The organism is Thauera sp., from assembly GCF_047601425.1.
GTDB lineage: Bacteria > Pseudomonadota > Gammaproteobacteria > Burkholderiales > Rhodocyclaceae > Thauera.
This window is the reverse complement of sequence record NZ_JASGJL010000002.1, coordinates 110,879-168,071: the sequence shown is the minus strand read 5'-3', so window position 1 is coordinate 168,071 and position 57,193 is coordinate 110,879. Positions and strand designations below refer to the sequence as shown.

The window sequence follows — 57,193 nt, the reverse complement described above, 5'->3', positions numbered from 1 at the left end:
ACCAGGATCACGACCCGCTTCTTGACCGCGCTGTCGGTGATCTTCCAGTCCATCTGCAGTTCTTCGGCGATCGGGCGGAAGCGCTCGCGGAACTCGCTGAGCATGAAGGGCAGCGAATCGGCGCGGATCTCGACGCGCATGAAGTAGCGCCCGCGGTTGGCGGCGTCCAGCGCAGGCTCGGCGTGCAGCGCGGTTTCGAGAATCCAGCCTTTGTGTTCGGCGATGAAGCTGGACACTTTGGCGACGATGCCGGTGCGGTCGGGGCAGGAAGCAGACAGGGTATAGAAGCGTTCGCGGTGCATGGTCGGGTACTGCAGAAACGGAATTGGAAGGCGCCGGTTCGGAAATCGGCGGCGCGGCGGGCACGGCCAGGCGACCCGCCGGACGATGGGTACGGCGTTCAGCCCGCGCGGGCGAAAGCCTTGTCGATCTCGGCGCGCAGGCTGGCGTAGTCGCGCACCACCGGATACTGCGGAAACTCGCGCACGACGTTCTCAGGCGGGTGGAACAGGATGCCGCCATGGGCTTCGCCCAGCATCGCAGTGTCGTTGTAGGAGTCGCCGGCAGCGACGACCTTGAAGTTGAGCTCCTTGAAGCGCTTGACCGCCTCGCGCTTCTGATCGGGCATGCGCAGGTGGTAATTCACCAGGATGCCTTCGTCGTTGGCCTCAAGGCTGTGGCAGAACAGCGTCGGCAGGCCGAGCTGCTTCATCAGCGGCTTGGCGAACTCGTAGAAGGTGTCGGACAGGATCACGACCTGGTAGGTGTCGCGCAGCTCGTCGAGGAACCGGCGGGCGCCTTCCATCGGCCCCATGCTGGCGATGACTTGCTGAATGTCGGGCAGGCCGAGCTTCTTTTCCGCCAGGATGCCAAGGCGGTACTTCATCAGCGTGTCATAATCGGGCTCGTCGCGCGTGGTGCGGCGCAGTTCGGGAATCCCGGTACGCTCGGCGAATTCGATCCAGATTTCGGGAACCAGCACACCTTCGAGGTCGAGACAGACGATACGCACCGGACACTCCTGCGGACAAGATTTTGGCAAAACGGTGATTCTAGCATCCGTGCCACACGCCGCTTCTGCCCGCTCGTCGGACACAACGTGCGCAACTTCTCGCCTCCGAACCGGTCCCTCCGGGCCATACCGACAATCCCTCCAGCAAACCGCTTTCCTTTTCGCTCCACATGATCAAACTCATCCCCATCGACACGCTGCGACCAGGCATGTACGTCCATGACCTGAACTGCGAGTGGATGGAGCACAACTTCGTGCGCAACCGCTTCACCATCGACAGCGAAGAAACCGTCGCCGAGATACGCACACTGGGCGTGCCCGAGGTCTGGATCGACACCGAGCGCGGGCTCGACGTCGCCGATGCGCCGGAACAGACCGAGTCCGAGCTTGCCGAGGCGGGGCACTCCCTTGCCGGCGACGCAGCCAGGCCAGCACCCCGACGCCCGCCCCGCCACACGCTGGAGCAGGCACGCCGCCTGCACGGCGAGGCCAACCGCATCGTCCGCGACATGATGGGCGACATCCGGCTGGGCAAGCAGATCGAGCTGGAACAGATCGAACCGCTGGTCGCCCGCATCGTCGATTCGATCTTCAGCCGCCAGGACGCCCTGCTGCCGCTGGCACGGCTCAAGGACCACGACGAATACACCTTCCAGCACTCCGTGTCGGTCTGTGCGCTGATGGCCTCGTTCGCACGCACGCTCGAGCAACCGCGCGAGGTCATCCGCGAAATCGCCATCGGCGCCCTGCTGCACGACGTCGGCAAGGCCCAGGTACCCGACGAAATCCTCAACAAGCCGGCCAAGCTCACCGACGCCGAATTCGCCAAGATGAAGAACCACGTCGTGCAGAGCAAGATCATCCTGCAGGGCACGCCCGGCATCAGCAACATCGCGCTCGACGTCGCCGCGCAGCACCACGAGCGCTTCGACGGCACGGGCTACCCGAACAAGCTCAAGGGTGAGGAGATCAGCCTGTACGGCCAGATGGGTTCGATCGTTAACGTCTATGACGCGCTCACGTCGAACCGCGTCTACCGCAAGGGCATGCCGCCCACCGAGGCCCTGCGCAAGCTGCTGGAATGGAGCAAGTTCCATTTCAAGCCGGAGCTGGTGCATGCCTTCATCCGCAGCCTCGGCATCTATCCCAGCGGCTCGCTGGTGCGGCTAGAAAGCCAGCGCCTGGCAGTCGTGCAGTCGCAGAACGAAGACCAGATGATGAAGCCGGTGGTGAAAGCCATGTTCCACACCCGTGGCCATTACCTGCCGCCTGAAACCATCGACCTGCGCCGTTCGCAGGACCACATCGTCGCCCATGAGGATTTCGCCGCCTGGAAGATCGATCCGGCGCAATGGCTACCGGAGTAAGCCGCATCGGCGGAGTCGGCCAGCCACTCAGTCGGCCGGTATCGCTTCCAATGCCTCGTGCAGCTCCAGCCAGCGCAGTTCGGCTTCCTCGATGCGCTCAGCCAGCTCTGCCTGGCGCCTGTTGAATGCCGGCACCTCGCCGGCCTGCGGTCCGGTGTATAGCGCCGGATCGGCCAGGAGTTCGTCGAGCTCGGCCTTTTCCTTGTTCCACGCGGCCAGGCGCTTGTCGATCTGCTCGATCTCCTTCAGCAGCGGCCGGCGCGCGGCCAGCCGCGCCTGGCGGTCGGCGGAGGCCTGGGCACGGTCAGCCTTGCGCGCGGCCTTGTCGGCGGCCTGGCCGGGGTCCGCAGCCGCCGCGGCCAACTCCGCACGCCGGCTGGCGAGCCAGTCGCGGTAGTCGTCGAGGTCGCCGTCGAAAGGCTGGATGCGGCCGCCATCGACCAGCAGGAAGCGGTCGCAGGTGGCACGCAGCAGCGCGCGGTCGTGCGACACCAGCACCATCGCGCCTTCGTAGTCCTGCAGCGCCATCGTCAGCGCATGGCGCATTTCGAGGTCGAGGTGGTTGGTCGGCTCGTCCAGCAGCAGCAGGTTGGGCCGCCGCCAGATCAGCAGGGCAAGCGCCAGGCGCGACTTCTCGCCGCCCGAGAACGGACCGCAGGGCGTGGTCGCCGGCGTGGAAGTACCGCCGACGCCGTCGCCGCGGAAGTCGAAGCCGCCGAGGTAGTCGCGCAGCTCCTGCTCGCGCGTCTGCGGGTCGAGCCGCATCATGTGCTGCAGCGCGGATTCGTCCGGGCGCAGGGTTTCGAGCTGGTGCTGGGCGAAGTAGCCGGTCGCCAGGCCCTTGCCTTCCAGCCTGCGTCCGGCGGCCAGCGGCAGTTCGCCGGCCAGCAGCTTGATCAGCGTCGATTTGCCGGCGCCGTTGCGCCCGAGCAGGCCGACGCGCTCGCCGGGACGCAGGGTCAGCAATATCCGCTCCAGCACCATGCGCTCGCCGTAGCCGACCGCGCCGTCCTCGATCTGCAGCAAGGGATCGGGCGCCGGCGGCGCATCGCGGAAGGCGAAGCTGAAGGGCGTATCGACGTGGGCGGCGGCGATGCGCTCCATCCGCTCCAGCGCCTTGATCCGGCTCTGCGCCTGGCGCGCCTTGGTGGCCTTGGCGCGGAAGCGGCGGATGTAGTCCTCCATGTGCGCGATCTCGCGCTGCTGCTTGTCGAACATCGCCTGCTGCTGCAGCAGGCGCTCGCCGCGCTGGCGCTCGAAGTCGGAATAGCCGCCGGAGTACAGCGCCAGGCGCTGCTGCTCGATGTGGGCGATGTGGGTGGTGCAGGCGTCGAGGAACTCGCGGTCGTGCGAGATCAGCAGCAAGGTGCCGCGGTAGTCGCGCAGCCAGGCTTCGAGCCAGATCACCGCGTCGAGGTCGAGGTGGTTGGTCGGCTCGTCCAGCAACAGCAGGTCGGAGCGGCACATCAGCGCCTGCGCCAGGTTCAGCCGCATCCGCCAGCCGCCGGAAAAATCCGCCACCGGGCGCTCGATGTCCGACTGCAGGAAACCCAGGCCGTCGAGCAGCGCCGCCGCGCGCGAACGCGCCGCGTAGCCGCCGATCTCATGCAGCCGGGCGTGCAGCTCGCCGATGCGGCCGCCGTCGTGGCTGGCTTCGGCGGCGGCCAGCTCGGCCTCGATGCTGCGCAGCTCGGCATCGCCGTCGAGCACGTAGTCGATCGCCGGCCTTGCCAGGCCGGGGGTTTCCTGCGCGACATGGGCGATCACCCAGCCCGGCGGCATCTCCAGGTCGCCCTGGTCGGGATGGAGCTGGTCGCGCAGCATGGCGAACAGGCTGGACTTGCCGCTGCCGTTGGCACCGGTCAGGCCGACTTTCCAGCCGGGATGGATCTGCAGCGTGGCCCCCTCGACGAGGACCTTGGCGCCGCGTGCGAGGCGCAGATTGCGAAGACTGATCACGAAACTGAGACGCGGCCGGACGGTCGCGGACGGAAATAAAGAAAGGCGCTATTCTACGCGCCAAGCGAATCGTCCCCGGAATCCTGCGCGCATGTCCCGCTCCAGCCTCACTTTCACTGCCCCCCTGAACTCGAAATCCAGACCCGCACGCATGCTGCTCTCGTTGTCGGCTGCCGCCCTGCTGACATTGCCCGCCGCAGTGCTTGCACAGGGCGATGCCGGCGCGCCGCCGAAGACAGCCGCGGAACGCGCCGCCGAAGACGCCCGCAAGGCCGAACTCAATGCCCAGGCCAAGGCGCTGCGCCACGAAGCGGAAGCCACCTTCGTCGCCACCGAGGCCGGCTGCTACCAGAAGTTCCTCGTCAATCGCTGCATCGACCAGTCAAAGCAGCTGCGTCTCGAAACGATCCAGCGCGCCCGCGCGCTCGAAGCCGAGGCCCGCAAGATCGATCTCGCCCAGCGCCAGCGCGCCGCCGCCGAAGTCCACGCCGCCCAACGGGCCAATGCGCCGGCAAGCAGTACGCAGGCAGCGCCCGGCGTGCCCGCAGCCGACGTCGCGACGCCCGCCGCCACAGCCATGCCGGTGCCGGCACCGGATGCCGGCATCGCGCCATCACCCGAAGCCGAACGCATCCGCGCCGAACGTGCCCGCGACGCTGGCCAGGCCGCAGCCGGCGCGGAGGCCGGGCGCGCCGCGCGCGACGCGGAAAAGGCCGCCAAGCGCGCCGAGACCGAAGCCGAAGCCGAAGCCCGCGCTGCGGCAGCCGAGCGCGACCGCGCCCGCTACGAAGAACGCATCCGCAAATACGAAGAAGACCAGGCCGCCAGGAAGAAATGAGCAGGCGGCGGGCAGCCGGCGCCTCGGCGTCCGGAGCCTGCCCGCCTACAGCGGCCGCACGCCCCGCGCCCAGTCGAGCGCATCTTCCAGGCGGTCATTGCCCCAGAACAGCTCCTCGCCAACCATGAAGCTCGGCGCGCCGAACAGGCCGAGTTCGGCCGCCTGCTCGGTCTGTTGTTTCAGGGCCTGCTTGTTGCCATCCGACAAGGCCCGGCCGATCACCGCATCGGCATCCAGCCCCTGCCGCGCAAGAATGTCCGCGATCACGTCGGTCTGGCCGATGTCACGGTCCCCGGCGAAGTTGGCGCTCATCACCGCGCGCGAGAACGGCGCCACCCAGCCCTCTTCCACCCCGACCAGCGCAACCCGCGCCGCCAGCAGGCTGTTGCGCGGAAAGCCGCTCGGCTTGCGGAAGGGCTGGCCATACTTCGCCGCCAGGCGTTCCAGGTCACGCCACATGTAGCGCCCCTTGGGCGGATAGATGTTGAACGGCGAATCGTTCCAGCCCAGCGCCATGAACACCGGCCCGAGCAGGAATGGCTTCCATTCGACCTGGACGCCCGCCGCTTCCGCCAGCGGCTCGATGCGCATCACCGACAACCAGGAATAGGTACTGGCGAACTCGTACCAGAACTCGACGACGGGACGGGACATGGCTGCGCTCCTCGGCGAAGGACAGTCCGCACTATAACCGAGCGGCAGAAATGCGCCCTGCCTCGCCCGCCTGGCTCAAGCTGCCGACGGCCGGTTCGCCACCCAGATGCCGGCCCCTACCAGCGCCAGCGCGGCAAACACCGCCGGCGTCAGCGTTTCGCCCAGCAGCACGCCACCGGCCAGTACCCCCAGCACCGGAGTGAGGAAGGAGAACGACGACAGCCGCGTCGCCGGATAGTGGCGCACCAGCCAGAACCAGCCGACGTAGCTGGCCGACGCCACCAGCACGATCTGGAAGGCAAGGCTCGCCCAGACTTCGGCCGAGGGCGCGAACACGCCCGGCTCGCCCAGGCCCAGCGACAGCGCCGGCAACACCAGAGCCGACACCGCCAGCTGGTACAGCAGCATCTTCTCGGCCGACGCGCGCGCCAGCGCCGTCGCCTTCACCGTCAGCGTGGTCGAGGCCCAGAACATGGCCCCGCCGACCAGCATCAGATCGCCGATCCAGGCCTGCCCGGACGGTCGCAGCAGGTTCTCGCCGAACAGCGCCAGCACTCCGGCAAAGGCCAGTGCCATCCCCATCCACTGCGCGCGCCGCATCCGCTCGTTCGGCAGCAGCCATTTCGCGCCCAGGGCGACGAAGAAAGGCGCGGTGTACAGAAAGATCACACCGCGCGAGGCGGTGGTGTATTCCAGCCCGAGGAAGATCATCGCGAACTCGGCGGCGAACAGCACGCCTGCGAACAGTCCCGGCCACAGCGTGCCGTCACGCTCGAACAACGGAATGCCGCGCAGCCGCGCCCAGGCGAACACCAGCATGGTCGCCCCGATGGAGCGCAGCCCGGCCTGCCAGGCCGGCGAAATGCCCGCGCTGGTGATCTTGATCGCCACCTGCTGCAGCCCCCACAGGGTGCAGAACAACAGCATCAGGCTGACGGCAAGGCGGTCGAGATGGGTCTTGGGCGGCATCGGACTCTCGGAGAATGGGCAGCGGGACGAGCGGGCGCAATCATACGCCCACCGGCGCAGCGCATATCGAGCTTGCCGCCTCAGCTCTCCAGCCATGGCTCTCGGTGTCGATCCGCGCGCGCATTGGCGTCATCCCGATCGAAGCGGAAATCCGGTGGCAGTCATTCGCGCAAGCGGCGCAATCGGGCGAGTTGCTCCCTGTCGGGATTGCGGTCTTCATGCTCCCGGTTTGCACTTTTCATATTCCGCCCCTTCAACATATTCTTACGGTTCATTGACGCCCATACCGCGCATGCGGGAACGTTTGCCCCGATAATGCCGGCCCGCCGCCCACAAGGCGGCCCATCCAGAACAGGAGGCTTCCCATGAAGAAAACCCAAAGCAGTCTCGCCGCCCTTGCCCTGGGCCTGTCCCTGAGTGCCTGCGCGACGGGTTCCGCCGACGACGCGATGAAGCCCTGGCCGCGCGCCGTCGAAGGCTACAGCCGCCACGTCATCCAGCTGCCGCAACTGGCCGATGAAGGCTCGCGCAAGGTGGAACTGATCGCAGGCAAGACGATGGAGGTGGACTGCAACCGGCACAGCATCGGCGGCCGGTGGCAGGAGAAGACTGTCGAAGGCTGGGGCTACAACTACTATGAACTGGACCAGGTCGGCCAGCCCGTCAGCACGCTGATGGCCTGCCCGGACAACAGCCGCAAACAGGCTTTCGTGCAGGTCGGCGGCGAACCGATGCTGGTGCGATACAACAGCCAGCTGCCGCTGGTCATCTACGCACCGAGCGACATCGAAGTGCGCTACCGCATCTGGGCTGCTGCCCCGGACAGCCTGCCCGCACAGCAGCGCTGAGCATGACGTGCCGGAGGCGCGCAGACGCCACCGGCACCGTAGCGCCATCGATCTTCACCCCGTTTACGCCATTCGCGGCGCAGCGCAGGCCAGCCTTTCGAACTGCCCCGCCGGTCCATCGACTTCGGCTAGCAGGCTCTCCCGCTGGCGGGCAGTGCGCGCCCGACTCAGGCGGAGGCACGGCTGGCCGGACTACGGCATGGCAATGATTCAGCTGCTGCCGTCGCGGCGGGACTCGGCGTGCTGGCCGGCACTTTCTCCGGAAAGCGCGTCACTCAACGGGTCGCCGGCCTGCGCGCCCTCGTTCCGGTAGGCTTCGGCGGCCAGATCGCGCACTTCGGCAGCCTCTGCGGGGGCTTCGCCGGACGGGGCTGGCCCGGCACTCTCTGCAATCGCGTCGGCCTGCGTGGCAGCCGGTTCCGCTGGAGCGGCCGGCGCCTCTTCGGTAGCGGCGGACGCGGCGGCTTCGCCCGGTGCCTGAACAGCGGCACCCGGCACTTCGACATCCGACGTATCGACATCCGACGTATCGGCGCCCGCACTTTCCACCGCGGCGGCCCCGGCCCCGGCCCCGGCCAGCAGCCTGTCGGCCTCGCCGGCATCACGGGCAGAGCCGACCAGCAGCGCATCGACGCGCTGCTGGAACAGCGTGCGCGCCGAACCGGACGACAGTTTCTCGTAGCCCGAGGAGAGGTGCTCGAACAACTCCTTGTACGAGCCCGCCATCGACACGAACAGCGTCGCAGTCTTGTCGAAATGGGTCTCCACTTCCTTGCGGTAGCCCTCGATCTCTCCCGCCTGGCGCTGGACTTCGGCGGCCTGCCGTTCGGCTTCGGCTTCCAGCTCCTGGATACGGGCCTTGCCGCCGCCACAGCTTCGGCCGACGAAGAAGCCGATCAGTCCAGCGACGAACACTGCGGCGATGGCGGCAAACCAAGCGGTCTGTTCATTCATTTCAATCATGTCCCCTCTCCCCTTAGCTGTTTTGGTTCAATCCACGACGCGCGGCTCGACCGATCCGATGAACTGCAGCCGCGCGCGCAAGGCCCGCGTCACCTCGACGCGTCCGTCCTCGGCGATGCGCAACGCGTGTTCGATGCCGAAACGGCGTGTTTGTTCGCGCCAGCCTTCGCCCGCCAGGTAGGCGGGCTTGCTGGCGGCATCGGACAGCGTGCCGGTACCCTCGTTGTCCAGGTTCCTGGCACCGACGCCGGGCGTGACCAGCACCGTCATCGATTGCGTGCCATGTGCCGGCTGCCCAGTGCGCGGATCGAGCAGGTGGGCGTAGCGTTGACCGTCGAGCATGAAGTAGCGCTGGTAGTCGCCCGAGGTGCCGACCGCCTCGCCGTCGTACAGCGGCATCGCCGCCAGCGGCGCGGGTTCGCGCGGATGCTGGATGCCGATGCGCCACGGCTGGTCGCCCTTCTTGCCCAGCGCCAGCACGTTGCCGCCGATGTTGACCAGCGCATTGTCCACGCCCTGCTGCTTCAGGATGACAGCGGCGCGGTCCAGCGCATAGCCCTTGGCATAACCGCCGAAATCGAGCTGAACCGCCGGATTGCGGCTCTCGACACGGTTGCCGTCGATGACGAGGTCGGCCATGCGCGGCCGGGCGTCGAGCAAGGCCTGCAGCCTGGCGGGATCAGGCCGCAGCGGCACGAAGGTATCGGCATGGAAGCCCCACAGCGCCACCAGCGCCCCCAGCGCGGGATCGAACAGTTCGTCGCTGGTGGCGGCGATGCGCTGGGCGTCTTTCAGCAAGGCCGCCAGTTCATCGGACACCGTCGCCGCCTCGCCGCGCGCGATGGCGGCATTCAAGGCCGTGAGTTCCGACGGCTCCCAGGCGTGGTAGGCGCGGTGCAGGCGGTCGAACTCGCGCAGCACCGCCTGCGCCGCCTTGTCGGCCGCCGCCTGGTCGTCGGTATACACCGCGACATCGACCCGGGTGCCGAAGACGAAGGCTTCGTGATGGAAGACATCCGCGCGCGAGCAGGCGCCCAGCAGCAGGACGCAGGCCAGCAGCCCCAGCCAACGCAAGCAGCAGGAGGAAAGCGCCGGCCTCGCCCCCATCAGGCGCAGGCCCGCTCCAGCTTGTCGATGACCAGGCCGGCGACGTCGAAGCCCTGCTGGGTGGCGATCTCGACCATGCAGGTGGGGCTGGTGACGTTGATCTCGGTGAGATGGCCGCCGATGACGTCCAGGCCGACGATCAGCAGGCCGCGCTGCCACAGGATCGGAGCGAGGTATTCGGCGATCTCGCGCTCGCGCGCGGTCAGCGGCATCGCCACGCCGCGGCCGCCGGCGGCGAGGTTGCCGCGCGTCTCGCCGGCCTGCGGAATGCGCGCCAGCGAATACGGCACGACTTCGCCGCCGATGATCAGCACCCGCTTGTCGCCGTCGGCGATCTGCGGCAGGTAGCGCTGCGCCATGATGGTTCGCGCACCTTCCTGGGTCAGCGTCTCGATGATGACGTTGCGGTTAGGGTCGCCCTTCCTGACGCGGAAGATCTGGCTGCCGCCCATGCCGTCGAGCGGCTTCAGGATGACATCGCCGATCTCGTCGATGAAAGCCTGGATGTCGACCGCGTCGCGCGCCACCAGCGAGGTGGCCATGAACTGCGGGAATTCGGTGATGGCGAGCTTCTCGGAGTGGTCACGGATCGCACGCGGATCGTTGAACACCCTTGCGCCGGCCTGCATCGCGTCTTCCAGCAGCCAGGTGGCGGTGACGTACTCGAAGTCGAACGGCGGGTCCTGGCGCATCAGCACGGCGTCGAACTCGACCAGCGACAGCGCCTGCTCCGGCCCGGCGGGCTCGTACCAGGGCTTGTCGCCGGCCAGCAGCCTGATCGGCAGCGCGCGTGCAGACACCGCGCCGTCGCGCCAGGCCAGCGCACCGCGCTGCAAGGTCCACACCTCGTGGCCGCGCGCCGCGGCGGCACGCATGACGGCGATGCTGGAATCCTTGTAAGCCTTCAGACCGTCGAGCGGATCGAGGATGAAGGCGAACCTCATGCCGCCTCTCCGATTTCTTCGGCCGGCTCGGTTTCCTCGATCTCGACCGACGCCGCCAGCAGCGCCAGGCGCGCGACCACGCCGTAGGCGTAGAAGCGGTTGGGCGGCGCATCCGGCCCCTGCGCGACGTCGGGCAGCGTGCAGCAGGTGTCGAAGGCCAGCGGCTTGAAGTGCATGCCCGGCGCGTTGAGGTTCTCGTCGCGGCCGCGCTCGGTATGCACGCGGTAGAAACCGCCGACGACGTAGTGATCCATCATGTAGACGACCGGCTCGGCGACGCCGTCCTCGACCGTCTCGAAGGTATGCACGCCTTCCTGGATGATGACCTCGTGCACCTGCAGGCCTTCCTTGACCACCGCCATCTTGTTGCGCTGGCGGCGGTTGAGGCCGACGACCTCGGACGCGTCCTTCACCGTCATCACGCCCATGCCATAGGTGCCGGCATCGGCCTTGACGACGACGAAGGGCTCGTCGCTGACGCCGTATTCCTTGTACTTGGCGCGGATGCGGGTCAGCAGCGAATCGACCTGCGCCGCCAGGCATTCCTCGCCGGTGCGCTCCTGGAAGTTGATCTGGCCGCAGACGCCGAACTCGGGGTTGATGCGCCAGGGGTCGATGCCGATCGCGGCGGCGAATTCGCGCGCCACGCGGTCGTAGCACTCGGCGTGCTTGGACTTGCGCCGCGCATGCCAGCCGGCATGCAGCGGCGGGATCAGCCACTGGTCGTCCAGGCCCTGCAGCACCGGCGGAATCCCGCCCGACAGATCGTTGTTGAGCAGCACCGAGCAGGGGCTGAAGCCGTCCAGGCCGACGCGGTTGCCGCTGCGCCGCAGCGGTTCCAGCGTCAGCGTGGCGCCGTTGGCGAGTTCCAGCACGGTCGGCTCGGTGATCTCGGGCAGCAGGCTGCCGATGCGCACTTCCAGCCCGGTCAGGCGCAGGATGGACACCAGCTTGGCCACGTTCTGCAGGTAGAACTGGTTGCGGGTGTGGTTCTCGGGGATCAGCAGCAGCTTGCCGGCGTCGGGGCAGATGCGTTCGATCGCGACCTGGGCAGCCTGCACGCACAGCGGCATGAAGGCATCATTGAGGTTGTTGAAGCCGCCCGGGAACAGGTTCAGGTCGACCGGCGCGAGTTTGAAGCCGGAGTTGCGCAGGTCGGTCGAGGCATAGAAGGGCGGCATGTGGTCCTGCCACTGGGTGCGGAACCACTTTTCGATGTCGCAGGCGTTGTCGAGGAACTGGCGCTCCAGTTCGAGCAGCGGCCCGGTGAGCGCGGTGGTGAGGTGCGGAACCATGGATTTTCTACCCGGAAGAAACCGCTGCCGGACGGCCAGCGGCAAATCGATTCGCCGGAATGTTACACCATGGCCCGCGCCGGCCGATTGCGGACCTTTGATTCCGATCAGAGCGGCGGAGCGCCAGAACTTGAGACATTGTGCGGCCGGGCGCACAGCCTGGCGACCGCCACTGCCGGCAGGCAGCGCTCGGACTGAGGGTCGCCACGGATGGCAAACCGGAGAAATTCGCTTACCTTTACGGGGCGAGATCGTTGCATGCTCCACCATCGACGCCGTTCTCACCCATCCAAGCCAAACAACAAAGGAGACATTCCATGAAGAAAACCCTGCTCGCCGCCGCCCTGCTCACGCTCGGCGGTTTTTCCAGCGCCGCGCTGGCCGACCTCACGGTCGCCATCGCCGGACCGATGACCGGCCAGTACGCCTCGGCCGGCGACCAGATCCGCAAGGGCGCCGAAATGGCCGTCGCCGACATCAACGCCCGCGGCGGCGTGCTCGGCCAGAAGCTGAAGCTGGAAGTGGGCGACGACGCCTGCGATCCGAAACAGGCGGTGTCGGTCGCCAACACCATGGTGAACAAGGGCATCGTCTTCATGCACGGCCACTGGTGCTCCAGCTCCACGATCCCCGCTTCCGACGTCTACGCCGACGCCAACATCCTGGTCGCCACGGTGTCGACCAACCCGCAGGTCACCGAGCGCGGCCTGCCCAACGTCTTCCGCATCATGGGCCGCGACGACCAGCAGGGTCTGGTGGCTGGCGGCTACATCGCCGAGCACTTCAAGGACAAGAAGGTCGCCGTGGTCGACGACAAGAGCGCCTACGGCAAGGGCCTTGCCGACGAGATGGCCAAGGCGATGAGCGGCAAGGGCCTCAAGCCCTCGCTGCGCGAATCGATCACCGCCGGCGAAAAGGATTACTCCAGCCTGATCGCCAAGTTCAAGCAGGCCGGCGTCGAAGTGATGGCCTACGGCGGCTACCACACCGAAGTCGCGCTGATCCTGCGCCAGGCCCAGGCCGCCGGCCTGAAGCTGACGGTGATGGGCGGCGACACCATGACCAATGCCGAACTCGTCACCGCCGCCGGTCCGGCCGCCGACAACGTGCTGTTCACCTTCTCGCCCGACGCGCGCAAGAACCCCGACGCCGCGCCGGTGGTGGAGAAATTCCGCACTGCCAAGGTCGAGCCGGAAGGCTACGTGCTGTACGCCTACGCCGCGATGCAGCTGTTCGAGCAGGTGGCGACCGCGGCCAACAGCACCAAGTACGCCGACCTCGAGAAGTCGATGCGCAACGGCAACTTCAAGACCGTGATCGGCGACCTCGCCTTCGGTCCGAAGGGCGACCTGAACGTGCCCGGCTTCGTCGTCTACCGCTGGCAGGGCGGCCAGTACGACTACGTCAAGTGATGGTCCGGCGCCGCACGCGCGGCGCCTGAGCTTACCGGCCGCCCTCCGCGCCGCCTGACACGGCAGCCGCGCGGACGGGACCACAGCAAAGGACGGCCCCCGCCACGCGCCCAAGGGCAGGCGTGGCGGGCGACACCGTCCTGCCTCCACGGGAGACATCGTGGCCTACGCACTCCAGCAACTGATCAACGGGCTCACGCTCGGCGCCATGTACGGCCTGATCGCCATCGGCTACACGATGGTGTACGGCATCATCGGCATGATCAACTTCGCCCACGGCGACATCTTCATGGTGAGCGCGTTCATCGCGGTCACCGCCTTCACCCTGCTCGCGGCAGCCGACGTGACCTCGATCCCGCTGGCGCTGAGCTTCGTGCTGATCGTGTCGATCTTCTTCACCTCGGCCTACGGCTGGGCGGTCGAGCGCACCGCCTACCGCCCGCTGCGCGGCTCGACCCGGCTGGCACCGCTGATCTCGGCGATCGGCATGTCGATCTTCCTGCAGAACACCGTGCAGCTGACCCAGGGCGCGCGCGTCAAGCCGATCCCGCCGGTCCTCGAGGGCGGTCTCGTGCTGTGGGACACGCCGGCATTCGCCGTGCAGATCAGCTGGAGCCAGATGCTGATCATCGTCACCACGATGACGCTGATGGTCGCCTTCACCTGGATGATCACGCAGACCCCGTTCGGCCGCCAGCAGCGCTCCTGCGAGCAGGACCGCACGATGGCCGCGCTGCTCGGCGTCAACGTCAACCGCACGATCTCGCTGACCTTCATGCTCGGCGCCGCGCTGGCCGCGGTCGCCGGCGTGATGGTGACGGTGTATTACGGCGTGGTCGATTTCTTCATCGGCTTCCTGGTCGGCATCAAGGCCTTCACCGCGGCGGTGCTGGGCGGCATCGGCTCGCTGCCGGGGGCGATGCTCGGCGGCCTGCTGATCGGCCTCATCGAGTCCTTCTGGGCCGCCTACCTGTGGGCGGAGTACAAGGACGTCGCCACCTTCGGCATCCTGTGCCTGGTGCTGATGCTGCGCCCCTCGGGCCTGCTCGGCCGGCCCGAAGTGGAGAAAGTCTGATGAGCACCGTCGTCTTTGCCCGCCACGCCATGACCCCCGCCGAGCGCCTGCGCGACGCCGGCTGGGTGGCCTTCGTCGGCTTCATCCTCGGCGTGCCGCTGATCGGCCTGACCACGGTGGACGTGGGTGGCCGCCTGGCGGTCGACACCCGCTTCGGCCTGCTCGCCGCCACCGTCGCCGTCGTGTTCGCCGGCCGCCTGCTGCTGCGCTGGGCGCTCGACCAGGCGCGCAACCGCAAGCAGAGCCGCAGTGCGGCCAAGGCCGCGGCCACCGCCGACGAGCGCGCCCACGGCGCGCAGAAAGTGGTCACCGTGCTCGGCTGGCTCGCCCTCGGCGCCGCGGTGGCGCTGCCGATCTTCTATTCCGACAACCGCTACGTGGTCGACACCGCCACCACGGTGCTGATCTATGTGATGCTGGGCTGGGGCCTGAACGTGGTGGTGGGCCTGGCCGGGCTGCTGGACCTCGGCTACGTCGCCTTCTACGCGGTGGGCGCCTATTCCTACGCACTGCTGTCGACCCAGTACGGCTGGAGCTTCTGGGAAGCGCTGCCGGTATCCGGCGCCCTCGCCGCCAGCTTCGGCATCCTGCTCGGTTACCCGATCCTGCGCCTGCGCGGCGACTACCTCGCCATCGTCACGCTCGGCTTCGGCGAAATCATCCGCGTCATCCTCGTGAACTGGACCGAGTTCTCGGGCGGCCCCAACGGCATCAGCTCGATCCCGCGCCCCAGCTTCTTCGGCCTCGAGTTCGCCCGCAGCGCGCCCGAAGGCGAGCAGACCTTCGCCGGCTTCTTCGGCCTCGACTTCTCGCCGATGCACCGGCTGATCTTCCTCTACTACCTGATCCTGGTGCTGGCGCTGCTGACCCATGCCTTCGTCTCGCGGCTGCGCAAGCTGCCGGTCGGGCGCGCCTGGGAAGCGTTGCGCGAGGACGAGATCGCCTGCCGTGCGATGGGCATGAACACCACCAACATCAAGCTGTCGGCCTTCGCCATCGGCGCCATGCTGGGTGGCTTCGCCGGCGTGTTCTTCGCCGCGCGCCAGGGCTTCATCTCGCCGGAAAGCTTCACCTTCGCCGAATCGGCGATCATCCTCGCCATCGTCGTGCTGGGCGGCATGGGTTCGCAGATGGGCGTGGTGCTGGCGGCGACGCTGCTGGTTCTGATTCCCGAGTTCGGCCGCAACTTCGCCGAATACCGCATGCTGCTGTTCGGCGCGGCGATGGTGCTGATCATGATCTGGAAGCCGGGCGGCCTGCTGTCTCACCGCGAACCGACCGTGCGCCTGAACCCGCTGGGCAAGCCCGGCGCCACGAAGGAGGCCGCGCAATGAACACGCCCGGCCCGAACACCCCTGCCACGCTGCTGTCGGTGCAGAACCTGACGATGCGCTTCGGCGGCCTGACCGCGATCGACGACCTGTCGCTGGACGTGCCGGCGGCCAGCATCACCGGCATCATCGGCCCCAACGGCGCGGGCAAGACCACGCTGTTCAACTGCCTGACCGGCTTCTACAAGCCGACCACCGGCAGCCTGCGGCTGGCCCACCCGCGGCATGGCGAAATGCGCCTGGAAGCGCTGCCCAGCCACCGCGTGGCGCGCGACGCCCAGGTCGTGCGCACCTTCCAGAACATCCGCCTGTTCCCGAAGATGACGGTGCTGGAGAACCTGATCGTCGCCCAGCACAACGTGCTGCAGCGCGCCTCGAAGTTCTCCGTCGCCGGCCTGTTCGCCCTGCCCGGCTACCGCCGCGCCGAGCAGGAGGCGATCGAGCGCGCGGTTATGTGGCTGAAGCGGCTGCGGCTCGAACACCTCGCCGACCACGCCGCCGGCGAGCTGCCCTACGGCATCCAGCGCCGCATCGAGATCGCCCGCGCGCTGTGCGTCGATCCGGTGCTGCTGTGCCTGGACGAACCCGCCGCCGGCCTCAACCCGCGCGAATCGGCCGAGTTGAACGAGTTGCTGCTCTACCTGTGCCGCGAACTGGGCATCGCCATCCTGCTGATCGAGCACGACATGAGCGTGGTGATGAACGTCTCCGACCATATCGGCGTGATCAGCTACGGCCGCAAGATCGCCGAAGGCACGCCGGAGCAGGTCAGGAACGACCCGCAGGTGATCAAGGCCTATCTCGGCGAGGACGACGAGGAAGAGATGCAGGACGCGGCGGCAACGGGAGGGGCCACGGCATGATGCTGACGATGGAGGGCGTGCACGCCCATTACGGCCACATCCACGCGCTGCGCGGCATCGACGTCGAAGTGCAGGTCGGCGAGATCGTGACGCTGATCGGCGCCAACGGCGCCGGCAAATCGACGCTGATGATGAGCCTGTTCGGCAACCCCCGCGCGAGCGCCGGGCGCATCGTCTTCGACGGCGAGGACATCACCCGCGTGCACACGCACGAGATCGCCCGCCGCGGCATCGCCCTGGTGCCCGAAGGCCGGCGCATCTTCCCGCGCATGACGGTGATGGAAAACCTGCAGATGGGCACGGCGCACGCCGACCCGGCCAACTACGACGCCGACCTCGCGCGCATGTTCGCGATGTTCCCGATCCTGGAGCAGCGCCAGTCGCAGCGCGGCGGCACCTTGTCCGGCGGCGAGCAGCAGATGCTGGCGATCGCCCGCGCGCTGATGAGCCGGCCCAAGCTGCTGCTGCTCGACGAGCCTTCGCTCGGCCTGGCGCCGATCTACATCCGCAAGGTGTTCCAGATCGTCAGGGAGCTGAACCGCGACCACGGCATGACCATCCTGCTGGTCGAGCAGAACGCCAACCAGGCGCTGCGGGTTGCTCACCGCGGCTACGTGCTGCAGCATGGCGAGATCACGCTAGCGGGGACAGGCGCGGAACTGCTGGCAAGCCCGGAAGTGCGGGCCGCCTACCTGGAGGGCGGCCACGGCTGACCAGCCAATAAAAAAGAGCATTTCGGCAAGGAGACAGGCATGAGCCCGCCGAACCTGAACGCCGACCTGGCGAACATCTCCCTCCACCTGCTGGCCGCGCTCGGCGCCGGCGGCGTCATCGGCCTGGAGCGCAGCTACCACGGCCGCCCGGCGGGTTTCCGCACGCATTCGCTGGTCTGCGTGGCGTCCAGCCTGCTGATGCTGGTGACGCTGTACCAGTGGTCCTGGCTGCCCGGCGTGCCGATGGAAACCGTGCGCACCGACCCGACACGCATGGCGCAGGGCATCATGACCGGCATCGGCTTTCTCGGCGCCGGCGTGATCTTCAAGGAAGGGCTCAGCGTGCGCGGGCTGACCACCGCAGCCTCGATCTGGATGACCTCCGCGATCGGCATCCTGATGGGCATCGGTTTCTATTTCCCCGCCGTGCTCGCCACCCTGATCACGCTCGGCACCCTGGCGGCCTTCCGCTGGATCGAGATCCGCCTGCCCTCGCACCTGTACGCCCAGCACACCATCCGCTTCGAGCGCAGCCGCGCGATGAACGAGGAGGAAGTCCGCGCGCTGCTCGCCCGCCACGGTTTCACCGTGGCCAACATGAACTACCGCGTCTCGGACGACGGGCTGTTCTTCGAATACCGCATGACCATCCGCACTAGCAAGCAGGGCAACCTGCGCACGCTGGCGGAAGAACTGCGGCATCTCAACGAGGTACGCGCTTTCCGCCTGTCGCCAACGGGTGACTGAAACGGCCGCCGGCGCCGCAACGCCACGGTTCAACGCGCAAGGCCGATCTCGCGCAACCGGGCGTGGATGCCGTCCGCCATCCGGCGGTAGCCCTGCGCATTGGGGTGGATGCGGTCGGCGCGCAGCCCGGCCTGCGACAGCACGTCGGCAAACACCTCCGGCACCAGCGGCACGCCTTCCTCGTGTGCCAGGGCCGCATAGATCGGCGAATCGGACAAGCTGCCCATGACGGCGCCAGACAAGGACAGCGCCGGCACGCCGACCAGCACCACCTGCGCGCCGCCCGTCCGCGCCGTGCGCACGATCTGGCGCAGATCCTCCTTGACCTCGGATTCGCTGCGGCGGCGCAGGAAGTCGTTGCCGCCGATCTCGACCAGCACCAGCGCCGGCGCGAACTCGTCGAGCAGCTCCGGCAGCCTGTGCCGGCCCGCCTGCGCGGTGTCGCCCGGGATGCCGGCGTTCACGACTTCCCAGCCGGTCGCTGCCGCCAGCAGTGCGGGCCAGTCCTCGCCTTCGCCCGCGCCGGTGCCATAGGTGACGCTGTCGCCGAAGGCGAGCACCCGTGCGCCGCCGGCCAGCGCAGGCAGCCTGGCCTCACGCCCACAAGCAGCGGACAAGGCGGCGAGCGCCAAGGAAAGAACGAAATTTCTTCGATTCATGGTGAATAGCTGGCCGGCATTTCCGGAGACGCCGCCACTATCGCCTGAAATCCCCCGGCGCAGAAGCGCACACCGCCACGAATCGCGCCTAATTCCTCGGTGTTCTTAGCAATTAATCGCAAATGCCTTTTTTAGCCACCCAGCGCCCCATTAACATTCGCCCTCATTCACAGCTGTCTCACCAGAGCCTGCAGACAGGCCACGGCTCGAAAGCCCGCCCCGACCCCAAGGACGCACCATGCTGAAGAAGACCATCGCCCTGCTGGCGCTGGCCGGTACGACCCTCGCACTACCTGCCCACGCCGACACGGCCGCCGCTGCGCAGCCGGCCACCGTTTCCCGGCCAGCCGCCGCACACGCCCACACACCGCTGCTGACACCTGCCGGGCTGCGCCCCCTGCTCGGCCAGGCCGACGTCCGCGTCCTCGACATCCGCCCGCCCAAGGACTACGCCGAAGGCCACATCCCCGGCGCCATCAACACCCCTTACGGCGCTTTCCGCGGCCCGCAGAGCAATGCCGGCCAGCTCGTGCCCGAGGAGAAGCTGACCGAACTGCTGCGCAGGGCGGGCATCGACGACAGCACCCACGTCGTCGTCGTCCATGGCGGCGCCACGCATACGGATTTCGGCGCCGCGGCGCGGGTGTACTGGACGCTGAAAGTCGGCGGCCTGAGCCGCCTGTCGATCCTCGACGGCGGCACCAAGCTGTGGGCCGGCAGCGGCGGCGCGCTCGACAAGGCCGTGCCCGACGTGGCGCCCAGCGCAGTGGCGCCCAGCCAGTTCAAGTACCGCTACGACCAGGACCAGATCGTCAGCCGCGAGGAACTCGCCGGCGCGATCCGGTCCTCGTCGGCGCCGCTGCTGCTCGATGCCCGCCCGCCGCGCTTCTTCAGCGGTGAAGTCCGCGTCGATGCCGCCGCGCGCTACGGCACCCTGCCCGGCGCTCAGTCCTTCGACAACGCCCAGTTCTTCGTCAAGGGCGGCACCACGCTGAAGCCGGCCGAGGAACTGAAGGCGCTGGCCGCGCAGGCAGGCGCCGCCACGGGGCCGGCCGTGTCCTTCTGCAATACCGGCCACTGGGCGGCGACCAACTGGTTCGTGGTATCGGAGATCGTCGGCAATGACGAGGTGAAGCTCTATCCGGAATCGATGGTCGGCTGGAGCCTGAGTGAGCTGCCGATGGCCAACCAGCCGTCGCGCTTCACCGTGCTGCTTCAGGACCTGAAGCGCGCCTTCGACTGAGCGAAAGGATGATTGCGATGCCTTGGCTGAATCGTTTGCTCCTGATCGCCGGCGGCCTGGCCGGCGTGCTGGCGGTAGCCTACGCCGCCGGCGTGCGCCAGGGCCTGCTGGCCCTGCTCGGGATCGGTTTCGGTGCGATGCTGCAAGGCACGCGCTTCGGCTTCACCACCGGCTGGCGCGACTTCATCGAGCGCCGCGACCCGCAGGGACTGTGGGCGCAGATGCTGCTGATGGTGCTCGCCGCCGCCATCGCCCTGCCGTTGATCGCCGGCAGCGGCGGTGAAATCGTCGGCGCGGTGGCACCGCTGACGCTCAGCCTGGTGCTCGGCGCCTTCCTGTTCGGCGCCGCGATGCAACTGGCCGACGGCTGCGGTTCCGGCACGCTGTACAAGGCCGGCGCCGGCGCGCCGCTGTCCTTCGCGGTGCTGCCGACCTTCGCCCTCGGCAGCTTCGTCGGCGCCTCGCACCAGCCCGGCTGGATCGCCCTCGGCGGCCTGCCGGCGGTGGATCTGCTCGCCTGGGGCTGGCCCACCGCGCTCGCACTGACCGTTGCCGGCTGCGGCCTGGTGGCCTGGCTGGCCGGCCGCGCCCAAGCGCAATCCGCCGCCTCGCAGCCCACGGCGTCACCGACCCCGACGCCGCAGCATGCTGCCCAGCAGGTGATGCGCGCCGGCACGGCGAGCTTCGTTCCCGCCGCCGAAACAGCCCGCGCCGGCAGCCGCTGGGCGCGCCGCTGGTGGCTGGGCGCACTGCTGCTGGCGGCGCTGTACGGCCTGCACCTGATCGTCGCCGGCCAGCCCTGGGGCATCGTCTACGGCATCGGCGTATGGGGCGCCAAGATCGCTTCGGCGCTGGGCTGGAGCCCGGTCGGCGATCCCTTCTGGGGCGTCGAGCCGCACGCCGCCCGGCTGGCCGAGCCCTTGCTGGCCGACATCACCTCGGTGACCAACCTCGGCCTGCTCTACGGCGCGCTGGCCGCGTCGCGCTGGAACGGCCCGGCGGACTTCAGGCTGCCGTCGAACCGCCGCCTGATCGCCGCCTGCATCGCCGGCCTGGTGATGGGCTACAGCTCGCGCATGGCCTTCGGCTGCAACGTCGGCGCCTACCTGGGCGGCATCGCCTCGGCCAGCCTGCACGGCTGGGTGTGGTTCGCGCTCGCCTTCGCCGGTTCGATCATCGGCGTGCGCATCCGCCGCCGCATCGGTAGCTAAGGAGAGGAAGGGACATGGACGACAAGAAATGCTTCCGCATCGTCAACGCCGTGTTCTGGCTGGGAGTGCTGGCACTGGTTGCGCTGGACACTTTCCACACCCGCGGCGTGCGCCTCGAGCCGCCGGCCTTCGCGCTCGGCAGCGGCCAGGCGGCCTCGGGCGGACATTGCTCGGGACGCTGAGCCTCCGCGCGGCGCGCGAGTCGCTGCTCACCGCTAACGCGTGCCTGCTACCGCGTGCCTGCTACCGCGTGCCTGCTAACGCGCGTCTGCTAACGCGTGCCACGCTCCTCGCGGGCGATCGCCGACAGTTCGCGCAGGTACCAGGCCGCATAACCGTAGCCAGCCACCGCGACCAGCGCGGTGAACAGCAGGCTGCCTTCGAACGGCACGCCTTCCAGCACGTTGGCGACGACGACGAAGCTCAGGTACAGGGCGGCGACCAAACCGCCCATCACGCGGATCATGGCGAAAGTCTTGCGTTGCTTGAGATTGGGCTGGGCCATGGGCTGCAGGCGCGATGTGCGCAAAGGATCGGGACAGGGCGCAGGGTAGCGGATTCCGCTGCGGCTGGCACCATCTGCGCCCACCACCTCCGGGGCCGATGGCGGCAGAATCACGGCTCCGGCGCCGCCCGCGGCGCCTTCTGCAAGCATCCCCGATGAACGAATCCCCATCGCCGGCCCGGCCGGCCGAACACGCGGACAGTACCGCAGCCCACGCCGACGGCTGGGCCGACCTGCTGTCCGGGCGCCATCTCGCCAGCGTGCTGGTGATGGCAAGCGGCGTGCTGCTGTACGCGATGAACCTCTACTTCACCGCCGCGCTGATGCCGTCGATCGTCGAGGACATCGGCGGCCAGGCCTACTACGCCTGGGTGACGACGGCCTTCGTGGTCTCGGCCATCGTCGGCTCGCTGTCGGTCAGCCGCATCCCCGACTGGAAAGGCTCGGCTGCCGCCTACCTGATCGCCTTCAGCATCTTCTTCGTCGGCGCCATGGGCAATGCGGCAAGCCCGACGATGGAGCTGCTGATCGCCAGCCGGGCCATACAGGGCCTGGGCGGCGGCCTGCTGGTCGGGCTCGGTTATGCGGTGATCCGCACCGCGCTGCCGGCCAGGCACTGGGCGCGGGCGGCCGGTGTCGTCTCCGCGATGTGGGGCGTGGGCACGCTGTTCGGCCCCGCGCTCGGCGGCCTGTTCGCGGAGCTGGGCCTGTGGCGCGTCTCCTACGCCGCGCTGGCCGCCGTGGCGCTGCTGCTGGCAGCCGTGGTGCGGCGCTCCTTCGCCGGCTCGGCCGGTTCCGGACACCGTGCGCCGGTGCCAGTCGTGTCGCTGCTCGTCCTCATCCTCGCCACGCTCGCGATCAGCCTCAGCGCCGTGGTGCCGATGGGCTGGCCGGTCCTGGCCGCGATCGGCATCGGCCTCGCGCTGCTCGGGCTTTTCATCGCCGTAGAGCGCCGTTCCCGGCACACCATCCTGCCCGCCCTCGCCTACCAGCGCGGCAACACGCTTAAATGGGTCTACCTGACCGTCGCGGCGCTGAGCGCCGGCGTGGTGATGGAAAACTTCATTCCGCTGTTCGCGCAACGGCTGGCCGGCCTGAGCCCCCTGCTCGCCGGCCTGCTCGGCGCAGTACTGTCGCTGGCCTGGACCTGTGCCCAGTTGTTCATCGTCTCGGTGCGTGCCGATGCCACCCGCCGCCGCGCCATCCGCCTCGGCCCGCTGCTGCTTGCAGCGGCGCTGATCGGCTACGGCCTGCTGCAGACCGACGGCGCCGGGCCGTCAACCGTCGCTGCCTGGGCGGTGCTGCTCGCCGTCGCCGGTACCGGCATCGGCCTCGCCTGGCCGCTGCTCGGCGTCGCCGCGATGAGCAGCACGCAGGACGCTGCCGAAGGCGGCAAGGCCGCCGCGGCGATCTCGACCACGCAGCTCATCGCGCTGTCGATCACCTCCGCTCTCGGCGGCACGCTGATGGCGGCAGGCGGCGAATCCATCGCCGATGCGGCGCGCTACGCCACGCTCGGCATCGCGCTGCTGGTGCTGCCGGGTATCTTCACCGCGCGCATCGTGACGCGGCAGTAGCCGCACGCGATACCCGCAAGCGTTACCATCCCCCCACTACCCACCACGACGAGCCCGATGCCCGCTGCAGCCGAACGATCCGACCTCGCCCCCGATCCCGCCGGCGGACCGCCGCTCGCCAATACACTGCTGTTCGCCCTCGTCTTCGTCGAAGGCTTCGTCTCGCTCGGCGCCGAGATCGTCGCCCTGCGCCGCCTGGTGCCGCACGTGGGCAGCGCGATCACCGTCACCGCACCGACGATCGGCTTCTTCCTGCTCGCACTGGCGCTCGGCTACCAGGCCGGTGGCCGCGTCGCCGGCAACTACCTGACGCGGGTGCGGCACAACTTCCTCGCCGCCGCGGTGCTGATCGCGGTGGGGCTGTCCGGGCCGGTGGCCGAGCTGCTGTTCACCCACCTGCAGCCGGCGCCGCTGGCCTGGTTCGCACTGATCGGCGGCATCCTGTGCCCGGTGGCCTGGCTGCTCGGCCAGACGGTGCCGATCCTGACCAACCTGCTGCGCCATGCACGCGCCGGCGAACGCAGCGGCGCGGCGCTGTACTGGTCCACGCTCGGCTCCTTTCTCGGCGCGGTGTCGCTGTCGATGCTGGTGATGCAGTGGCTGGGCGTGGGTGCCGCGGTGCTGATCTGCACCGCCCTGCTGTTGATGCTGGTGCCGCTGCTGCGCGAAACCGGCCACGCCCGCCGGCTCCCGCTGCTGCTGTCCGCCCTCGTCGCCTGCGCCGCGCTCACCGCCAATCTGGTGCTGCCGCAGCAGACCGAGACCGCCTACGCCACCTACCGCGTGGCGCCGGCCACGCTCGACGGCTTCGACAATCCACGTGTGTTCTGGGTCAACAACTCCCCGGCCTCGATCATCGACAATACCGAGCCGCCGCATTACGCGCGCTACATCCAGCGCCTGCGCACGCTGCTGCTGGACGAACTGGCTTTCCGCGAGCGCCGCGTGCTGGTGCTGGGCGCCGGCGGCTTCACGCTGTCGCACCGCGAGCCGCTCAACCGCTACACCTATGTCAACATCGATCCGGCGATCAAGGACATTGCCGAGCGCGACTTCCTGCGCGAGCCGGTGCTCGGCGAATTCATCGTCGCCGACGCCCGCGCCTTCGTGCGCGACAGCAGCGAGCGCTACGACGCCGTGGTGGTGGACGTCTACAGCGCCCTCACCAGCATCCCCGCCCACCTGGTGACGCGCGAGTTCTGGCGCAGCACGCGCCAGGCGCTGAAGGAAGACGGCCACCTGATCGCCAACCTGCTGCTCGACAGCAAGCTCGCCACGCCCTATGCGCGCAACCTGCTGGCAAGCATCCAGGCGGAGTACGGTCCTTGCGCGGTCGAAGTGCTGTTCCGCGACCGGCCGATATCGAACGTGCTGGTGCAGTGCCACGCCGCCACCCCGGCGCTTGCCGGCGAACCCTACACCGACGAGCGCAACCGCGCCGATCTGGACGTGCTGCGCTCGCGCTGATCAGCCCCGCGGCAGGAAGGCGGCGAAGGACGCCGGCAGCGGCGTATTTTCCAGGCTGCGCTGGGTGAACAGGAAGCGGCCGTCGCAGACGAAGCCGAGGTCGGCCCAGGCCACCGCGTTGAGCGCATCGCGGAAGGCCTCGATATCGATGTCCTCGCGATGCGGAAACACCGCCATCACCGCGCCGTCGTAGTCCTTGCAGTCATGGACGAAGAACGGTCGCGCGACCCGCGTGCGGCCATTCACATATACCCGCGGGCGTTCGCTGCGATGATGCACGCGCCCCCACATCCACCAGTTCGACTCGTCGAAGTTCGTCACCTTGCGCTGCAGCAGGCGGACCTTGTGCGGCAGCAGCGCGGCAGGCGGCGGCTCGCCCGGCTCGGGCCAGATCATGCGCCGGGTGCGGCCGGTGCTGACGGTGGATGAACAGACGAACTCGCGGTTGCCCCGCTCCGCGTCGGCATACAGCTCGTCCGCGCCGGACACCGCGCCGACCTTGACGAAAGCCACCTGCGACAGCCGCAGCGGATAGTCCTCGCGGGCGAACATCAAGTGCCCCGCGCTTTCGACGAAATGGCGCGGCTGCCAGGCCGGCGCCGCGAGCGCGGCAGCGAGTTCGTCGTCAACGCCGATCTCGCAATAGCGCATCGCATGGTCGCGGCGGCCTTTCTCGAAGCGCCAGATCAGGCAGTTCGGCAAGGCATCGTCGAACACCCGCGCATCGCCGAGCGAGATCGCCTCGGTGATGCTGCCCGCCTCCGCCAGCAGGCGGTTCAGCTTCACCGCCGAGGTCGACTTCAGGAAATCGCGCGGCGTGATGAAGATCAGCTCGCCGCCCGGCTTCAAGTGGCGCAGGCATTTCTCGATGAAGAACAGGTACAGGTTGGAGCGCCCGTCCAGGCAGCGCCCATGGTGGCCGCGCGCGATCAGTTCGCGCGTGGCGGCCGGGATGTCCTGGCAGCGGACATAGGGCGGATTGCCGATGATGGTGTCGAACTGCTCATGCACCGGATAGGCGAAGAAATCGAGTACCCGCGCACCCGGCGGACAGTGGTCCGGGTCCAGCTCCAGCCCCACCGCGCCGGGCAGACGGCTCAGGAAGGCGCCGTCGCCGCAGGACGGCTCCAGCACCCGCCCGCCATTGCGGCGCAGCGCCAGCATGACGCGCACCACCGGCTCCGGCGTGAACACCTGGCCGAGCGCAACGACGTCGCGCAGGCCAAGGCCGTACTGGCCGGAAGCAGGCAGGAATGTGGGATCGGCTGACATGGGCGGCGATGTTACCAAGCCGGCCGCTGGTGCGGGAGAACAGTTCGCTGCTGTCTATACTGAAGGGCAGGAATCAGCCATTTCCGTTTCATGCACGAGGCCAAGGACATGGACATCCGCATTCAGCGCATCTACGAACCGCCCTCGCCGGACGACGGCTGCCGCGTGCTGGTCGATCGGCTGTGGCCGCGCGGTTTGCGCAAGGAAAGCGCCGCGCTGGACCACTGGCTGCGCGAACTGGCGCCCTCGACCGAGCTGCGCCACTGGTTCAGCCACGATCCGGCACGCTGGGACGAATTCCGCCGCCGCTACGCCGAGGAGCTTCGCCACGGCGAAGCCGCCGAGGCACTGGCGACGCTGCGCGAGCTGGCTGCCGCCCGGCCGGTGCTGACGCTGCTGTATGCCGCGCACGACACCGAGCACGACAACGCCCTTGCGCTGCGCGAACAATTGCTGGACGGCGAGGCGGACTGAAGCTGCCCCCCAGCGGACGGGGTCGCCGTCTCCGCAAGAGCGGATTCAGCCGCGAGGCAGGCCGCAGCCTGTCTGCCAAGGGGCGCTATCGCATCCCATCGCGGCTAAAGCCGCTCCTGCGGTCGTCAATACGGGAGGCGGCGCAGCCTCTCAATTTCCCCGCATCTGCCGCGCCACCAGCGCGGGATTGTCGCCCTGGTAGGCGGCCTTGATCACGTCCCAGGCTTCTTCGGCCGTCTCCGCATAGTGGAACAGGTCCTTGTCCTTGGGGCTGATGACGCCGTGCTCGACCAGCACGTCGAAATCGATCAGCCTCTGCCAGAACTCCCGCCCGATCAACACGATCGGCCGGCGCCGGATCTTGCCGGTCTGCGTCAGCGTCAGCACTTCGAACAGCTCGTCCAGCGTGCCCAGCCCGCCCGGGAAGCTGACCAGCGCCACCGCGCGCATCAGGAAATGCATCTTGCGGATGGCGAAATAGTGGAACTGGAAGCACAGCTCGGGCGTGATGTAGGGATTCGGCGCTTCCTCGAAAGGCAGGAAGATGCTCATGCCCATGCTGCGCCCGCCGGCCTCGTGGGCGCCGCGGTTGCCTGCCTCCATGATGCCCGGGCCGCCGCCGGTGGCGACGATGACCGGCTCGCCCAGCGCCCCGGATTCACGCGTCACCAGTTCGGCGAAGCGGCGCGCCTCCTCGTACCAGCGCGCATTCCTGAGCATCTGCTCGGCCTTGCGGACCGCCTCCTCGTCGCCGTCGGCGCGCGCCTCGGCCAGCATCGCCGCGGCCACGTCGGGCGCCTTGAAGCGGGCGCTGCCGAACACCACCACGGTCGATTCCACTCCCTGCTCCTGCTGGATCAGCTCGGGCTTCAGCAGTTCGAGCTGCAGGCGCACCGGCCGCAGTTCCTCGCGCAGCAGGAAATCGGTGTCGGTGAAAGCCATGCGGAACGAGCTGCCGGGGCCGTCGTAGCGGCCGTGCGGCTGCGCCGCCCGGGCCTCGTCCTCGGCGGACGGAAAGTTGCGGGCGCGGAGCGGGGACTTGTCGGTCATGAAGGCATCCAGATGAAAGCGGGGCGGACATGATCGCATCCCCAGGTTACAGCCGGCGCACACATGCACGCCGTGGCGTGCGCCGCATCACGCCTGTGCGGCAGCACGGCGCTTCAACTGTGCGGCGACGAAGCGCCACACCATGCCCGACGCATCCGGGCCTGCCGGATCGCTGAACAGCTGGCGCGCGTCGCCGCCGCTCCAGGCATGGCCGAGCCCTTCGACTTCGACGAACTGCGCGGCGAGCCGGCGCCCCGCCCGGTAATCGGTGACCGTCATCGGCCGGCGGGCGCCGCGCTGCATGCGGCGCGGTTCGCCGGCCCGTGCTCCCGAAACAGCAGCCCACGACTCGGCCGCGGTGCGCCCGTTGGCCGCTGCGACCACGTGATCGGCCTGGCCGTGGATCACCAGCAGCGGCGGCAGTTCATTACCGGCAGCCAGGCCGGCATGTGCCGTGCGCCGCCCTCCCATCGCCGCCAGCGCCGTGGCGGCCGAATGGGCGCTGCCCGGCGGCACGCCGCTGTGCATGACCACCGCGGTGAAACGATCGGGATGGCGGGCCGCCAGCAGTGTGGCCATGCTCGCACCGGCCGAAATTCCGGCCAGCGCGATGGCCTCGGGATTCACCGGGTACAACAGGCAGACCTGGTCGATCGCCGCCATCAGCGTGGCCGCCTCGGCATCGGCAAGCCGGTTGCGGGTGTCGTACCAGTTCCAGCAGCCCTGCGGATTCGCCGTGCGATCCTGCTCGGGGTACAGCACCAGGAAACGCTCGCGCCGGGCAATGCGGTTGATTCGCGTGCTGTGGGCGAACTGCGCCGCCGTCTGGCCGCAGCCATGCAGCATCACCAGCAGCGGCCGGCGCTCGTCATTGCGGATGCCGGGCGGCCGGAACAGATGGAAGCGGCGCACGCCTGCCGGTCCGAGCGCCTGGCCGGCGATCCAGTCCCCCGCGCCGGGCGGCGGCCGGTGCTGCGCGGCGATCGCGTCAACCGTCTGCGCGACGGCCTTGCCCACCGCCCGTGTTCCCGCGGCGAACGCCTTGCGCGTCATCGAAGTCGTCGCACGCTGCAGCGCACGGGCCAGCGGCGACTTGCGGATGCGGCGGCTCATGGATTCGCAACCTCCCTCATTCGCGCGCGCAGTCCCGAGGCACGCAGCGTGCGTGCCGCGCAGCCGGCGATGAAGACTTCGGCGGCACCGGCCACCGACACCCGCCTGGCGGCGCGGGTGACGCCGGTATAGATCAGTTCGCGCGTCAGCACCCGCAGCGGCTGGGCGGGCAGCATCAGCAGCACCTCGTCGAACTCCGAACCCTGGCTCTTGTGCACCGTCAGCGCGAAAGCGGTGTCGTGGGCCGGCAGGCGCAGCGGCGGGACGGCACGGAAGCCGCCTTCGGCCGCCGGGAAGAAAACCCGCAGCACACCGTGCCCGTCGGGCAGGCACAAACCGACGTCGCCATTGAAGAGGCCGAGGCGGTAGTCATTGGCGAGCACGATGACCGGCCGCCCCGGATACCATCGCCCGGCGGCGCTGCGGTCCGGCACCAGGCCGAGGGCGGCGCGCAGCCGGACCTCGAGATGGGTGTTCAAAGCAACCAGCCCGCGGCTGCCATCTCGCACCGCAGCGAGCACGCGGAAGCGCTCGAAGGCTCGCATCGCATCGGCGACACCGGCCGTCCCGGTGTTCGGAGACTCGCCGATGCCGGCCTGCAGCAGCGCAAAATAAGGCGCGTAGCCGGCCTCGATGCGCGCCAGCGCCTCGGCCCCCGGACGCTCGCCGCCATCCTCGATCCAGCACGCCGATTCATCGCCGCCGGCCGCCAGCCAGGCGAGCGCGGCTTCTCCACGGCCGGCACGGATGTCGGCCGCCAGCCGGCCGATGCCCGAGTCGGCGCGGAAGCGGTGGCTTTCCGTCAGCCAGACGACGCAATCGACCAGTGCGGCTACGCCCTCGCTTGCTTCGCCATCCTCGCCTTCGTCCTGCTGCAATCCGGTTCCGGCCGCGGCGGTGTCAACCGACCCGGTATGGGCCACCGCGGTGTGAACCGCCGCGGTGTGGGCCGCCCGATCTATCAGCGCCAGACGGGCACGCATGGCGGCAGAAAAGCAGCGCTGCGCCGACAGCTCGGCGAACACTGCGCCGGCTTCGACGGCGGCAAGCTGGTCCTTGTCGCCGAGCAGCACAAGCCGCGCCGCGGGCGGCAGCGCATCGATCAGACGGGCGGCGAGCGCCAGGTCTAGCATCGAGGCCTCGTCCACCACCAGTACATCCACCGCCAGCGGCCTGCCGGCGTAGTGGCGGAAGCGGCCGGCTTCCGGCGTGACGCCGAGCAGGCGATGCACGGTGAAAGCCTCGGCCGGCAGCCTGGCAGCGAGGCCGGCCGGCAGCGCCCGCGCGCGCTGGCGCAGGGCTTCGAGCATGCGCGCGGCAGCCTTGCCGGTCGGCGCGGCCAGCGCGATGCGCAAGGCCGGATCGCGCTCGAGCAGGCAGGCGAGCAGGGCCGCAACAGTGGTGGTCTTGCCGGTGCCCGGACCGCCGCTGATCACCGTCAGCCGCCCTTGCAGCGCCAGCGCGACGGCAAGCTTCTGCCAGTCGGGCACGGCTGCGGCGCGCGGCGGAAACAGGCTGTCCAGCAGCGCTAGCTGTCCGGCGCTAAGCGCCGCTGCCGTGCCCGCGGACCGTGCGCGTGCCACCAGGGCCGCGGCGAGAGCGCGTTCCTGGTCGAAATGGCGGCGCAGGTAGAGGCGGCCCCCGTCGTCGAGCACCAGCGGATGCGCCGATCCGCTGGTGCTCGCCTGCGACACACCGGCGACCACGCCGCTGCCATGCAGAATGGTGCGCAACCGTGCCAGGCGGGCAGCAGCCTCGTCTGCCGCCCCGGGCGACGCATCGCTGGCTGGCTGCATGCTGTCCACTGCCGCCGGTGCCAGCCAGGACGGCAGTGCCTGATCGCTTGCGGCATCGGCGAAGCCGCCGTCCGCCGGGCCGGACAGGGCCTCGAGCGGCATGCAGACGTGGCCGGCACTGGTGGCGAACGCCAGCCGGCGCGCAGCCGAAGCCAGCACGGAGCGGCTCTCGGCCGGCGCCTGCAGGGTGTCGGCCCAGGCCAGCAGATGGCGGGCAAAGCCTTCGGCGAGGTCGTTCATGCCGGCTCCACGATGGCGGTTTCGGCCCTGCCGGCCAGCAAGGCATCGAGTTCGTCGAGCACGGCGCGCGGGCAGCGATGATGGAACACACCGGCCGGCCGGCCGTCGAGCTGCCAGCCGGGGCGCACGCCGCGCACGAACAGGTAGAGCACCCCACCGAAATGGCGCTCGTAGTCGTAATCGGGCAGGCATCGGCCGAGATGGCGATGCAGCGCCACGCTGTAGATCAGATGCTGCAGATGATAGCCGTGCGCCTGCATCGCCGCTTCCAGGCTGGCCGGAGCGTAGTCCTGCGGCTGGTCGCCGAGGTGATTGGATTTCCAGTCGAGCAGCCAGTAGCGGCCGTCGTGCTCGAACACCAGGTCGATGAAGCCTTTCAGATAGCCCTCGAGATCCTTGAAGGCCAGCTTGGGGACGCGATAGCCGCGCGCCGCAAGCCAGCCGTCGAGCTGTGCGGCCGTCAGGCGCGGCGCGGGCAGATGGAAAGCCAGCTCCGTCAACCGGCGCGTGTTCGGCACGCTGTCCAGACGCAAGCCAGCGCCTGGCGACCCGGCCAGCAGCGGCGTGGCCACCACATCCGCCAGCAGGCGGCGCAACATCTGCGGCAGGGCGGCCGACGCTGCGGGCGGCCGCTGGGGATGGGCGGCGAGAGCTGCAGCGATGGCCTGGCCCCAGCCGCCGGCGTCAGTGAAGTCGACCTGCTCGAACAGCGCGTGCATGCAGTCGCCGGCCACCGGGCCGCGAGGAAAGCGCAGGATGTCGTCCTCCGCCGGCTCCGGTGCCGTATCCGCTGCTGCAGCGGCCAGGCCGCTCAGCGCCGCCAGTTCGCCCGTATCCAGCGCATTGGCGTCATGGTCGAGCGCAGCCTGCTCCAGCGCTACCGGCCCGCCGCGCGCTGCGCCCGCGATCAGTGCGCTGAAGCTGCCGATGCGCCAGCCGGCGGGCACGGCCGGGGGCCTCAGCGCACGCGGCCGCTGGCTGGCGGCAGCGGCGGGAGCGAGTATTTCGCCGTGCCCGTCAGGCAGGTCGGTCAACTGCATCGTCGGCCTGCCGTCGAGCAGGCTGCGGGCGGCCAATGCGCGCCAGTGGGCATCGACCCCCATCGGCGTCGGCTTGTGCTCCGACCAGTCATCGGCATTCATGCCGACGCCAGCCGCCATCCAGTTGAGCAGGCTGCGCCCGCTCTCGGTATGGCTGGTTCTGCCGAAGCTGAGGCTGGCATAGCAGCCCACCACCAGGTAGCAGCGGTGCACCGCGCGCGTCAGCGCGACGTAGATCAGGCGCAAATCCTCGGCCTGGCGCTCGCGCCGCAGGCGGGCCTTGACCGCTTCGTCCTGCGCTGCCGCCTGGCGATAGTCGAGCACCAGTTGACCGCTGTCGTCGTGCCAGGCGCGCATCGGGCCTTCGCTGCGCCCCCCCGCGTGGCCGTCGAACAGGAAGGGACAGAAGACGATGCCGTATTCCAGCCCTTTCGCGCGATGGATGGTGACGATCTGCACCAGGTTGCGGTCGGACTCGAGCCGCAGCTGGGCCGCTTCGCCGCCGCTGCCCTCGCGGCGCTGCGTGGCCAGCGTGCGCAGCAGGACTTCGGGCGCGGCGGCGCCGGCCATCTGCTGCAGCAGTTCGGCCAGGTGCATCAGGTTGGTCAGCCGGCGTTCGCCATCCGGGCGGGCGAGCAGGCGTGCGGCAACGCCCTCGTCGCTCAGCCACTGCCGCAGCATCACGCCGAAGCCGCGCGACAGCCAGATGTCGCGCCAGCGCACGAAGGCATCGAGCTTGTCGAGCAGCGCGGCTTCATCGTCGGCCAGGCGGGCCAGCGCAGAGGCATCGAGACCCATCGCCGTCGTCGCCAGCGCTGCCTTGACGCGGCGCTCGCGCAGCGGCTCGGCGATCGCCAGCAGCACGCGTTCCAGCTCCTCGGCATCGTCGGTGTGGAACACGCTGGCCTGCGACAGCTCCACACTGCCGACGCCGACCGCCGCCAGCGCGCGGCGCATGCGTGCGCCCTGGCCGTGGCTGCGCACCAGCACGGCGATGTCGGCAGGCGCCAGCGGCCGCTCGCCGATGCGGACCTGTCCGGCGGTGCCTGCCGCCAGCAGGCGGGCGATCTCCGCTGCGCAGGCGCGCGCGGCACGCTGCAGCGCCTGCTCGCGCGGCAGCCGGGTGCCGCCGCCCTCGTCGCTGTCGGCCTGGGTGTCGTCGCGCGGGATGCGCCACAGCTGCAGCGGCGGGACCCCGTCGGCCGGCGCGGTGGCGTCCGCCAGCGGCTTGCGCGGCCGGCTGCCGGCGCCGACGCGGACGTAGTCCAGCCCGTCCATCATGAACACCGTCGGGTTGGCGCCGAACAGCTGGTTGCAGGCTTCGATCAGCGCCGGCGCCGAGCGCTGGTTGTGGCGCAGCGTATAGCGCGCATCGGTGCGCTCGCGCGCGGCGAGATAGGTGTGCAGGTCGGCGCTGCGGAAGCTGTAGATCGCCTGCTTGGGGTCGCCGACCAGGAACAGGCTGCCGTGGCGGCCTTCGCCGCGATAGATGCGGTCGAAGATGCCGAACTGCAGCGGATCGGTGTCCTGGAACTCGTCGATCAGCGCCACCGGGTAGCGCGCATGCAGCGCCGCCGCCAGCCAGGGCTGCCCGCCTGCGCTCAAGGCCTGGTGGGAATTCCACAGGATGTCGTCGAAGCCGATCTGGCGGCGTTCGGCCTTGCGCCGGCGCAACTCGTCCGCAGCCGTGTCGAGGAAGCGCCGCAGCAGGCACAGGCGGGCAGTCGAACAGCAGGCCATCGATCTCCGTCCGTGCCGCCAGCAGCTCGCCGGCGGCGTCAAAAAACGGGTGGCACGGCGGAGCGATGCCCTTCCTGCTGCCGGCAACCGTGATGCCCGCCACCAGTTCAGCAGCAGCAAACAATCGCAGCTTGTCACCCTGATCGCCGGCAATCGACTGCAGGGGATCGTCCGCCGCCAGCCAAGCGGCCCATTGGCGAGCCGCGGTCTCGATCGTCTGCGGCTTGTAACGCGTGCCATTGAGTCCATCGAGTGCGTCATTCACGCGGGCGACGGCTTCGCCCAGCTGCTCCGCCAGCGCGCGCGCGGCGAGGTAGGCTTGCCGCAGCCGCGCCTCGGCCTGCGGCAGCGTGGCTGCCGTTTCGGTGCTGTCCGTGCCTTCGTCCCACAAGGCCCGGGCGCAGGGCCGGCCCATGTGGCGCTGCAGGATGCCGGCCCAGCCCGCCGGGCAGTCGCCCCGGCTCAGCAGTTCGTCCGCCAGCAGCGGCGACAAGGCGCTGCCGGAAACTTCGCGCCGCCAGAAATCCTGCGCCACTTCCAGCCGCAGCGCGTTGTCGTCCTCGACCAGTTCCAGCGCATACGGCAGGCCGGCGGCGAAAGGCGTGTCGGCCAGCGCGCGCTGGCAGAAACCGTGGATGGTGAAGATCGCTGCTTCGTCGAAGGTCTGCAGCGCATGGCGCAGGCGTGCGCTCATCCGCACATCGTCGAGGCCGCGCGCCTGCAGCGTGTCGAGCAGTTGCGGCACGAAGGGGTCATCGCCTGCCGCCGCGCCGTCGAGCACGCGCAGGGTTTCGGCAAGGCGCTCGCGGATGCGGCCGGACAGTTCGGCGGTCGCCGCCTTGGTGAAGGTGACGACCAGCAGGGACTCGACCGGCAGCTCCCGCTCCAGCAGCAGGCGCAGGTACAGGCCGCAGATGTTCCAGGTCTTGCCGGTGCCGGCCGATGCTTCGATCAGGCGGATGCCATCCAGCGGGCAATGAAAGACGTCGAGTTCCGGAGCTGCGGACATGGCGAAAACGGAGCGGTCGAAGAAAAGCCGTCACGGGGAAACGAAGGAGCAGGCGACGATAGCACGGCACCCCACCCACCCGGCCTGCCGGGAGAATCCGATTGTCCTCGTCAATCGACCGAATCAAACTCAGCGATGCGTTTAAGCGGTATTCTGGCCGCTTGAATCGATTCGCGTACGGCGGAATCCGGCATGCAGCGCCAGCCGGACTACCAGCCCCGAATGGCCCCCGAATCCTCTTTCCTGAAGGAGATCACGCACATGGCAAGCAAGAAATCGAAGACCCCGGCGATCGACATCGGCATTCCCGAGGATCAGCGCAAGAAGATCGTCGCCGGCCTGTCCGCCTTCCTGGCAGACAGCTACACGCTGTACCTGATGACGCACAACTTCCACTGGAACGTCACCGGCCCGCAGTTCAACAGCCTGCACGCGATGTTCATGGACCAGTACACCGAGCAGTGGAACGCCCTCGACGTCATCGCCGAGCGCATCCGCGCGCTGGGTTTCCCGGCCCCGGGCACCTACAAGGAGTTCGCCAAGCTGACCTCGATCAAGGAGGTCGAAGGCGTGCCCAAGGCCGAGGACATGGTCCGCCACCTCGTCATCGCCCAGGAAGCCACTGCCCGCACCGCACGCTCGCTGTTCGACCTGGTCGACGAAGCCAACGACCAGCCGACCGCCGACATGCTGACCCAGCGCCTCGAAGTGCACGAGAAGACCGCCTGGATGCTGCGCAGCACGCTGGAAGAATAAGCGCACTCGGGTAGCAACGAGACTGCCCCCCTGACCGGCGCCCCATGCGCCGGTCAGGGGGCAGTGTCATTTCCAGGTCCGGCTCAAGCCTCGCCGGACAGCGCCAATTCGTCCAGCCACAGCAGCCGCCCCTGCCCCAGCTCGTTCAGGCGGGCGACGAGTCCGGCGGCGGCATCCTCGGCCAGGCTGAAGCGCAGCGTCACGGCCTGGCCGTGGGCAACGTCCAGCAAGGCCGCGCCCGCCGCCTCCAGCTCGCGGCGCAGCATGCCTTCCATTGCGTAGGGCACGGTGCAGCCCAGCGTCCGCAGGCGCACGATCGGCACCTTGGCCGCCGTCAGCAAGGCCTGGGCGACGCTATCGGTATAGGCGCGCACCAGCCCGCCCGCGCCCAGCTTGATACCGCCGAAATAGCGCACCACGGTGGCGAGCACGCCTTCCAGATCCTGGTGGCGCAGCACCTCCAGCATCGGCCGGCCGGCGGTGCCGCTGGGCTCGCCGTCATCCACCGCCGCCGACTGCCCGCCCGCGAGCAGGGCCCAGCAGACGTGGCGGGCACCCGGATGCTCGGCCCACAGGCCGGCCACCACCTTCTGCGCGCCGGCGCGGTCGGCCATCGGCTGCACGCAGCCGATGAAGCGGCTCTTCTTGATGATCAGTTCGCTATGGACGGGTTCGGCAAGTGTCAGCGGCATGGCATCGGTCCGGTCAGGCCTCCTCGAGATGCTCGAACAGCGGCCCCAGCACCTGGCGCGCGAGCTCGAAGAAGCGCTCGCCGGGCAGCCCCTGCTCGCCCCTGAGCACCAGGCGCCAGGCGGGGTCGTTGGCTTCGCCGAACTCCGGCCGGTTACCGCCGCCCCATTTCTTCTTCGCCTCGCTGTCCTTGCCGCCGCTGCACATGAAAGCCCAGGCAGACTTGGGGAAGAAATGCAGCGGCCGGGCCAGGCCTTCGCGGTAGAGCGCGAGCAGCGTTTGCAGTTCCGCCCGCGCCTGCGCAGGAGCCAGCGGCCGGAAGGCGAAGCCGCCGTCGCGCGACAGGCCGCGTGTCCGTGCCGTCACGCCGGACGGGGGGTCAGCATTCAGCAGCAGATGGGCGAGCCAGGCACCCAGGCAATCGGCGGCGCGGATGTCGTCATAGCGCGCGAACAGCAGGCCATCCGGGCGCAGATCGGCGAAGGCTGCGGACAGCATCCAGCGCTCGCCATCGAGCCGGGCTTCGACGCGCACGACATGCGGCGGCAAAGCCTGCCCGGCCTGGATCTGCCGCTGGCGGCGGGCGAAGCTGCGCAGGCAGCCGAGCTCGCGTTCGAGCGCACTCTCGCCCAGGCGGCCGGCCGGGTATTCACCACCGGCACGGGCAAGCTCCCACAGCCCGGACGCCGCGCACGGATCATCCTCCGCCGGGCCGAGCAGCACCGGCAGCAGGCGCCGTGCCAGCGCCTGGGATGCCGGCCAGTCGGGCAGCATCGGTTCGGCGTCGTCGAGTTCGGCATCCGCCTCGGGCAGTTCCAGCCCCAGCCGCTCGCGCAAAAGATAGCGCCCCGGGTGGGAAAAGAAGCGGCTCAGCTGCTGAAGGTCCACCTCCCGCCAGACTGCTTCGGGCGGCGGCAGCGGCAGAACGAAGAAAGGTGCGGCTGGAGCTGCCGCCATGCTGAGCCCATCCTCGGCATCGTCGTCGGCCGCTGCGTCGTCCACATCGGCCGTCAAGGGCTGCACACCGGCGCCGAGCCGGCTGGCGAGCACCCTGGCATAGTCCTCGTTGAAGCTCGCCAGCCGCGCATCAACGCGTCCGGGTGCGACGAAATAGTCGGCGGCAAAGGCCTGCAAGGGATGGTGAAGCATCAGCCGCGCCCGCGCCTCCGCGACGGCCTGCGGCTTGCCGGCGTCGGCAGCGCAGGCATTGGCCAGGGTGTCGAGCAGTTCATCCACCAGCACCGACGGCGGCAGCACCGAACCGTCGCGCACGCTGCGGCCGACATAGGACAGATACAGCACCTCGCGCGCCGACAGGACCAGATCGAGGAAGAGGTTGCGGTCGTCGAGGCGGCGCTGGCGGTCGCCGGCCTGCGGGCGGGCGCTCATCAGGTCGAACTCGGCCGGGCGGTCGCTGCCGGGGAAGGCGCCCTGGTCCAAACCGATCAGGCAGACGGCGCGATACGGCAGGCCGCGCAAGGCCGACATCGCGGAGAAGGTGACCGTGCCGCCGGGCACGGCACCGCGCGCGGGGTCGTCGAGCCGTTCAGCCAGGGCGGGATGCACCACGTCGAGCCCGAGCTCGGCGTCGCAGCCGGCGGTGGCGATGTCGTCGGCCAGCGCGGCGATGGCGGCGCGGACCTCGCGCAAGGCATCGGCGTGCTCGGCGCTGTCGTTGACCAGGCGTTCCAGCACGGCATAAAGCACCCGGCGCCAGCCTTCGCCGTCATGCGGCTGCTGCAGTTCGTCGCGCATCGCGCGCAAGCTGTTGACGTAGCGCCAGAAGCCGCCGAGCGCGAGCGCGGCCTGGCCCTCCGGCGCCGCCGCGCCGACGTGGCCGGCGAAAGTGGCGCGCTGCGCGGCGCCGCCCGCCGCCCAGGCGAGGAACAGGCGGTGCAGGCCATCCTCCAGGGTGTGGCCGGCGGGCCGCAGCACGCCATCATCGCTGCCGCCGGCCTGCAGCCCCCAGCGCACGCCGGCTTCGCGCATCCAGTCGTGGATCGTCTCCAGCGCCGCGTCGTCGAGGCCGAAGCGCGCCGCCACCGGCACCTGCTGCAGCAGGTCGAACACCTGGCTGGCGGGAAAGCGGCCGACCGCGAGCTGCAGCGCCTGGTCGAGCACCCTGGCGACGGGATTGTCCTGCCTGCCGCCGAGGCCGGTGATGCGCCAGGGAATGTGCCGTTCGCGCGGCACGGTGCCGAACACCGCCTCGATCAGCGGCGCTGTGCTTTCGAGGTCGGGCATCAGCACCACGACGTCCGCCGGCTGCAGCGCCTCCGGCGTGCCGGCGCCAGCCTTGAACAGGCCGAGCAGGCGGTCGTGCAGCACTTCGAGTTCGCGGGTGCGCGAATGGCAGACCTGCACTTCGACACTGCGGTCGGCCGCCGCCAGCCGGATGCTGGCCGGTTCGAGCTCCTGCAGGTCGAGGATCGCGTTCTGCAGCCGCGCCAGCAGATGGCGGCCGGGGTGGGGAGCGAAGACGGCTTCCTCCTCCACCGCATGCTCGCCTTCGAACAGCAGGCCGATGTGGGCGCGCGTCTGCTTGCCCCAGGCCGCGAGCAGGCTGTTGCCGGTTTCGAAGAACATGTCCTGCTGCCGCGCGGCGAGCCAGGACAGGCGGCGGGGATCGACGATGTCGAACCAGAATTCGCGGCAGGGGTTGAGCACGTACAGCCGCACCTCGACCACCCGCGCAAGTTCGCGCAGCATGTCGAGGTAGAGCGGCGGCAAGGCCGGCAGGCCGAATACATGCACCGAAGCGGGCAGGCCGGCGGCGGCCAGTTCCTCGCGCGACATCGCGGTGACGCGGCGCAGGAAGATCCGCGCCGGATGCTCCTGGCCGAGCTCCAGGCCTTCGTGGATGCGGCGCCAGAGATCGGCCTGCCAGGCCTCGTCCTCGCGCTCGGCCGCCGAAGCGCCGGCATCGAGCACCGAGCCGTGCCTGGCCGCCCAGGTCTCTAGCCACTGGGGACGATAGGTGAGGTAATGGTCGAAGACCTGGGCAATGCGCCCGGCCAGTTCGAAACGCATGCGCGCATCGGCCCGCTCGAGATAGCGCGCCAGCCGCGGATGGCCCGCCAGCCAGGAGGCGCCCTTCGGCCGGGCGCCCCTCGGCTGGGCGCCATCTTCCCGTGCCGGGTCGAGCAGGCCATGGATGCGCCAGGCCAGCGTCCCGACGGCGAAGGGCGAGCGTTCCGGTACCGGCACGACGAGGCGGATCTGCCGCCACAGCCACTGGGCGAGATAGTCGAAACCGAGGTTGGCACAGATGCCTTCGCGGTCGGCCATCGCCAGTTCGACCTTGCGCCGCAGGGCGCTGCTCGGCACCACCACCTGGCGCTGGCCGAACGGTCCCGGCTGCTCGGCACAGAGGTGTTCGAGCAGGCTGTCGAGCAGGATTTCGAAACGGTTCGAGAAGCTCAGATGGAACATGGCGGGGCCGCCGGACATGGCGCGGAGGCGATGCGCCGGCAGGGGCGCTCGCACGGATCGAGCGCGGATTATACGGGCGCGCCGCCGTTTTCCGCCGGCTCGGGCCGGTACTCCATGGCGTAGCCCCGCCCTTCGCGCTTCACCGTGTAGCAGGCATGGTCGGCCGCCCTGAGCACGTCCGCGACGTTGCCGACGGAAGCGTCGATGATCGCGAAGCCGATGCTGGCACCGACACGGAAGGTCTGGCCATCCCACTCGAAGCGCATTTCGCCGACCGCCTCGCAGACCTCACTGGCGATGCGGTGGGCATCGGCACTGGAGCAGCCACGCAGGATCATGGCGAACTCGTCGCCGCCGATGCGGCACACCATGTCGCCCGCGCGCAGCCGGTGCCGGATCAGCTCGGCGATCTGGCACAGCAGCGCGTCGCCGGCGGCATGGCCGACGGTGTCGTTCACGGCCTTGAAGTTGTCCAGGTCGATGAAGCACAGCGCGCCATGATCGCCGGCCCTGCGCGAAATGGCGACCATGTCGGCAAGCGCGAGCTCGAAGGCCCTGCGGTTGGGCAGGGCCGTCAAGGGATCGTGCATCGCCTGGTAGGCGAGAAGTTCGGTGGCCTCGTCGATCCGGGCCTGCATGTGCTGGTGGGCGCTGTCGATGGCGCGTGCCATCGAGTTGAAGCCTTGCTGCAGTGCGTGCAGCTCTTCGCTGCCGGCGGCATCGGATACCTGCACGTCGCGCTCGCCGCCGGCAATGCGCCTGACCGCATCCGCCAGGCGGGCCAGCGGCCGGCTGACCTGGCTCGTCAGCTGCGCCGCAAGCATCGCGGTGAGCAGCACGATCACCAGCGCCAGGCCGAAGGTGGTCATCATCGTCGCCCGCCACTCGGCGTCGAGCGCACTGGTCTCGAGCTCGACATAGACCCAGCCGACCGGCTCCGGCCTGGTCAGGTCGTTCTCGCCTCCCACCTCATCGACCACCACCGGCACCGACATCACGGGTGCAGCAAAGCCTCTGAAGCTGCCCCACTGATCGAGCCTGACCGGTTCGTGTACAGCCTTGATGCGCGCCGCATCGAGCAGATGTGCCGTCCCGCGCGCGGCGATGACTTCGCCGCCACGCTCGTACAGGACGACGGCCGCCACGCCCGACAGCCTGCTCAGCGCGTCCATCAGTTCGTTGAGGTTGTCGGCATTGCCCGATATCACGCCGTACTCGGCGGCCGGGGCGAAGAAGCTGACGATGGCGAGGCCCCGCTCGACGATCGCATCCTGGGTCATGCGCTCGCCGCGGTGCAGGAACAGGCCCGCCATCGCCGCGATGAGCAGCGACATCGGCAGCAGCACCGTCAGAAGCAGGCGCCTGCGCAACGGAATCCGGGCGACATTCATCGGCGCACCCCCGTGGCAATGAAACGCAACAGCTCTTCGTCGCTCGCCACCTTGATGCCCAGCGCACGGGCAACCTGGCGATTGACGGCGATCTCGAAGGACGCTGGCTCGCTCACCGGCGGCAGCTCGACACGGCCGCCGCCCTGGGTGCGCAGCCAGGCGATGAGGTCCGTGACGACCTGTTCCGGCGTGGTGAAAACGGCAGCCAGCGCCCCCGCTTCGACGTATGCGCGCGAAAACGCGATGATCGGCCGCTGGTAGCGATAGCTGGTGAGCAGGATCGATCGGACCGAGCCAGGCGTGGTGAGCAGCGTATCGGGCACCGCGATGAGGCCATCGCAGCTGCGCAGCACGGCCTCGAGCTGCTTCATCAAGCCGCTCTCGTCATCCACCACGCGATCCACCAGATCGATCCGCAGCGCTTCTGCCGCCTGCTCGAAGGCGGAGGCAGCCACCCGCTCCGGCCCGAACAATATCCCCGCCCGCAGCGCCTCCGGCATCACCGCCTGAAGCAGGCGCAATTGCCGCTCCGCGGGTTGGTCGAGAATGAAGGCGGACAGGGGCCTGCCGAAATGGCTGCGGCGGATGCTCTCGAAGCGGGCACGGCCGAGCATGACCGCCAGCGTCGGGCGCGGATGCAGGCGCAGCACGGCGGACAGCGCGGCTTCGCCGCTGACGATGACCAGGTCGGCACGCGCGAGGACAGCATCGTCCAGTCCCTCGTCCGGCGACCCGGCATCGAGCACGCGATGGCCCAGGCTGGCCGCAGCGCGGCTGAAATTCTGCGCAAACACCCCATGCGGGCCGCTCCGCTGCGACACCACCACGGCGACGTCCAGCCCGGCATGCGCGAGCGGCACCAGGCCCGCCAGCAGCATGAGGCAGCAATACAGGCGGAAATACCACCGCCGGATCAGCGGTACGGCTACCACGTCAGGCGCAGACTGCCGAACACTTGGGGCTCATGGCGATAGCGCCTGCCGTGGAAATCCGCGTATCGCCCGCCCGCGCTCTGCACCACGACGGCCACTTCATTGCCCGAATTGACGCCGCCGAAGCGATGCGACAGCTTCAGGTCGACGCGGCCCTGCTCGGGTACGCGATCGCCGTCGTTGCGCCACTTCAGCGTCGCATGGCGGTAGTAGCCAAGGCTGGCGCGCCAGCGTCCGGGCAGGTCCTTGATCAGCAGCAGCGAAGTGATCGAGTTCGGCACGCTGTACTTGAAGTCCTTATCGACGTTGTCGCCGCTGACATCGATGTCGATGACGGACTGCGACAGCAGGATCCGGCCCCAGCCGGGCCGGCGCCAGTCGATGCTGAACTCGCCGCCGCTCAGGCGGAAGCTGCCGACGTTGCGGAAGACGAAGGCACTTGGGCGTCCGAACCCCAGGTCCCATTCGATCGGCGCGAAATCTGCCGGCGGCGACGGGCAGGGCCTTGGCAGGCCCGCCTCACGCCGCGAGGGGAACCAGCAGCGCTCGTCATCGATGTAGTCGTCGAATTCCTGGTAGAAAGCCCGCACATCGATGCCCAGCCCCTGTTCCCTGAACATCGCCGCGTAACCGAGTTCGGCATGCCTCACCCGCTCCGGCTGGGTGTCCGCCCCTGCCCAGGCGCCGAGCCACTTGATCTCGGTGCCGACGCGAATCGCCTGCAGGGCATGCGACTCGACCAGCGATGGCGTCCGGTACGACACGCCGCTCGAGAAGCGCAGTGCCGAATCCGGCGTCAGCGCATAACCGAGCGCCAGCCGCGGCGAGAACAGCGAGCCGCTGTAATGATGGTCTTCCAGCGTGCCGCCCAGATCGATCCGCAGGCGTTCGACCGGCGACCACACCACGCTGCCGAACACCTGGCTGCTGACACCGCTGACCGTGCCGCCGGTTTCGAACATCGAGCGCGAACGGGCCGCCTCGCGGCGCACGCCGGCGCCGAGCATGAAGCGCCAGGCCGGCGACAGCGTGGCCCCGTACTGCACTTCGAGCTCCTCCCGCCGCACGTCGCTGTCCTTGTCCGCCGCAAAGGGCCCCAGCCTTCCCAGCATGATCTGCCAGGGCGCACGCGTGCGCTCGCGCTGATGGTGGAATTGCACCGACAGCTCCGAATCGACGGCAAAGCTGCGTTTCCAGCCGAGATGCACATACTGCGCACGCGTGTCGTCCTCGCGCAGCGGATGGAAGGAATTCCCCGGTGCGCCGCGGTCGGTGCCGCCACTGCTGAAGCCCAGCATCCACTGCAGCTCATCCTGGGTGGACAGCTGTGCCGTGGCGCCGAAATTGAGCACCGAACGCTCGACGATCTTGCGCGCCTCCAGCACGCCCTTGTCATTCCGGTAGGGGCGGAAGTTCACCGAACGCCGATGCGAACCCGACAGCCGCCAGTCGATCGCAGCTTCGGCATCGCCATTGATGCGAAAGCCATGGTCATGGAAGCCGTTCGCGCCGATCCGCGAGATCAGCGCCACGCCACTTTCGGTGGCCGGCGAGCGCGTGATGATGTTGACCACGCCATCGAAGGCATTGACGCCATAGGCCGCGCCATTCGGCCCGCGCACGACCTCGATGCGCTCGATGTCGTTGACCCGCAGCGGCAGATCGTGCCAGTTGGTATTGCCCCACGCCGGACTATTGACGGTGTGCCCGTTGACCATCACCTTGATGCGGCGATCATAGGCGTCGCTCATGCCGTGGTTGGCCACCACCGGCGAGCCATCCGGCCAGTCGGCGACGAGAAAGCCCGGCACCAGGCGCAGCAGCTCATGGACTTCGGTGAAACCCGAAGCATCGATCATCTCGCGGTCGATGAGCGTCACCGCGACCGGTGCATCCACCGGCGACTGCGCCATGCGCGAGGCGGTGAGGACGATCGGCACCTCGTCGAAGAAGGCGTCCGCCGCCCACGTACAGGAAGAAGCGGCCGACACGACCAGCATGCCGAAGCCCAACGCTACGAACTGGACGGACTGGCGCAGGGACAAAACTGTGACTCCATTCGATACCGAAGGCGCGCGGGCGGCGCGTGCCGCGGCGAGCATAACGCATGCTTGATACACTGGCGGCGTGAAGGAGTTGACACTTGGCGCATTCCGTTACATCCTCTTTTTGTATCGCTTTCTGCATTCCTCCATGGCACGCACCCATCCCGAAGGCTGGCGACAGCTTCCCGCCACCGGCGCGCGCGGCCGCGAACGCAGCACTCTCGCGCTGCTGGCCGACACCCTGCCGCCGGACTGGACGATCTACCACGGCCTGCACTGGACCCGTGCCGACGGCCCGCAGGCAATCTTCGGCGATGTCAGCTTCGCCGTGCTCGGCCCCGGCGGCCGCACCCTGCTGATCGAGCAGCACGCCGGCTTTCTCGACGAGACCGCGGACGGGCTGGTGCGCCCGGGCAGACGCGCCCGGATCGTCAGCCATGAACTCGCGCGCAGCGCCGACGCCCTGCGCGCCCGCCTGCGCCCCGCGCTCGACGGCGCCGAACCTCTGCTCGACACCCTGCTCTACTGCCCCGACCACACCGTGCGCCAGCCCGGCAGCGCCGGCCTCGATCCGGCGCGCATCGTTGACGCGCCGCGGCGCGACAGCCTGATCGCCACCGTGCGCGCGCTGACCGCGCCGCAGGACGGCGACCCGCCGCCCGGCGAGGCCCGACTGCAGGCGCTGCACCGCTTCTTTGCCGACCTGCTGGAGCTGGTGCCCGACGTGCAGGCGCACATCGGCCAGGCCGACGAACTGACCACCCGGCTGTCGGGCGGCCTCACCGAATGGGCGCGGCGCATCAGCGCGACACCGCACCGGCTGCGCATCACCGCCACCGCCGGCAGCGGCAAGACCCAGCTCGCGCTCGCCGCCCATACCGACGCGCTCGCCGCCGGCCGCCGCCCGCTCTACGTCTGCTACAACCGCCCGCTGGCCGACCACTTCGCCCGCATCGCCCCGGCCGGCGGCGAAATCGCCACCTACCACCAGCTCTGCGACCGCCGCCTGCGCGACGCCGGCCGGCCGCCCCGCTTCGGCATGCCCGGCGCCTTCCGCCGCATGGAAGAAGATTTCGCCGCGCTGGTGGCCGAGCACGTCCATCCGGACTGGCAGTTCGACGAACTGATCATCGACGAAGGCCAGGACTTCATGGAGCCCTGGCGCGACGCCCTGCTCGCGCTGCTCAAGCCCGGCGGCCGGGCCTGGTGGCTGGAAGATCCGCTGCAGAACCTCTACGCCCGCCCGCCGGTGGCACTGCCCGGCTGGATCGGCCTCACCGCCGACACCAACTACCGCACGCCGGCCGACGTGCTGGCGCTGCTCAATGCCCGCCTGCCGCTGCCGGCACCGATCCGCGCCGGCAGCCCGGTGGCCGACAGCGGCCCGGAAGTACTCGCCTGGCGCGACGACGCCGGCCTGCTGGACGCCACCAAGCGCGCCATCACCCGCGCCCTCGGCCTCGGCTTCCGCCGCGAGGCGATCGTGCTGCTGACCTTCCGCGGCCGCGAGCATTCGCGCTTCACCCCGCTCGAACAGCTCGGCCCGCACCGCCTGCGCGCCTTCACCGGCCGCTACGACCTGCTCGGCGAACCCGAGCACTCGCAGGGCGAACTGCTGATCGACTCGGTCTACCGCTTCAAGGGCCAGTCCGCGCCCTGCATCATCTTCACCGAGATCGACTTCGAGGCGATGGACGAGACGGTGATGCGCAAGCTCTTCGTCGGCGCCACCCGCGCGACGATAAAACTGATCATGGTCGCCTCCGAACGCTGCGCGCCGCTGCTGTCGCCGGTGGCCTGACGGCGGCCGCGCCGGCGCGGGTACAATCGCGCCTGTCCTCAATCTTCGGCCGGTCCCTCCGGCGCACACCGTCCATGAACAAGCCCATCTCCCTGACCCAGCTCCCGCAGACCAACATCTTCCGCAAGGGCGACGTGTTCGTGCTGTTCGGCGAACTCTTCGGCCGCGGCTATGCCAGCGGCCTCGTCAATGAAGCGCGCAAGGCCGGCATGGAGATCGTCGGCATCACCGTCGGCCGGCGCGACGAGAACAACGCGCTGCGGCCGCTGAACGACGAGGAGCTGGCGGCGGCGGAGGCCAACCTGGGCGGCCGGATCATCAACGTGCCAGTGATGGCCGGCTTCGACCTCGACGCCCCGGCCGGCGAACCCACCGTCACCGAGCTGCTCAACAAGATGACGCTAAAGACCTGGGAGCAGGACAAGCTCGACTGGGACCACGTCGAGAAATGCCGCGAGCTCGGCACCCGCCGCTTCCAGGCCGCGGTGGCCGAGGTCATGGCGCAGCTCGACGGCATGATCGGCGACGGCCGCAACGTGCTGTTCGCCCACACCATGGCCGGCGGCATCCCGCGCGCCAAGGTCTTCATGGTGATCGCCAACCGCATCTACAAGGGCCGCGGCGAGCGCTTCATGTCCTCGCAGACCCTGCTCGACAGCGACCTCGGCAAGCTGATCCTGCAGAACTTCGACGAAGTCTCGGCGATCACCTTCCAGCACCTGATCGAGGGCAGCGCGGCGATCCGCGCGCGCGTCGAGGCCTCCGGCGGCCAGGTCCGCTACAGCGCCTACGGCTACCACGGCACCGAGATCCTCATCGACGGCCGCTACCAGTGGCAGACCTACACCAACTACACCCAGGGCTACGCCAAGATGCGCCTCGAACGCATCGCCCAGGCCGCCTGGGGCCAGGGCATCAAGGCCACGGTGTACAACTGTCCGGAGATCCGCACCAACTCCACCGACGTCTTCTCCGGCGTCGAACTGCCGCTGATCTCGCTGCTGCACGCGCTGAAGCACGAAGGCGGCGGCACCTGGGCGGAATCGCAATGGCAGGCCTGCCGCGCGCTGCTGGCCGACGGCCACACGCTCGAGGACGTGCTGCAGAAAATCGCCGACTTCCAGGGCAGCGAAACGATGCAGGGCTTCCGCGACTTCGCCGCCTGGCCGCAGCCCAACAGCCAGGCCCAGGCCGACCTGCAGATCGGCACCTCGGAAGACATCGTGCAGATGCACAAGGAGCGTTCGGCGCTGATCACCGACCTGCTCAGCAGCCTGGTGCTGGAAGCCAGCGGCGCGCTGATCCTGCGCGAAGCCTCGGCGCCGACCGGGCCGGTGCTGTGGCTCAACCACGACATCATCGCGCGGCAGCTGAACGAGCTTCACGCCTGACAGCACCCTACCCGTTCCTCGCCGTACCCGTGGGAACGACTTCGGCCGGGGGCGCCGAGCCGGGGGCGCAAGCCACGAAGGCAGGCCACAGGCCTGCCTTGCTGACGACCCCGGAGGGGCTCTTCATGCCCCATCGCGGCTGAAATCCTGGACGGCTGACGCCTACACCGCCAGATCGACCTGGCTGACCGTGCCGACGCTGCCGTCCTCGCGCAGGTAGATGCTGCTGGCGCGCATCATGCCCAGGGTTTCGTTGGCGGCATTGTTGAGGCTGAAGCGGGTGTCGGCGCGGCCGAGGTAGAAGGCGCCGACGCCCGCTTCCTTCAGCGTCTGCAGCGTGCCCGCACCCTGGGCATCCGGTCTCCACACACGCAGCTGCGACCAGGCGGCATCGTTCTCGTCGATCCAGCCGTTGCCGTCGCCGTCGAGCGCGGCCAGTTCGTCGAAGCCGTTGCCGGTGTTCGGGCCGAACAGCTCGCGGCCGTCGTCGAACGCGGCCGTTGCCATTGCGGTCCAGCGCCAGATAGCCGCTGCCGCCGAGCAGCGGCATCCTGTCCAGCGTGCCGTCGGCGTCGAGGTCGAAATCGAAATGCACGTTCGACAGCGCCGCCGCCGGGTCGCCGAAATCGAGTACCAGCGGATCCTGCAGCCTGCGCTGGTCGCCGCCCCGCATGCTGACCGACACCGACTCGCTGTAGCTGCGCGACATCGAGAAGCCGAGTTCGAAACTGATTTCCGCACCATCGGCGGTACGGATCATGCCGGAGGCGCTGAAGGTGGTGGTTTCGGACTCAGCGTAAGTGGAGCTGAAATCGTAGGCAAAGCCGGGGCCGCTCGGCTGCTGCACCGGCGCCTCGGCCGCAGCCTCACTCGGGTCACGCAGGCTCAGGCGCGGTACCGGCCGGCCGGTCATGGCCTCGATGAGCAGGATCAGCAGCGACTGGGACGAGTCGATTTCAATCCCTTTCGGCAGCAGTCTGGTGGCAGATGCGGATTGCGCCCCGGCCGAGGCGGCATCCGCCAGCTGCGCCCGGCGGGCGGCATCGGAAATCCGTACCGCAGCAGGAATGGCAGGGCCTTTGGCACCGGTTTCAGTTTCGTTGTTCGTGGTGGACAAGCGCGTGGCGCCGCCACGGCCCCAGACTTCGAGGCGCTCGGAGGTCTCGGTCGATTGCGAGAACTGCCGGGAGGATTGCAGTTCGATACTGGATGCGGCGATTTTCATGGCAAGGCCCCGGGCGCGTCAGCGGCATGCTCCCTTAACGGCCGCGCGCCCGAAAACCTGAGCACTACTTCACGCCTACGGCAAAAAAACTGCCATGTGCCGCACGATCAGTGCAGCGTCGCAGCCAGTTCGCTGATCGCAGCTTCGCGCTCGTCGTCACCGCCTTGTCCGCCCGCCCATTCCGGATGGGCGCGGGCCTTTTCCAGCGCATAAGGCAGTTCCCCCTTGCGCCAGCGCTCGGCCACCTCATCCGTCCCCACGGTCTCACCGCCCTCTGCAACCTCGATCGGCGCCAGCGCAGCATGGCCACGGCCTTCCAATGCGACGAGCAAGCGATGCTGGCGCAGCGCGACGACGCGCAGGATGACATCGTCCACCGTCAGTTCGCGGTGGCCGCGCAGCCTGGCGGCGATGCGTTCGCCGTAATGGCCGAAGGTCTGCCACAGGCCGCCGGCGATCGCACCCAGCGCGGCAGCGGCGCCCAGCGTGAGGCCGCCGGTCATCAGGTCGATGCCGACCCCGGCCGCGGCACCGGCGGCAACGCCGGTCGACAGGCGAAGCCCCATCTGGCGCAGGGTCTCGGGGTTGAACAAGTCGTCGTCCCAGCGCCCGTCGCTCAGCGGCAAGTCGGCGGCGCGGGCATCGCCAGGGCGGAAGCGGTACAGCCTCAGCAAGGCTTCGACGCAATCCTGCTCGCGCCGGCGGACCACGTCGCGCAGCGCTTCGACGGCTGCCTGCAGCGCGGGCTCGGAGCCCTCGTCCGTTTCCAGCCGCTTGCGCCTCGCCGCCAGATCGATCAGCAGTTCAGCCACCAGCCGTCGCGCCGCCGTGCGCCGTTCATCGGCTTCGCGCGCACGGGCATCGATCAGGCGCTGCAGCGACGGGCGATGCGTGTGCATCAGGGTGGCCAGGGTGTCGAACAGCTCGCGCTCGCCGTCGAGCGCCGGCGCCACGGTATCGAAGCTGACCACCGCGTGCAGGCTGAGCCGGGCGAGCGCGGCACGCCATTCGTCCACCCGCGCATCCTTCGAGGCGACGAAATTCAGCACCGGCAGCAGCGGGCGGGCGCAGGCAGCGAGCAGTTCCAGCTCGTCGCGGTGCTTGGGCAGCACCGGATCGCGTGCATCGACCACGTACAGCGCCGCATCGCTCGCCAGCATCTGGCGCAGCACTTTCGCCTCCTGCTCGAAGCGTGCGTGCGCCTCGGGACGCTCGAGAAAGCGGGCGAGACGGTCAGGGCCGTCGAGGCGTTCGCCGGGCGCCGCCAGCGCATCGACGAATTCGAGCAGGGCGATGGCATCCTCCATGCCCGGCGTGTCGAACAGCTCCAGCGCCGGCCGGCCGTCGGCCATCAGCCGCAGGCCTTCGACGTGGCGCGTGGTGCCAGCCGAGTCGGACACTTCGCCAAAGCCAACGTCGCGCGCCAGCGTGCGCAGTAGCGAGGTCTTGCCGGTATTGGTATGGCCGACGACGGCCACGCGCAGCACTTCGTTCATGGCATCCGCTCCTGCCTGCGGCCTTCCAGCCAGCCGCGCGCGGCCGTCTCGTCGAGGATCAGCATTTCCGGCGCGAAGCCCAGCCGGGCAAGGCCTTCGCGCCACTGCGGCAAGCGGCTTTCCGCTGCCTCGCCAGCGCCGCCGAGCACCCAGACGCGCGTATCGACGGCATGATCCGCCAGCTCGGCGATGACGCCGAGGTTGCCGCGGTCCGGCGTGCGGCGCGGGTCGACCGCCACCAGCAGCCGGCACGGCGGCCGCGTGCCAAAACGGGCGAGCGCATCGCGCCGCTGCTCGCGGCTGTCGAGGCGGCCGGCATCGAACGCCGCCAGCCCATCGGTTGCGCCGCCCGCTTCGCCCGCCACCGGCGGCCACGTGACATCGCCGCCCAGTTCGACGGCGACGAGCGCCGGCCCGCCGCTGCCCGCCAGCCGCGCCGCATGGCGCGCGGGCCTGGGCATCAGCGCGGGTTCGGGATCGCGCACGCCGATGCGTTCACTGTCCGGCAACAGCAATGGACGCAAGCGCGCATAGCCGGGCCTGCTCAGGTCGAGCCGCAAACCCTGCGACGAACGCCGCCACAACAGCGTGCAGACCAATGCCAGCACGACGCGCGGAAGCACGCCATAGACCAGCAGGGCGCCGAGCAGCCAGCCGGACCAGGCGCGCCGCCCGGCTTCTTCCAGCATCGGCGCATCGCCGCTGGCTGCGACCGTGGCCGCGTCCGGCACCGGCAAGCCGAGCAGCGCCGGCAGCCCGCCCAGCACATCGACCAGCCAGGCGAACACGCCGGCCGGCAGGATGGTGGTTTCCCAGACGAAGCCATAGCGGCGCATCGCAAGCAGGGCCAGCACACCCGCCGCCGCGCCAAGCAGCGCCAGTGCCCACAGCGCATGCCCGATCGCACCGGCCCCCCAGCTCGCGGCACGGCTCCAGCCGGGCAGGCCACCCAAGGCCAGAGGGAGGTCGGCCGCGGCGGGCGAACGTTCGAAGAAGGACGGCAGGCGCAGCCACAAGCCGCCTGGCACGCCCGCCCGGGCGCTCCGCCCGCCTCCCGACAACAGCGTCGCCAGCACCCACAGCAGCAGGCTGAACAGATTGACCCCCAGCAGCCCGCCCAGCGCCCACACCACGTTCACCGCACGGCTGCCGTCGCCCAATACGCCGGCCGCAGCGCCAAAACCAAGCACCAGCGCCAGCACCGCCGCCCCGGCCAGCAGCAGCCGTACCCGGCCATGCCAGCGCAGGATCGCATCTTGCCAGCCTTCGCGCAGGCCGAGCTCCTGGGCGCGACGCAGCACGCGGGCCTCGAATTCGGGCGCGGCAGTCCGCGCCACTTCGACTGCAGCACGGTCCTCGAGCACGCCATGGCGCTCTTCGTGGCGGCGCACGGCCTCCGCCAGCCAGCGGGATTCGAACGGAGTCAGGATGGGAGCGCTGCGGACTGGAGCGGTCAAAGTGGTGGAGACCTTTTGGGGCAAAGGGTGGACAGGATAGCAACGCCGCCCCTGGCCCGCATCCGGCAACCGCTCCAGCCCGGCCACGGCAGCAAGGGCGGAAGCACATCACGCTTGCGGCGCAATCGCTCCGCTGCGCAACGGCAGCCGGTGCTATCTTGTTGTCATTGCACGGCACCCCCTTTCCAATGGCGTGGCGCCGCACGCCTTGATGGCGATCAAGTCATTGTTTTCAAAAAGGCTTAGCCTTCAGAACTGCAGCATACGGGGACATCCATGAGCACCGCCCTTTTTCAATGGAACAGTGAGTTCGACGTCGGCATCCAGGAAATCGACGAACAGCACAAGGAACTCGTCGACCTGCTGAACCAGCTGCACGTCGCCATCCAGGAACATCACGGCTCGGCAACTTCACGCCAGATCCTCGACAAGCTGGCGGACTACACCCGGACCCATTTCGCCGTCGAGGAAAGCCTGATGCGGGTGTCCAATTACCCGGATTTCGCCGCGCACAAGCAGAACCACGAAGATCTCATCGCCCAGGTCCGCGCCCTGCAGGACAAGCTGGACTCCGGCACCGCTGCGATCACCTTCGAACTGCTCCACTTCCTCAAGGTCTGGCTGACACGCCACATCAACGAGGCAGACAAGCGCTTCGGCGCGCATTTCCTCGCCCACGGCGGCGCCAGCCAGTGGTCCGACCATGTCGAGGAAGCGATGAAGAAGCGCAAGTGGTGGTGGAAGTTCTGGTAAGGCCGCCAAAGGCCATTTTTTCCATCTTCAACGAGCTCAAGCCCATGAAACCAAGCCTTCTGCTCCCGGCCCTGCTGCTGGGCAGCGCCCTGGCAAACAGCCCGGCACGGGCAGAACCGATGTCCTGCCCGGACCTCGCCGATGCGGTACAGGTCGCCGCCTGTCCCACCGACACGGAGCTGCGCTACACCTTCATGGGCTACTGCAGCGACAACGCCCGCCTCTATGGCGCCGACGTCGTCACCTGCGCCAGCTTCGACAACTACCGCGAGGTCAAGAACATCGCGCTGTGGGAATCGGCCGACGGCCGCTTCGGCGGCTACCTGTCGTGCAACGAAAAACCGGCCGACATCCAGGCCTCGAGGGCGAAGCGCATGCACGTCTCGAGCAAGAACGGCCTGACGCGGCTGATCTGCGATTACGATAACGACCACCGCCTGATCCACCGCACCCGGGCCACTTGCTCGGTCGAAACCGAAGACTGCAGCGGCGGCAACTGCCGGGCGAGCTGCGACTGAACGGCCTGCAGGCCTTGGCCGCGAAAGCAGCCTCACAACCCTGTTGGCGGTTTGGCGCCTCCGGCTGGCAGCCCCTGCAAATCGTTACGAAAAGCTGGGCTGCCGGCCGGTGAAACTGCCGAACAGCGTCGCGATGTCCTCGGCCGCCAGGTGGCGAACGATGAACACCAGGCGGCTGCGACGGTCGTCATAAGGCGGCATGCCGGGCCAGGCCGGCAGGCTCACCGTCGGATACAGGCTGTGCTGCACGCATTGCAGCACCCGCGGCAGGGGATCGCCAGCAACGTTCAGCAGGCCCTTGAGGCGCAGGATGTGCCCGCCGTAGAGCTGCAGCATCAGGCCCAGCGCATCCGAGAATTCGTACCACGGCAGCGGCTCGTCGAAGCACAGCACGAAGCTGCGCACGCTGGCGTCGTGGCGCGCGCGGATCTCGCCGTCCGCCGCTGCCGGCGCGCCACGCCCCGCCCCCGGCTTGCGCCATGCAGGCGCCTGCCGGCTGGCGGCTGCGGCCGCCTCTTCGCCCAGCCATGCCGCCACATCGGGATGCTTGCCGGCGGCGTCGTACAGGCCGCAGCCGAACAGCGCATCCGGCGCCACGGCACCTGCCGACACTTCGATCTGGCGCGCGGACGGATTCAGCCGGGCGACGTGCCCGGCCACTTCCCGGCGCTCGGCCTCATCGGCCAGATCGCACTTGGTCAGCAGCAGGCGGTCGGCCATCGCCACCTGGCGCACGGCTTCGGCATGCGCCTCCAGCTGGCCGAGGGCATGGGTGACATCGACAGCCGTCACCACGCCATCGACACGGTAGCGTTCGGCGATGAAAGGCTCGGACATCAGGGTATGGATGACCGGCGCCGGATCGGCAAGGCCGGTGGTTTCGATCAGCACCCGGCGCAGGCTCTTGAGTTCACGCCGCAGCGCACGCATGAACAGGCCTTTCAAGGCCCGCACCAGATCACCCTGCACGCTGCAGCAGATGCAGCCCGAGTCGAGCACGACCAGGGCCTCATCGACTTTCTCGACCAGGTGGTGGTCAACGCCGACTTCACCGAACTCGTTGATCAGTACCGCGCAGCCTGCCATGTCCGGCTGGCGCAGCAGATGGTTCAACAGCGTGGTCTTGCCGGCACCGAGGAAGCCGGTAAGCACCGTCACCGGAATGCGGCGGTCCTGGGCCCCCTCTCCCCCATTCCTTCCCCCGCCAGGGGAGAGGGAAGGTTCCGGAGAGGACTCAGGGTTCATTGCCAGCCGCCGCCGAGCGCCTTGTACAGTTCGACGCGGTTGGTCGCGTCGGCCAGACGGGTGCCGATCAGCTCCAGTTCGGCACCATACAGGCTGCGCTGGGCATCGAGCAGGTTGAGGAAGCTATCGACGCCGCCCTTGTAGCGCGCATCGGACAGTTCGAAGCTCTTTGCCGTGGCTTCGACCAGGGCACGCCGCGCATCGAGCTGCTCGGCCAGCGTGGAACGCTGGGCCAGCGCATCGGCGACCTCGCGGAAAGCGGACTGGATCGCCTTCTCGTATTGCGCGACGTTGATGTCGCGCTGGATTTCCGCCACGTCGAGGCTGGCCTGCAGGCGGCCGGCCTCGAAGATCGGCAGGCGGATCTGCGGCATGAAGCTCCAGGTGCGCGAACCGCTTTCGAACAGGCCGTCCAACGAGGCGCTGGCCGTGCCGACGCTGGCGGTCAGCGTGATGCTGGGGAAGAAGGCCGCGCGCGCCGCACCGATGTTGGCGTTGGCGGCACGCAAGGCGTACTCGGCCTGGAGGATGTCGGGCCTGCGCACCAGCACTTCCGAAGGCACGCCGGCCGGCAGCACCGGCACGCTGGCGATCGCCTCGTTCAGGCTTGCGGGCAGAAGCTCCGCCGGCACGCCGGTACCGGCGATCAGCGCCAGCGCATTCTCGTCCTGCGCCACCAGCGCGGTGTAGCTCGCCACGTCGGCGCGCGCGGTCTGCAGCAGGGTCTCGGCCTGGCGCAGATCGAGCGCCGACACCGCGCCGGCATCGAAACTGCGCTGCGTCAGGTCATGCGACTTCTGCCGGGTCTCGAAAGTATTGCGTGCCAGCGCCAGGCGCTCGCGGTCGGCGGCAAGGCGCAGCCAGGCGTTGGCGACTTCGGCCACCAGGCTGATCTGCGCGCTGCGGCGTGCTTCCTCGGTGCTGAAATAGGTCTGCAGCGCCTGTTCTTCCAGGCTGCGGACACGGCCGAAGAAGTCGAGCTCGTACGACGCGAAGCCGAGGCTGGCGCTGTACTGGCGGCTTACCGCCGACTCGCCGCTGGCGTTGAGGTCGCCCGGCACGCGCTGCGCGCTCTGGCCACCGCTGGCGGCGATGGTCGGAAAGAGGTCGGCGCGCTGGATGCCGTACAGCGCACGCGCTCGCTCGATGTTGAGCGCGGCGATGCGCAGGTCGCGGTTGTTTTCGAGCGCGAGCCCGATCACCTGGCGCAGGCGCTCGTCGGCGAAATAGTCGCGCCAGGCCATGTCGGCGGCCAGCGGCGCGACGGCGGATGCCTCGGTCGGCATCGCCTGCGGAAACTCCGCCGGCACCGGCGCGGCAGGCCGCTCATAGGCCGGGATCAGCGAGCATGCGCCGAGCAGGGTGGTGGCCGCCGCGGCGGCGAGAGTGCGGATTGAAGTACGAATCGGACTACGGATTGGGGTCACTGGATTCTCCATGTCAGCGTGCCTCCTGCGCGGCCGCGGCGTCCTCGCGCGGCTTGTCGGGGAAGATGCGCTTGATCACGACGTAGAACAGCGGCACGAAGAAGATGCCGAGCAGCGTACCTGCAACAGTGCCGCCGAGCACACCGGTGCCGATCGCATTCTGGCTGCCGGCGCCGGCGCCGGTCGAAATCGCCAGCGGCAGCACGCCGAAGCCGAAGGCGAGCGAGGTCATGATGATCGGGCGCAGACGCATGCGCACTGCTTCGAGCGTCGCCTCGATCAGCCCCTTGCCTTCCTCTTCCATCAGCGCCTTGGCGAATTCCACGATCAGGATCGCGTTCTTCGACGACAGGCCGATGGTGGCGAGCAGGCCGACCTGGAAGTAGATGTCGTTCGACATCCCCCGTCCGGTCGCCGCCAGCAGCGCGCCGAGCACGCCCAGCGGCACCACCAGCATCACCGCAAACGGCACCGACCAGCTTTCGTACAGCGCGGCAAGGCACAGGAATACGATCAGCAGCGACAAGGCATACAGCGCCGGCGCCTGCGAACCGCTGCGGCGCTCCTCGTAGGAAGTGCCCGACCAGTCGTAGCCGATGCCCGCCGGCAGCCTGGCCATGATTTCCTCGACGGCCTTCATCGCCTCGCCGGACGACAGCCCCGGTGCAGCCTGGCCGAGGATCTCACGCGACGGCTGGCCGTTGAAGCGCTCCAGGCGCGGTGAGCCATAGACCCAGTACGAATGGGCGAAAGCCGAGAACGGCACCATCTCGCCGGCCTTGTTGCGCACGTACCACTTGTCGAGGTCTTCCGGCGTCATGCGCGCGGGCGCATCGCCCTGCAGGTAAACCTTCTTGATGCGGCCGCGGTCGAGGAAGTCGTTGACGTAGCTGCCGCCCCAGGCGGTGGCAAGGGTTTCGTTGATGTCGGCGATGCTGACACCCAGCGCCCCGGCCTTGGCATGGTCGATGTCCAGCTTCAGCTCGGCCATGTCTTCCTGGCCGTTGGGACGCACCCCGACCAGGCGCTTGTCCTGCGCCGCCATGCCGAGGAACTGGTTGCGCGCGGCGAGCAGGGCGTCGTGGCCGAGGCCCGAGCGGTCCTGCATCTGCACCGTGAAGCCGCCCGAGGTGCCGAGCTCGATCACCGCCGGCGGCACGAAGGCGAACACCATCGCCTCGCGGATCTGCGAGAAGGCGCCCATCGCCCGGTTGGCGACCGACTGCACGTCCAGCCCGGAGGCGCGGCGCTCGTCCCACGGCCGCATGTTGACGAAGCCGATACCCATGTTCTGGCCACTGCCGCCGAACGAGAAGCCGGCCACGGTGAAGATCGCCGCCACTGCATCCTTTTCGTTCTGCAGGAAATGCTGTTCGACCTTTTCGAGCACCTCCAGCGTACGCTCCTGCGTCGCGCCGGCCGGCAGCATGACCTGGTTGAACATGATGCCCTGGTCCTCTTCCGGCAGGAAGGAAGTCGGCATGCGCATGAACAGCAGGCCCAGCACGGCGACGATGGCGACGTAGATCGCCATGAAGCGCACGCTGCGCTTGAGCATGCCGCCCACCGCACCTTCGTAGCGCTGGGTGCTGCGCTGGAACTTGTCGTTGAACCAGTGGAAGAAGCGCCCGAACAGGCCGCCCTCGCCATGCTCGTGGCCCTTCTCGACCGGCTTCAGCATGGTTGCGCACAGCGCCGGGGTGAACACGATGGCCACCAGCACCGACAGCGCCATCGCCGAAACGATGGTGATCGAGAACTGGCGGTAGATCACGCCGGTGGAGCCGCCGAAGAAGGCCATCGGCACGAACACCGCCGACAGCACCAGGCCGATGCCGACCAGCGCGCCGGTGATCTGGTCCATCGAGCGCTTGGTCGCCTCCTTGGGCGGCAGGCCTTCCTCGGACATCACCCGCTCGACGTTCTCGACCACGACGATGGCGTCATCCACCAGCAGGCCGATCGCCAGCACGATGCCGAACATCGTCAGCGTGTTGATCGAGAAGCCGAACGCAGCCATCACGCCGAAGGTGCCGAGCAGCACCACCGGCACGGCGATGGTCGGAATCAAGGTGGCGCGCAGGTTCTGCAGGAACAGGTACATCACCAGGAACACCAGGACGACCGCCTCGACCAGCGTC

At 68.9% G+C, this 57,193-nt stretch carries 47 protein-coding genes and 2 pseudogenes (2 of these 49 cut by a window edge); 21 read left to right on the top strand and 28 right to left on the bottom strand.

Annotated elements, in window-relative coordinates:
• Together purU and thrH are read right to left on the bottom strand one after the other, a co-directional pair.
• Positions 1-302, bottom strand: the 5' end (the start) of a protein-coding gene (purU, locus tag QM748_RS17260) for a formyltetrahydrofolate deformylase (protein ID WP_415248232.1). The gene continues 574 nt to the left of window position 1, outside the view; the window shows 302 of its 876 coding nt (coding positions 1-302); its start codon is at positions 300-302; its stop codon lies beyond the left edge, outside the window.
• 98 nt (positions 303-400) lie between these two features.
• Positions 401-1,012, bottom strand: coding sequence for a bifunctional phosphoserine phosphatase/homoserine phosphotransferase ThrH (thrH, locus tag QM748_RS17255; protein WP_415248231.1), 612 nt, complete (start codon positions 1,010-1,012; stop codon positions 401-403).
• Between the two features lie 170 nt (positions 1,013-1,182).
• Here thrH and QM748_RS17250 point away from each other — a divergent pair, with 170 nt between their 5' ends.
• Positions 1,183-2,379, top strand: a complete 1,197-nt coding sequence (locus tag QM748_RS17250; protein WP_415248230.1) for an HD-GYP domain-containing protein — start codon at positions 1,183-1,185, stop codon at positions 2,377-2,379.
• A gap of 27 nt (positions 2,380-2,406) precedes the next feature.
• Here the strand turns inward: QM748_RS17250 and QM748_RS17245 are convergent, their stop codons facing one another.
• Positions 2,407-4,338 carry an ATP-binding cassette domain-containing protein gene (locus QM748_RS17245; protein ID WP_415248229.1) on the bottom strand — a complete coding sequence of 644 codons (1,932 nt, stop codon included), beginning with the start codon at positions 4,336-4,338 and terminating at the stop codon, positions 2,407-2,409.
• 91 nt (positions 4,339-4,429) lie between these two features.
• On the opposite strand from QM748_RS17245, the gene QM748_RS17240 reads away from it, so the two are divergent.
• Positions 4,430-5,176: a hypothetical protein gene (locus QM748_RS17240; RefSeq protein ID WP_415248228.1), complete on the top strand. Its 747-nt coding sequence runs from the start codon at positions 4,430-4,432 to the stop codon at positions 5,174-5,176.
• Between the two features lie 45 nt (positions 5,177-5,221).
• On the opposite strand, the gene QM748_RS17235 is transcribed toward QM748_RS17240, so the two are convergent.
• Together QM748_RS17235 and QM748_RS17230 are read right to left on the bottom strand one after the other, a co-directional pair.
• Entirely contained in the window at positions 5,222-5,830 is a 609-nt protein-coding gene (locus tag QM748_RS17235; RefSeq protein ID WP_415248227.1) for a 2-hydroxychromene-2-carboxylate isomerase, read from the bottom strand.
• A 75-nt stretch (positions 5,831-5,905) separates the two neighbouring features.
• Positions 5,906-6,799: a DMT family transporter gene (locus tag QM748_RS17230; RefSeq protein WP_415248226.1), complete on the bottom strand. Its 894-nt coding sequence runs from the start codon at positions 6,797-6,799 to the stop codon at positions 5,906-5,908.
• A gap of 14 nt (positions 6,800-6,813) precedes the next feature.
• Between QM748_RS17230 and QM748_RS17225 the strand changes: the two genes are divergently transcribed.
• Positions 6,814-7,077, top strand: coding sequence for a hypothetical protein (locus QM748_RS17225; RefSeq protein WP_415248225.1), 264 nt, complete (start codon positions 6,814-6,816; stop codon positions 7,075-7,077).
• Positions 7,078-7,164: 87 nt separating this feature from the next.
• Positions 7,165-7,647 (top strand): serine protease inhibitor ecotin, encoded by a 483-nt coding sequence (gene eco / locus QM748_RS17220; RefSeq protein ID WP_415248224.1) that lies wholly within the window; start codon positions 7,165-7,167, stop codon positions 7,645-7,647.
• Between the two features lie 210 nt (positions 7,648-7,857).
• Here eco and QM748_RS17215 read toward each other — a convergent pair whose 3' ends face one another.
• Genes QM748_RS17215 through gshA form a run of 4 tightly spaced genes read right to left on the bottom strand, consistent with a single transcriptional unit; the run spans position 7,858 to position 11,956 of the window.
• Positions 7,858-8,610, bottom strand: a complete 753-nt coding sequence (locus QM748_RS17215; protein WP_415248223.1) for a ZapG family protein — start codon at positions 8,608-8,610, stop codon at positions 7,858-7,860.
• A gap of 27 nt (positions 8,611-8,637) precedes the next feature.
• The gene (locus QM748_RS17210; protein ID WP_415248222.1) at positions 8,638-9,717 is read right to left on the bottom strand and encodes an FAD:protein FMN transferase; all 1,080 of its coding nucleotides are present in this window, start codon (positions 9,715-9,717) and stop codon (positions 8,638-8,640) included.
• Entirely contained in the window at positions 9,717-10,661 is a 945-nt protein-coding gene (gshB, locus tag QM748_RS17205) for a glutathione synthase (protein WP_415248221.1), read from the bottom strand. The genes QM748_RS17210 and gshB overlap by 1 nt, the downstream gene beginning before the upstream one ends.
• Entirely contained in the window at positions 10,658-11,956 is a 1,299-nt protein-coding gene (gene gshA, locus QM748_RS17200; protein WP_415248220.1) for a glutamate--cysteine ligase, read from the bottom strand. Before gshA ends, gshB begins: the two co-directional genes overlap by 4 nt.
• A gap of 317 nt (positions 11,957-12,273) precedes the next feature.
• On the opposite strand from gshA, the gene QM748_RS17195 reads away from it, so the two are divergent.
• The 6 genes from QM748_RS17195 to QM748_RS17170 all read left to right on the top strand — a co-directional run bounded on the left by QM748_RS17195 (position 12,274) and on the right by QM748_RS17170 (position 18,097).
• Positions 12,274-13,368, top strand: coding sequence for a branched-chain amino acid ABC transporter substrate-binding protein (locus QM748_RS17195; protein ID WP_415248219.1), 1,095 nt, complete (start codon positions 12,274-12,276; stop codon positions 13,366-13,368).
• A gap of 160 nt (positions 13,369-13,528) precedes the next feature.
• Positions 13,529-14,443 carry an ABC transporter permease subunit gene (locus QM748_RS17190; RefSeq protein ID WP_415248218.1) on the top strand — a complete coding sequence of 305 codons (915 nt, stop codon included), beginning with the start codon at positions 13,529-13,531 and terminating at the stop codon, positions 14,441-14,443.
• Complete coding sequence (livM, locus tag QM748_RS17185) at positions 14,443-15,777, top strand: high-affinity branched-chain amino acid ABC transporter permease LivM (protein WP_415248217.1); 1,335 nt, start codon at positions 14,443-14,445, stop codon at positions 15,775-15,777. The genes QM748_RS17190 and livM overlap by 1 nt, the downstream gene beginning before the upstream one ends.
• Complete coding sequence (locus QM748_RS17180) at positions 15,774-16,637, top strand: ABC transporter ATP-binding protein (RefSeq protein WP_415248216.1); 864 nt, start codon at positions 15,774-15,776, stop codon at positions 16,635-16,637. The genes livM and QM748_RS17180 overlap by 4 nt, the downstream gene beginning before the upstream one ends.
• Positions 16,637-17,350: an ABC transporter ATP-binding protein gene (locus QM748_RS17175; RefSeq protein ID WP_415248683.1), complete on the top strand. Its 714-nt coding sequence runs from the start codon at positions 16,637-16,639 to the stop codon at positions 17,348-17,350. Before QM748_RS17180 ends, QM748_RS17175 begins: the two co-directional genes overlap by 1 nt.
• Before the next feature lie 39 nt (positions 17,351-17,389).
• The gene (locus tag QM748_RS17170; protein WP_415248215.1) at positions 17,390-18,097 is read left to right on the top strand and encodes an MgtC/SapB family protein; all 708 of its coding nucleotides are present in this window, start codon (positions 17,390-17,392) and stop codon (positions 18,095-18,097) included.
• A gap of 29 nt (positions 18,098-18,126) precedes the next feature.
• Here QM748_RS17170 and QM748_RS17165 read toward each other — a convergent pair whose 3' ends face one another.
• The gene (locus tag QM748_RS17165; protein ID WP_415248214.1) at positions 18,127-18,756 is read right to left on the bottom strand and encodes an arylesterase; all 630 of its coding nucleotides are present in this window, start codon (positions 18,754-18,756) and stop codon (positions 18,127-18,129) included.
• A 238-nt stretch (positions 18,757-18,994) separates the two neighbouring features.
• On the opposite strand from QM748_RS17165, the gene QM748_RS17160 reads away from it, so the two are divergent.
• From QM748_RS17160 to QM748_RS17150, 3 genes are read left to right on the top strand one after another with little or no spacing between them, the layout of a single operon-like run.
• The gene (locus tag QM748_RS17160) at positions 18,995-19,999 is read left to right on the top strand and encodes a sulfurtransferase (RefSeq protein WP_415248213.1); all 1,005 of its coding nucleotides are present in this window, start codon (positions 18,995-18,997) and stop codon (positions 19,997-19,999) included.
• 17 nt (positions 20,000-20,016) lie between these two features.
• Positions 20,017-21,210, top strand: a complete 1,194-nt coding sequence (locus tag QM748_RS17155; RefSeq protein WP_415248212.1) for a YeeE/YedE family protein — start codon at positions 20,017-20,019, stop codon at positions 21,208-21,210.
• Between the two features lie 14 nt (positions 21,211-21,224).
• Positions 21,225-21,392 carry a hypothetical protein gene (locus QM748_RS17150; RefSeq protein ID WP_415248211.1) on the top strand — a complete coding sequence of 56 codons (168 nt, stop codon included), beginning with the start codon at positions 21,225-21,227 and terminating at the stop codon, positions 21,390-21,392.
• Between the two features lie 89 nt (positions 21,393-21,481).
• Here QM748_RS17150 and QM748_RS17145 read toward each other — a convergent pair whose 3' ends face one another.
• Positions 21,482-21,715: a hypothetical protein gene (locus QM748_RS17145; protein ID WP_415248210.1), complete on the bottom strand. Its 234-nt coding sequence runs from the start codon at positions 21,713-21,715 to the stop codon at positions 21,482-21,484.
• Positions 21,716-21,870: 155 nt separating this feature from the next.
• On the opposite strand from QM748_RS17145, the gene QM748_RS17140 reads away from it, so the two are divergent.
• Both QM748_RS17140 and QM748_RS17135 read left to right on the top strand, forming a co-directional pair.
• Positions 21,871-23,292 carry an MFS transporter gene (locus QM748_RS17140; protein WP_415248209.1) on the top strand — a complete coding sequence of 474 codons (1,422 nt, stop codon included), beginning with the start codon at positions 21,871-21,873 and terminating at the stop codon, positions 23,290-23,292.
• 57 nt (positions 23,293-23,349) lie between these two features.
• Positions 23,350-24,759: a fused MFS/spermidine synthase gene (locus QM748_RS17135; RefSeq protein WP_415248208.1), complete on the top strand. Its 1,410-nt coding sequence runs from the start codon at positions 23,350-23,352 to the stop codon at positions 24,757-24,759.
• Here the strand turns inward: QM748_RS17135 and QM748_RS17130 are convergent, their stop codons facing one another.
• On the bottom strand, positions 24,760-26,031 hold the full coding sequence (locus QM748_RS17130) for an Eco57I restriction-modification methylase domain-containing protein (RefSeq protein ID WP_415248207.1): 1,272 nt from the start codon (positions 26,029-26,031) through the stop codon (positions 24,760-24,762).
• Between the two features lie 108 nt (positions 26,032-26,139).
• Between QM748_RS17130 and QM748_RS17125 the strand changes: the two genes are divergently transcribed.
• A complete protein-coding gene (locus QM748_RS17125; RefSeq protein ID WP_415248206.1) occupies positions 26,140-26,505 on the top strand; it encodes a DUF488 domain-containing protein in 366 nt (121 codons plus the stop codon).
• 150 nt (positions 26,506-26,655) lie between these two features.
• Here the strand turns inward: QM748_RS17125 and QM748_RS17120 are convergent, their stop codons facing one another.
• The 5 genes and pseudogenes from QM748_RS17120 to QM748_RS17100 form a co-directional block, all read right to left on the bottom strand.
• The gene (locus tag QM748_RS17120; protein WP_415248205.1) at positions 26,656-27,555 is read right to left on the bottom strand and encodes an LOG family protein; all 900 of its coding nucleotides are present in this window, start codon (positions 27,553-27,555) and stop codon (positions 26,656-26,658) included.
• Positions 27,556-27,642: 87 nt separating this feature from the next.
• A complete protein-coding gene (locus QM748_RS17115) occupies positions 27,643-28,668 on the bottom strand; it encodes an alpha/beta hydrolase family esterase (RefSeq protein WP_415248204.1) in 1,026 nt (341 codons plus the stop codon).
• Positions 28,665-30,704: an exodeoxyribonuclease V subunit alpha gene (gene recD, locus QM748_RS17110; protein WP_415248203.1), complete on the bottom strand. Its 2,040-nt coding sequence runs from the start codon at positions 30,702-30,704 to the stop codon at positions 28,665-28,667. The genes QM748_RS17115 and recD overlap by 4 nt, the downstream gene beginning before the upstream one ends.
• The gene (locus tag QM748_RS17105) at positions 30,701-33,484 is read right to left on the bottom strand and encodes a UvrD-helicase domain-containing protein (protein WP_415248202.1); all 2,784 of its coding nucleotides are present in this window, start codon (positions 33,482-33,484) and stop codon (positions 30,701-30,703) included. Before QM748_RS17105 ends, recD begins: the two co-directional genes overlap by 4 nt.
• 601 nt (positions 33,485-34,085) lie before the next feature.
• Positions 34,086-34,493 (bottom strand): annotated as a pseudogene (locus QM748_RS17100) (UvrD-helicase domain-containing protein); the annotation flags it as partial.
• 261 nt (positions 34,494-34,754) lie between these two features.
• On the opposite strand from QM748_RS17100, the gene QM748_RS17095 reads away from it, so the two are divergent.
• Complete coding sequence (locus QM748_RS17095; protein ID WP_415248201.1) at positions 34,755-35,249, top strand: Dps family protein; 495 nt, start codon at positions 34,755-34,757, stop codon at positions 35,247-35,249.
• A gap of 83 nt (positions 35,250-35,332) precedes the next feature.
• Here QM748_RS17095 and QM748_RS17090 read toward each other — a convergent pair whose 3' ends face one another.
• The 5 genes from QM748_RS17090 to QM748_RS17070 all read right to left on the bottom strand — a co-directional run bounded on the left by QM748_RS17090 (position 35,333) and on the right by QM748_RS17070 (position 43,739).
• Positions 35,333-35,941: an IMPACT family protein gene (locus tag QM748_RS17090; protein ID WP_415248200.1), complete on the bottom strand. Its 609-nt coding sequence runs from the start codon at positions 35,939-35,941 to the stop codon at positions 35,333-35,335.
• A 13-nt stretch (positions 35,942-35,954) separates the two neighbouring features.
• Positions 35,955-39,371, bottom strand: a complete 3,417-nt coding sequence (gene recC / locus QM748_RS17085; protein ID WP_415248199.1) for an exodeoxyribonuclease V subunit gamma — start codon at positions 39,369-39,371, stop codon at positions 35,955-35,957.
• Between the two features lie 68 nt (positions 39,372-39,439).
• Positions 39,440-40,762: a diguanylate cyclase gene (locus QM748_RS17080; RefSeq protein WP_415248198.1), complete on the bottom strand. Its 1,323-nt coding sequence runs from the start codon at positions 40,760-40,762 to the stop codon at positions 39,440-39,442.
• A complete protein-coding gene (locus tag QM748_RS17075; RefSeq protein WP_415248197.1) occupies positions 40,759-41,694 on the bottom strand; it encodes an ABC transporter substrate-binding protein in 936 nt (311 codons plus the stop codon). Before QM748_RS17075 ends, QM748_RS17080 begins: the two co-directional genes overlap by 4 nt.
• On the bottom strand, positions 41,688-43,739 hold the full coding sequence (locus QM748_RS17070; protein WP_415248196.1) for a TonB-dependent receptor plug domain-containing protein: 2,052 nt from the start codon (positions 43,737-43,739) through the stop codon (positions 41,688-41,690). Before QM748_RS17070 ends, QM748_RS17075 begins: the two co-directional genes overlap by 7 nt.
• A gap of 148 nt (positions 43,740-43,887) precedes the next feature.
• Here QM748_RS17070 and QM748_RS17065 point away from each other — a divergent pair, with 148 nt between their 5' ends.
• Positions 43,888-45,540 carry an ATP-binding domain-containing protein gene (locus tag QM748_RS17065; protein WP_415248195.1) on the top strand — a complete coding sequence of 551 codons (1,653 nt, stop codon included), beginning with the start codon at positions 43,888-43,890 and terminating at the stop codon, positions 45,538-45,540.
• Between the two features lie 74 nt (positions 45,541-45,614).
• Complete coding sequence (locus QM748_RS17060) at positions 45,615-46,931, top strand: enoyl-acyl carrier protein reductase FabMG (RefSeq protein WP_415248194.1); 1,317 nt, start codon at positions 45,615-45,617, stop codon at positions 46,929-46,931.
• A 162-nt stretch (positions 46,932-47,093) separates the two neighbouring features.
• Here the strand turns inward: QM748_RS17060 and QM748_RS17055 are convergent.
• The 3 genes and pseudogenes from QM748_RS17055 to QM748_RS17045 form a co-directional block, all read right to left on the bottom strand.
• A pseudogene (locus QM748_RS17055) lies at positions 47,094-48,156 on the bottom strand (hypothetical protein).
• Positions 48,157-48,263: 107 nt separating this feature from the next.
• Complete coding sequence (locus tag QM748_RS17050) at positions 48,264-49,652, bottom strand: GTPase/DUF3482 domain-containing protein (protein ID WP_415248193.1); 1,389 nt, start codon at positions 49,650-49,652, stop codon at positions 48,264-48,266.
• Entirely contained in the window at positions 49,649-51,043 is a 1,395-nt protein-coding gene (locus tag QM748_RS17045; RefSeq protein WP_415248192.1) for a DUF2868 domain-containing protein, read from the bottom strand. Before QM748_RS17045 ends, QM748_RS17050 begins: the two co-directional genes overlap by 4 nt.
• 342 nt (positions 51,044-51,385) lie before the next feature.
• On the opposite strand from QM748_RS17045, the gene QM748_RS17040 reads away from it, so the two are divergent.
• Both QM748_RS17040 and QM748_RS17035 read left to right on the top strand, forming a co-directional pair.
• Positions 51,386-51,862: a bacteriohemerythrin gene (locus tag QM748_RS17040; RefSeq protein ID WP_415248191.1), complete on the top strand. Its 477-nt coding sequence runs from the start codon at positions 51,386-51,388 to the stop codon at positions 51,860-51,862.
• Between the two features lie 44 nt (positions 51,863-51,906).
• On the top strand, positions 51,907-52,380 hold the full coding sequence (locus tag QM748_RS17035; protein ID WP_415248190.1) for a hypothetical protein: 474 nt from the start codon (positions 51,907-51,909) through the stop codon (positions 52,378-52,380).
• A gap of 84 nt (positions 52,381-52,464) precedes the next feature.
• On the opposite strand, the gene QM748_RS17030 is transcribed toward QM748_RS17035, so the two are convergent.
• The 3 genes in view from QM748_RS17030 to QM748_RS17020 are tightly spaced (at most 22 nt apart) and all read right to left on the bottom strand, a layout consistent with a single transcriptional unit that may run on beyond the window.
• Entirely contained in the window at positions 52,465-53,625 is a 1,161-nt protein-coding gene (locus QM748_RS17030; protein ID WP_415248189.1) for a CobW family GTP-binding protein, read from the bottom strand.
• Entirely contained in the window at positions 53,622-55,043 is a 1,422-nt protein-coding gene (gene adeC / locus QM748_RS17025) for an AdeC/AdeK/OprM family multidrug efflux complex outer membrane factor (protein WP_415248682.1), read from the bottom strand. Before adeC ends, QM748_RS17030 begins: the two co-directional genes overlap by 4 nt.
• Positions 55,044-55,065: 22 nt before the next feature.
• Positions 55,066-57,193, bottom strand: partial view of an efflux RND transporter permease subunit gene (locus tag QM748_RS17020; RefSeq protein ID WP_415248188.1) — the 3' portion only. Its footprint extends 1,025 nt past the window's final position; only the last 2,128 of its 3,153 coding nucleotides appear in the window; its start codon lies off the right edge, out of view; it ends in the stop codon at positions 55,066-55,068.

Excerpts from the sequence above, each read along its gene's own strand:
- QM748_RS17250 (WP_415248230.1), top strand. The coding sequence starts at position 1,183 with ATGATCAAACTCATCCCCATCGACACGCTGCGACCAGGCATGTACGTC.
- QM748_RS17090 (WP_415248200.1), bottom strand. The coding sequence starts at position 35,941 with ATGCCGCTGACACTTGCCGAACCCGTCCATAGCGAACTGATCATCAAG.
- QM748_RS17060 (WP_415248194.1), top strand. The coding sequence starts at position 45,615 with ATGAACAAGCCCATCTCCCTGACCCAGCTCCCGCAGACCAACATCTTC.
- gshA (WP_415248220.1), bottom strand. The coding sequence starts at position 11,956 with ATGGTTCCGCACCTCACCACCGCGCTCACCGGGCCGCTGCTCGAACTG.
- QM748_RS17225 (WP_415248225.1), top strand. The coding sequence starts at position 6,814 with ATGGGCAGCGGGACGAGCGGGCGCAATCATACGCCCACCGGCGCAGCG.
- QM748_RS17130 (WP_415248207.1), bottom strand. The coding sequence starts at position 26,031 with ATGTCAGCCGATCCCACATTCCTGCCTGCTTCCGGCCAGTACGGCCTT.
- gshB (WP_415248221.1), bottom strand. The coding sequence starts at position 10,661 with ATGAGGTTCGCCTTCATCCTCGATCCGCTCGACGGTCTGAAGGCTTAC.
- QM748_RS17210 (WP_415248222.1), bottom strand. The coding sequence starts at position 9,717 with ATGGGGGCGAGGCCGGCGCTTTCCTCCTGCTGCTTGCGTTGGCTGGGG.
- QM748_RS17230 (WP_415248226.1), bottom strand. The coding sequence starts at position 6,799 with ATGCCGCCCAAGACCCATCTCGACCGCCTTGCCGTCAGCCTGATGCTG.
- QM748_RS17165 (WP_415248214.1), bottom strand. The coding sequence starts at position 18,756 with ATGAATCGAAGAAATTTCGTTCTTTCCTTGGCGCTCGCCGCCTTGTCC.
- QM748_RS17155 (WP_415248212.1), top strand. The coding sequence starts at position 20,017 with ATGCCTTGGCTGAATCGTTTGCTCCTGATCGCCGGCGGCCTGGCCGGC.
- QM748_RS17150 (WP_415248211.1), top strand. The coding sequence starts at position 21,225 with ATGGACGACAAGAAATGCTTCCGCATCGTCAACGCCGTGTTCTGGCTG.
- QM748_RS17195 (WP_415248219.1), top strand. The coding sequence starts at position 12,274 with ATGAAGAAAACCCTGCTCGCCGCCGCCCTGCTCACGCTCGGCGGTTTT.
- QM748_RS17040 (WP_415248191.1), top strand. The coding sequence starts at position 51,386 with ATGAGCACCGCCCTTTTTCAATGGAACAGTGAGTTCGACGTCGGCATC.
- QM748_RS17170 (WP_415248215.1), top strand. The coding sequence starts at position 17,390 with ATGAGCCCGCCGAACCTGAACGCCGACCTGGCGAACATCTCCCTCCAC.
- QM748_RS17065 (WP_415248195.1), top strand. The coding sequence starts at position 43,888 with ATGGCACGCACCCATCCCGAAGGCTGGCGACAGCTTCCCGCCACCGGC.
- recC (WP_415248199.1), bottom strand. The coding sequence starts at position 39,371 with ATGTTCCATCTGAGCTTCTCGAACCGTTTCGAAATCCTGCTCGACAGC.
- QM748_RS17215 (WP_415248223.1), bottom strand. The coding sequence starts at position 8,610 with ATGATTGAAATGAATGAACAGACCGCTTGGTTTGCCGCCATCGCCGCA.
- QM748_RS17140 (WP_415248209.1), top strand. The coding sequence starts at position 21,871 with ATGAACGAATCCCCATCGCCGGCCCGGCCGGCCGAACACGCGGACAGT.
- QM748_RS17145 (WP_415248210.1), bottom strand. The coding sequence starts at position 21,715 with ATGGCCCAGCCCAATCTCAAGCAACGCAAGACTTTCGCCATGATCCGC.
- QM748_RS17035 (WP_415248190.1), top strand. The coding sequence starts at position 51,907 with ATGAAACCAAGCCTTCTGCTCCCGGCCCTGCTGCTGGGCAGCGCCCTG.
- QM748_RS17125 (WP_415248206.1), top strand. The coding sequence starts at position 26,140 with ATGGACATCCGCATTCAGCGCATCTACGAACCGCCCTCGCCGGACGAC.
- QM748_RS17120 (WP_415248205.1), bottom strand. The coding sequence starts at position 27,555 with ATGACCGACAAGTCCCCGCTCCGCGCCCGCAACTTTCCGTCCGCCGAG.
- livM (WP_415248217.1), top strand. The coding sequence starts at position 14,443 with ATGAGCACCGTCGTCTTTGCCCGCCACGCCATGACCCCCGCCGAGCGC.
- QM748_RS17115 (WP_415248204.1), bottom strand. The coding sequence starts at position 28,668 with ATGAGCCGCCGCATCCGCAAGTCGCCGCTGGCCCGTGCGCTGCAGCGT.
- QM748_RS17030 (WP_415248189.1), bottom strand. The coding sequence starts at position 53,625 with ATGAACCCTGAGTCCTCTCCGGAACCTTCCCTCTCCCCTGGCGGGGGA.
- recD (WP_415248203.1), bottom strand. The coding sequence starts at position 30,704 with ATGAACGACCTCGCCGAAGGCTTTGCCCGCCATCTGCTGGCCTGGGCC.
- QM748_RS17180 (WP_415248216.1), top strand. The coding sequence starts at position 15,774 with ATGAACACGCCCGGCCCGAACACCCCTGCCACGCTGCTGTCGGTGCAG.
- QM748_RS17175 (WP_415248683.1), top strand. The coding sequence starts at position 16,637 with ATGCTGACGATGGAGGGCGTGCACGCCCATTACGGCCACATCCACGCG.
- QM748_RS17050 (WP_415248193.1), bottom strand. The coding sequence starts at position 49,652 with ATGAACGAAGTGCTGCGCGTGGCCGTCGTCGGCCATACCAATACCGGC.
- QM748_RS17240 (WP_415248228.1), top strand. The coding sequence starts at position 4,430 with ATGTCCCGCTCCAGCCTCACTTTCACTGCCCCCCTGAACTCGAAATCC.
- QM748_RS17105 (WP_415248202.1), bottom strand. The coding sequence starts at position 33,484 with ATGGCCTGCTGTTCGACTGCCCGCCTGTGCCTGCTGCGGCGCTTCCTC.
- QM748_RS17080 (WP_415248198.1), bottom strand. The coding sequence starts at position 40,762 with ATGAATGTCGCCCGGATTCCGTTGCGCAGGCGCCTGCTTCTGACGGTG.
- QM748_RS17235 (WP_415248227.1), bottom strand. The coding sequence starts at position 5,830 with ATGTCCCGTCCCGTCGTCGAGTTCTGGTACGAGTTCGCCAGTACCTAT.
- eco (WP_415248224.1), top strand. The coding sequence starts at position 7,165 with ATGAAGAAAACCCAAAGCAGTCTCGCCGCCCTTGCCCTGGGCCTGTCC.
- QM748_RS17095 (WP_415248201.1), top strand. The coding sequence starts at position 34,755 with ATGGCAAGCAAGAAATCGAAGACCCCGGCGATCGACATCGGCATTCCC.
- QM748_RS17135 (WP_415248208.1), top strand. The coding sequence starts at position 23,350 with ATGCCCGCTGCAGCCGAACGATCCGACCTCGCCCCCGATCCCGCCGGC.
- QM748_RS17160 (WP_415248213.1), top strand. The coding sequence starts at position 18,995 with ATGCTGAAGAAGACCATCGCCCTGCTGGCGCTGGCCGGTACGACCCTC.